The following is a 53,269-nucleotide window of genomic DNA, read 5'->3' on the forward strand; positions in this document are numbered from 1 at the left end:
ACCCGCGGAGATACCGGCCAGGCCATAGAGCGTCGCGTGCAGGTCGCGCCCGTCGGCATCGATCTGGAACAGCTTTCCCTCCGGCAGATAGTCGCGGCCGACTGCGTCCGGCGGCAGCACGGCGCCGAGTTCCGGTACGGTTCGCAGCACGTGGGCGACGAAGGTGTTGGAGTTCGGGCCGGGCCAGATCCGGTAGCCGCCAGGCGAAGCGTAAGGGTAGGCGGCGATCGCCGCCTCGATCTTCGGGATCAGCCGCGTGGCGTCAGCGCCGGTCACCGAGACGACCAGCCGCGGCTCGTTCGAGTACCAGCGTGCATCCGCCGGATAGCCGTTCTTGCGGATCGGTTTGCCCCAGCCGACCTTGTCGTAGCGATCGTAGGTGGCAGCGCCCTCATTCTTGGTCACGATCCAGGCGTGGCTCGCGACAGCACCCTTCATGCCGCCCGTGGTCGCCGAGAACACGTAGATCGCCGCGTCCGCGCTTTCCGTTGCCTTCGGCAGGATCCCGGCCGAGGACCAATCGGCGTCGCGCCAGCTTTGCGGCCGGTCCTGCATGTACCACCAGCCGGCCGAGGCCAACGCCGGTAGCAGGTAGATGACGAGAAAAGCAGCGGCCAGCCTGCGGGCGAATTTCATGAAAACTCCGTTCCTTGCCGGTAAAATCCTGCTAAATGCACGGAGCAATTTCGGATATTTGAGGGCAAGGCATGTCAAATCCCGTTCTCGTCGAAGTTACCCGCGGAAACCTCGTCGAAAGCCTCCACCGCGGCGTGGTCATTGCCGTCGACGGCGACGGCCGGACCGTCTTCTCGCTGGGCGAAACCGACAGCGCCGTCTTCCCGCGCTCGGCCTGCAAGGCGATGCAGGCGCTGCCGCTGATGGAAAGCGGCGCGGCCGACGCCTACGGCTTCGGCAACCGGGAACTGGCGCTTGCTTGTTCGTCCCATTCCGGTGAGCCGGAACATGTGGAACTGGCCGCCAAGATGCTGGCCGCCGCAGGCCGCGATGTCTCGGCGCTCGAATGCGGCGCCCATTGGTCGTCCGACCAGAAGACCCTGATCGGCCAGGCCCGCAGCCTGGAAGCGCCGACGGCGCTGCACAACAATTGCTCCGGCAAACATTCCGGCTTCATCTGTGCCTGCTGCCATTCGGGCACGGAGGTGAAGGGTTATGTCGGCTACGACCATCCGCTGCAGCGCGAAATCCGCGGCGCTATGGAAAGCCTGACGGGTGCGATCCTTGCCAAGGACAATTGCGGCGTCGACGGCTGCTCGATCCCGACCTATGCGGTGCCGCTGAAGGGGCTCGCACACGGTTTCGCGAAGATGGCGACCGGCGTCGGCCTTGAAGCCGAGCGCGCCCGCGTCTCGCGGCGGCTGATCGAGGCCTGCATGGCCGAGCCCTTTTTCGTTGCTGGCACCAAGCGCGCCTGCACGCGGCTGATGAAGACGGCGCCCGGCCGCATCTTTGCCAAGACCGGGGCGGAAGGTGTGTTCTGCGCCGCCATTCCGGAAAAAGGCATCGCGATCGCTTTGAAGTGCGAAGATGGTACGACCCGGGCTGCCGAAGCCATGGTCGCGGCAACGCTTGCCCGCTTCTTCAGGGACGAGCCCGAGCTGCACGCGGCGCTGATGGCGCAGGCCAACCATTCCATGCACAACTGGAACGGCATCCATGTCGGCGACGTCAGAGTGACCGACGCTTTCGCCGCCTGAACTGTGGCGGGCCGTCTCGGCCCGCTCACTTTCCCGACGTTCCGCTGTCGGCGCAGTGCGCCATCAAGCGCCGATGATCGCAATGTCCGTGCCGTCATAAGGGGCGAGCATGTCGTCGCTGATCTCGTTGGGAACGATGAAGCCCGAGAGCTCAGGGATCGCGGCCACGTGGTGCGGCGAGACCGCATCGAATTTTTCCACCGTTGCGAGCACATAGGTTTCCGCGGCCTGGCCGAGGATCGCCCGCTTGACGGCCGCCTCCTCGAAGTCGCCGGTTGAAACACCGTGGGCCGGGTGAATGGCGGTGACGCCGAGGAAGAACAGGTCGGCTCGGATGCCGGCAATCGCCGCAAGCGCTGCTGCTCCCGTCGCGACCATCGAATGCTTGTAGAGCCGCCCGCCGATCAGGATAACCTCCGCTTCGTGGCGCTCGAGTTCGGCGGCGATCGTCGGGCTGTGGGTGACGACGGTCAGCCGCATGTCGCGCGGCAGCGCCCGGGCAATCTCTGCATTGCTCGTGCCGCCATCGAGAAAGATTGTCTGACCGGCTTCGATCATCGCAGCCGCCTTTTGTCCGAGCCGGCGTTTGACGTCGCCGGCGATCTCCTGACGCGCCGCAAAGTTGGGCAGCGGCGGCACCAGAGGCAGCGCGCCGCCGTGCACGCGCTTCAGCAGTCCCTCCGCCGCCATTTCGCGCAGATCGCGCCGGATCGTGTCCTCGGACAGGTTCAACTCGTCAGCCATGCGCTTGGCGACGACCTCGCCATCTCGCGCCAGCCGCGCCGAAATCAAAGCCCGCCTCTGTATCGTCAGCATGAAATGTCTCCTTGACTCTTCACGATATTGCACGAAATATCACGATTATTCCAGAATAATCTGGATCGTTCATAGCATCTCGGGAGAGAAAAATGCTGATCTTGATCGCAGGCCCCTATCGTTCGGGAACCGGGGACGACCCGGCGAAAATGGCCGCCAACCTGAAGCGGCTGGAAGAGCCGTCCTATGCGCTGTTCAAGGCAGGCCACGTGCCGATGATCGGCGAGTGGGTGGCGCTGCCGGTGTGGCATGCGGCTGGCGGTGCGCGGATCGGTGACGATCTCTATGAGGAGATTTTTCATCCTGTGGCGGGCCGGTTGCTGGCGCTTTGCGAGGCGGTTCTGCGCCTGCCGGGCGACAGCAAGGGGGCCGATAACGACGTGCGCATTGCCCGCGAGCGTGGTATTCCCGTCTATTATCGCCTGGAGGACGTACCCGGCTGCAGCGAGCCGCTGGTCGCGTGAACGTGCAGGCCCGGCAGTTGTAGCCTGCCGGGCCCCCCCTAAACGAGGGCGGACGGCAGTGATCTGCGGCGCCTTGCCACTTCTGCTTGTCAATCGGGGTGACTTCCTTTCTTCTGCAGCCGGTCTTTGCTTTGGAGCGACACGGCAGGAAGCGTGCGGTTCTCCGCTCGCATGCCGCTTCTATCCATGGAATTGACAGAGCCGGTTCGGTCCATCGACATCACGTCAACCGGTCCGCATGATCGCAGAGGAGAGCTCAAAGTGTTGAAACTGTTCTACGCCCCCGCAACCTGTTCACTGGCTTCGCATATCGCGCTGGAAGAAGCGGGCGCCGAATACGAGGCGCGCCGTGTCGATTTTTCGACAGCCGAGCAGACCAAGCCCGACTATCTCGCGGTGAACCCGAAGGCGCGGGTCCCAGCGCTCGTGACCGACAGGGGCGTCATCACCGAAACGCCGGCGATCCTGACCTATATCGCGCAGGCCTTTCCAGCTGCGAAGCTCGCTCCGGCGAACGACGCCTTCGCCTTCGCGCAGTTGCAGTCGTTTCTGAATTACCTCTGCTCGACGGTGCATATTGCCCACGCCCATGGCCGCCGTGGCGCACGCTGGGCCGACGATCCGGCCGCGCATGAGGCGATGAAGGCCAAGGTCGCCTCCAACATGACCGCCTGCTACGAACTGATCGAAAGCAAGATGTTCGAAGGGCCGTTCGTTTTTGGCGACAGCTATTCGATCGCCGATCCCTATCTCTTCACCGTCGCCGGCTGGATCGAGCCGGACGGTGTGGATCCCGCGCGCTTCCCAAGAATCGTCGATCACCGCAACCGCATGACGGCACGTCCGGCCGTCGCCCGGGTGCTGGCGATGCTGAAGGTCTGACGCCTCGGCAGTTGCGGCTACATCAGGATGTAGTTCTTCGGCTGCGGTAGAGGCGGAAGGTTGGTCTCGCCCAGCGCCTCGCGCAGGTTGATTTCGATGGTCTCGGCAAGCGCAACGATCGGCAAGTCGTTCGGCAACACGCCGAACGGCTCCTCCAGTTCGTCGCCGAGCGCGTCGAGGCCGAAGAAGGTGTATGCGACAAGCGCGGTGACGAAGGGCGTCGCCCAGCCGAGCGCATCGGCAAAGCCGAAGGGCAGCAGAAAGCAGAAGAGATAGGCGGTGCGGTGCAGGAGCAGCGTATAGCCGAACGGCACGGGGGTGTTGCGGATCCGCTCGCAGGCCGCAAGCATGGCCGACATCTTGCCGAGCGTGCCATCCAGCTGCGCCCACTGAAAGTCGCTGATCGTGCCGGTTCCGTGCAGTCCGGCGAGAATGCCGCCCATTTCGCGCAGCAGAAAGTCCGGTCCGTTGCGGCTTGCCTTGTAGCCGGCAACGAGATCTGTCGGCAGCCGCGCTAGCGGTCTACCGACATCGCTTCCCGGCCGCAGATGGCAGACCAGCGCGTGGCCAAAGGCGATCGTGATGTCGAGCAGGCGCTGCCGCTCGGTTCCGGCAAGGATCAGCGTCTGGCGGGCGAGGTCGCGTGCGGTGAAGATCAACTGTCCCCAGTCCTTCCGCGCCTCCCACCAGCGGTCGTAGCAGGCATTGTTGCGGAAGCCGAGAAACACGGAGAGCGCGATGCCGAGCAACGCGAAGGGGCCGCTGCTGACGCTCGGCACCAGGCCGGGATCGACGCGGTGCGCCCAGACGACGAAAGCGGAGAGCGCAAAGACGAACAGCACTTGCGGAAAGATCCGCTGGATGACCGAACCCCGGAGGATGAAGAAGAGTTTCAAAAGGGTGGGGCGGTTGCGAACGATCATGGAAATACCTGTCCGGCTGTTCGCTTAACCGGTATAGGCGCCGGCTTGGAAATGGAAGAGCCGTCCGTTCGGCGACGTCCCTCGCGTAACCAGGATTATTTTGCCTGGGATGTCGGGCTTCCTGTCTGCCGCGCGTCCTTGGCGTGTAACGCCAACAGGGAGACAATGACGATGCGCAAGGTGGTTGCAGGCATGCAGATGTCCATCGACGGTCTGATCGACGGGCCGGATGGCTATACGGACTGGGTCGATTCCTGGTCGGATACGTTCGACCTCCTGCCCGAGATCGACGCCTGCGTCCTCGGGAACGGCATGTATTCGGGCTACGAGCAGTATTGGAGCGCGATCAAGCGCGACCCGCAAGCGCCGCTGGAGTTCACCGGCCAGTTGCCGACGCCCGAAGAAATCGAATATACGGACTTTGCGCTTGGCACGCCGCATTATGTCCTCTCGAAAACCCGTTCCGACGTCGAATGGGAAAACGCCAGGATCGTGCGCGACGTCTCCGAAATCGAGACGCTCAGGCAGGCGCCGGGCCGCACTATCTATGTCGTCGGCGGCGCGCGCACGGTGTCGAGCCTGATGGACCACGGCCTGATCGACGAACTGCGTCTCACCATCCACCCGCTCGTGGTCGGCAAGGGCAAGGCGCTGTTCGACACCGTGGCGGAGCGCCATCATGTGCAGCTCGATAACGTGAAGCGACTGGATGGTGGCAAGGTCTGCCTGGTCTACAAGGTCGGCGGCGGAGCCTGACCTGGCTCGAGGAAGCTCGCGGCGAGCCGCCTTGGCGCCTTCTCGCGCCAGGCGGCAACCAGCCGCCCGGTTAGGCTTTGGTCGTCGATTTCCGAAAGCCGCACCAGCATAGCGGGCCAGCCCTTGTAGTGATCCGTTTGAAAGTAGAGCCCCGGGTCGAGCTCCAGCAGCATTTCCTTTTCTTCGAGCGCGCACATGACGACCAGCGTCTCGCCATCCTTCATGCGCACAAAACTCTTGTCTTTCACCAGCAGCGCCGGCGTACCGTAGGACGTGCCGATCGTCACTTCGGGCAGGCCTGCGGCCTCCGCCAGCCTGACGACACGGATGAAGTTGCGCTCGAGATCGTCGCTCATCCGGCCAGCATATCATAGTGCAGCTTCAAAGCCGCAGGTCCTAGAGGCGGCTGCCGGTGCACTCCGCCGTGCGTGGCCACGGCCAGCCCGGGAAGGGCAGGTCACCGAGTTCGCGCCCATCCATCCGTTCGAGATCCGGATGCTGCAGCGGATCGCGCGCCCAGGCGAGCGGCGCATCGTCCTTTCGGTCGTCGGATGTTTTGAGCGGCGTCAGTTTCGAGAGAAGCCTAAACATGGCGGACCATCCTTTCGATGCTTGGATGATCCGCCTGTCCTGTCATCTTTTCAATTGAGAATGGCAGAGATCGTGTTTAGAAAAACTATATGAGAGATCTGAACACGGTACATTTGAACGGGCTGCGCGCCGTCGAGGCTGCCGGCAGGCTGGGATCGCTGGCCGCCGCGGCGGACGAATTGGGCGTGACCCCTGGCGCCGTCAGCCAGCAGATTGCCAAGGCGGAGGCCCAGCTCGGCCGCGTGTTGTTCGAGCGCACCCCGCGCGGCCTCCTGCCCACCGATTTCGGCGAGCGCTTCCTCGCGCGCATCAGCAACGCCTTTCACGAGCTGGCAGAGGCCGTGGCTTCAGCGCGCCGCCGCGACGAGTCGGTGCTGACCATCTCGGTCGCGCCGGTCTTTGCCGCCCGCTGGCTGGTCTATCGGCTCAACCGTTTTGCCGAACGCCATCCCGACATTCGCCTGCGCATCGACGCGACGACAAAGCTCGTCAATCTCGACACGTCGGATGTGGATGTCGGCATTCGCGTTGGTACGGGCGAGTGGCCGGGCGTGAAATCCGAGCCGCTGTTGCAGCAGGAGGTTTTTCCGGTCTGTTCGCCGGCCATGGCCGAAGGGCTTCGGAAGCCTGCAGATATTCTAAAACTGCCCGCTGTTATTGACGGCCATTCGATGTTCAGCTGGGAGGTGTGGCTCCGCGAAGTCGGGCTCTCGGGCGCGGAAGTGAACGTGCGCCACACCTTCAATGAGGCGTCGCTGGTGCTCGATGCCGCGATCTCCGGCCAGGGGGTGATGCTCGCCTGGCAGACACTCGCCGGCTTTGCGATCGCGCAGGGCAGCCTTGTGGTACCGTTCGGCATCCGGGTGCCGACGGGCTTCGGCCACTACTTCGTCAGCGCGCCGTCACGGCGCGAAAGCAAGGCCGCCAAGGCGTTCAAGCGCTGGGTTCGTGATGAGGTGGAGGAGGGCATGCGCCTGCTCGACATCAAGGCGCCGCGCGTTCGCTTCGACGCGGCGACCATGGGCTGATCGCAGGGAGGCCCCCCCTTATTGACCGCTCAGTCCGCCAGTTCTTTCAGGCGTTCTTCCATCATCGCCTTGAAGGCCGGGCGGGCATGGCAACGGGCAAGCCAGGCCGAAACCCGCGGATGCTTGTCGAACAGCTGCGTCTGGCTCATGGCGTAGCGGAAGACCTCCGCAAGATTGAGGTCGGCGACGGTGAAGCGATCGCCGACGAGATAGTCGCGTCCGTCGAGGTGGCTTTCCATGCGGGCAAAGACCTTGTCGAGCGACGTCACGCATCTGGCGATCATCGCCTTGCCTTCATCCGTGTTCTCGGCGCCGTAGTCGTAGGTCAGGATGATCTCGACGGTGTGCGGCTCGACCTCGGTCGCCGCCCACATCGTCCAGTTGCCGATCAAGCCTTCCTCGGCGATATCGGCAGGCGCCAGTGGGCCGCCATACTTGCGCGCGAGATAGAGATTGTTGGCAAGCGATTCCGTCAGCACCACGCCATCATCCTCGATCGCCGGGATCAGCCCCATCGGATTGACGGCGAGGAAGGCGAGCGACTTGGTGTTGATCGGCGCATCAGCAGCCAACGGATCGGCGACGCGGCGTGCCTGGATGACCGGTACCGATTGGAAAGGGATGCCGAGTTCCCGCGCCATCCAGTAATTGCGCGATGCGCGCGAGCGATAAACCCCATAGATCGTCAGCATGCCGTGTTCCTCCCGTCCTGTGTTGTCGCCTGTCTTAGGCAAGCACCGGGAGTGACGGAAGCGGGCGGCGCTGATAGCACACATGAAATCTTTTGATGGTCCGTGCGGCGCTTTGCCGACTTGCGTTTGCGGACGCAGATCTTTAGCTGTCGCACGTCGATTTGGGGATGCGTTTGGCAAGGCTTTTAGGGGATCGGTTGACGAACTTGGCGGCGCGCATGCTTTGCGCGCTGGTCCTCGTCGTTTCGGCCTTGATCCAGCAACCGGCCGCCGCCATGCCGCGGTCGCCGGATGCGATCGCCTACGTCCTCCCGGATGGCAGCCTTGCCGATCTTTGCCTCTCTGGCCACGACGATCCCGATGGAAAAGGTGGCACGAAGGGCCACGGCTGCCAGTCCTGCTGCCTGGTTGCGCCCGCCGACCTGCCGGCGCCTTACCCGATCGTCTTGCCGTCGCAAGCCCGCGCGCGCCCGCTTTCCGTTCCAGCCGGCGATTTCGGTTTCGTTCGCTCGGTGCTCTTAACCGGAGCGGGGCCAAGGGCGCCACCAACGGTTTTCTCCACCTGATACGCGCTTGAACGACAGCTGATTGGCCTTGCGGCGTCCATCTTCGACACGCATTGCCGTGATCGGCGGTCGTCCCGATCACCAGGAGGCGAAGCCGTGCAAACGGTCCTTCCCGGAGAAAACCATGACAACCGCATCCTTCACCAATGCCGTGGACAGCCCCGCGGCCACAGAGCGCGGCATCTCGCTCTACCGCGCCATCTGGCGCTGGCACTTCTTTGCCGGCCTGCTCGTCATCCCCTTCATGATCAGCCTGGCGCTGACCGGGGGGCTTTATCTGTTCAACGACGAGATCGACGATACCGTCTTTGCTTACCGCAACGTCGTGCCAGTGGGCGCCGAACGGATGTCGCCCTCGGCGATCGTCGCGACGGCGGTGGAGTCCGTGCCGGGCAGCGCGGCCGTCTCCTATCGCACGCCGGCCGGCGCGGATCGCTCCGCACGCGTCACCGTCGGCATCGGCAAGGCGCGCATGCTGGTCTTCGTCGATCCCTACACCGGCGCGATCCTCGACCGGGTCGCGCCATCGGAGGAGTTCAACCAAGTGGTCGAGGACCTGCACAGCCTCGACTATTTCGGCAAGTCGGTCGAAACAATCATCGAGATCGTTGCGGGCTTTGCCATCCTGTTGGTCTTCACCGGCATCTATCTCTGGTGGCCGCGCCAGCAGACCGGCGGTGTGTTGACCGTGCGCGGCACGCCGGCACGCCGGGTGTTCTGGCGCGATCTCCATGCGGTGACCGGTATCGGCGCCGGCCTGCTGATCGTCTTTCTCGCCTTCTCCGGGCTTCTGTGGTCCGGCTATTGGGGTGCAACGGTCAACGGCAAGCTGACGGCGATGGGGCTCGGCTATCCGGCAGCGCTTTGGGATGAGGTCCCGACCTCCAGCAAGGTGTCGACCGACGTGTTGCCCAGGGCCAATTGGCTGATGGAAAACGCGCCGGTTCCGGCGTCCAGCGGTGGCGCGGGCGAGCGGGTCGGGATCGATCGCGCCGTCGCGATCGCGGATGCTGAGGGCATGCTGCCCGGCTACGAGCTCGCGATCCCGCTCGACGAGACCGCCGTCTATACGGCCGCCATCTTTCCCGCCGACCTTGCGCGGGAGCGCACGATCCATATCGATCAATATTCCGGCAAGCCGCTCGTCGACATTTCCTTTGGCGATTACCCGGCGTTCGGCAAGGCCATCGAATGGAGCATCAACGTGCACAAGGGGCAGGAATGGGGGCGCGTCAACCAGCTCCTGATGCTGGCCGCCTGCATTTCTATCGTGCTCGTTTCCCTTTCCGCCGTCATCATGTGGTGGAAGCGGCGCCCGGCGGGACGCATCGGCGTGCCCCCGATGCCGCCGCGGCGCAGCGTCTATGTGGGCTTGTGGCTCATGGCCATTGTCTTCGGGCTGGCGTTTCCGTTGACGGGCATCGCGATCGTCGTCATGGTGATCGTCGATCAATTGCTGATGCGCGTTGCACCGGTGCGCCGGCGGTTGTCCTGAACGGGCATTAAGGGGTGGCGTCATCCACCCCTTCTATCGCCTCTTGCAACTTGACCGTTGCAACCTCTACACGATTTTTCTACAGTTATTTAGGAAGAGCTAACTCTTGCTCGTCTAACGTGAAGTGGGGAAAGATCGACCAGCGACGCGGCGAAGAGCGTCGGGAGGCCTTGCTTGGCGAAGAACACGTCCCGCAATCCGCGATATGCCGCTCTCAATGCCGGCGGCAACGCGGAAACGCGCCGCCTGATCGACGCCAGCAATCGGCTGGCCGAGGAGGTCGCGCGCATCTTTCCGAGCGAACCCGATATCGCCGATCGCCACTACTGGTTGGAGACCATCATCAACCACGTGCCGGACTACATCTACGCCAAGGATGTGGAGGGGCGGTTCCTGATCGCCAATCAGGTGACGGTTGCCGACAACGGGCTCGAAGCCATGAAGGATATCGTCGGCAAGACCGATTTCGATCTCCATCCGCCGCAGATGGCCAAGGCGATTGCCGACATTGAGCGTCGCGTCATCGAAACCGGCGAGCCGATCTTCGGCATCGAGGAACGGGCCATCGTTAGCAAGGGCCGCGATCGCTGGCTGATGACCTCCAAGGTGCCGCTGCGCAACAAGAGCGGCAAGATCGTCGGCATCGTCGGCGTTTCGCGTGACATCTCCGACCGCAAGGCGGCCGAGCGGCTGCTCGAAGGGCAGGCGCGCCTGCTTGAGATGATCGCCAACGGCCGGCCGCTCGACGCCTTCTTCCGCGACATGATCCTGTTGATCGAAGCCTTGATGCCGGGCATCAAGGGCTCGGTGCTGCTGCTGTCGCCCGATGGCCGCTATCTCTTCCACGGCGCAGCGCCAAGCCTCGACGAGGCCTATTGCGCGACCATCCACGGCGTCGAGATCGGCCCGCGCATGGGCTCCTGCGGCACGGCCGCCTGGCGCGGCGAGCAGGTGATCGTCTCGGATATTCAGGTCGATCCGCTCTGGGACGATTATCGCGAGCTGGTGCTTCCCTACGGCTTCCGCTCCTGTTGGTCGACCCCGATCCATTCGCGTGAGCGCAAGGTGCTCGGCACCTTCGCGCTCTATTCCGATGTCGTCGGCGTGCCCGACGACGGACAAAAGGAACTGATCGCCATGGCGGCGCATCTCGCCGGCATCGCGATCGAGCGCAAGCAGGCGGAAGATCGCATCAGCTTCATGGCGCACCACGACGCGCTGACCGGTCTGCCCAACCGCGCACAGTTCGAGGAACAGGTCGCCGAGGCGCTGGAAGCCCTGCGCGGCAGCGGCCAGTGGGCGGTGCTCGCCTTCCTCGATCTCGACAATTTCAAGCTGGTCAACGATACGCTCGGCCACGCCGCCGGCGACGAACTCTTGAAGGTCACGGCCTCGCGCATGCGCGCTTCGGTGCGTAAGTCCGACATGGTCGTGCGGGTCGGCGGCGATGAATTCATCCTGCTTTTGAACGGGCTTCCCTGCGAGCGCGATATCGTGCTGGCTCGGCTCGAGGATATCCGGCGAGCGATCGCCGCGCCGATGCAGATCGAGGGCCGCAGCCTGCAGGTCACCTGCAGCATGGGGGTCGCCTGTTTTCCCAATCAGGGCAAGACGGTCGGCGAACTGCTCGCCAATGCCGACATGGCGATGTACCGGGCCAAGGAGCTCGGCCGCAACAACCTGCAGGTCTTCACCGAAGAGATGGCCGCCAAGGCGCATGAGAAGCTCAAGCAGCAGGAGGAGCTGCGCCAGGCGCTCGCGCGGCAAGAGTTCTTCCTGCAGTTCCAGCCGCAGATGAATCTGGCGACTGGCCGCGTTTTCGCGGCCGAAGCCTTGCTGCGCTGGCGCCACCCCGAACGCGGCACGGTCTCGCCGGCGGCGTTCATTCCGCTCGCCGAGGAAACCGGGCTGATCGTGCCGATCGGCGACTGGGTGCTGCGCGCGGCCTGCCGCCAGGCCAGGGCCTGGCAGGATGCCGGCCTGCCGCCGCTGATCATCAGTGTCAACGTTTCGGCGCGCCAGTTCCGTGAGCGCAACTGGGCCGCCCATGTCGCGGCAATTCTCACAGAGACCGGGCTTGACCCGTTCTGCCTCGAACTGGAACTGACCGAGAGCCTGATCATGCAGGATGTCCCTGGCGCGATCGCCACCATGCACGAGCTGCAGGCGATCGGGGTGCACCTGGCGATCGATGATTTCGGCACCGGCTATTCGAGCTTGAGCGCGCTCAAACGCTTCCCGGTGCGCCGACTGAAGATCGACCGGTCCTTCGTCGCCGACATTCCGACGGATCTCGACGACAACGCGATCACCGCCGCGATCATTTCGCTTGCGCGGAACCTCGGCCTTCGTGTCATTGCCGAGGGTGTGGAAAACCAGGCCCAGGTGGAATTCCTGCGCCAGAGCGGTTGCGACGAAATTCAGGGCTACTTCTTCAGCCGGCCGCTCTCGGCTCCGGATTTCGAGGCGCTGATGCTGCAGCCGCGGTTCAGTATCCACAGCGTTTGAGCCCTGCCACCCTCGCGACGCAAGCTTCGTTCCAGCCGTAAATGCAAGCATCGCCCCAATCCGTGGGGGCTGTGCGTAGCATTTCGTTAAGCAAATTCATGCAGCACTCCTCATGCCGCACTCAAGCCTCCAGAGTTCGATGTCCTCTTCAGTCCTTTTCTCCCGTCGCCAGTTTCTTCGCTCGTCCGGCGTGGCGCTCGCCTCCGCCGGTCTTGCGAGCTGCACTTCGTCGATGAACACGGATGTCTTTCGCTATGAGACGGCGCCGGTGTTCCGCAATCCAGCGGTCGAGGGACGGTTTACCGATCCGCGCGCCGAAGGCATCTATGAAAGGCAGGATGGCCCAGGGCCAGTTCCAACCGGTCTTCCACCGCAGGGCCTCTATGTCTCGGAAATCTATGCCTCTGTAAGCGACAGTGGCTATCAGGTGCCGGAAATTCCCTATCGCCAGATCGACGCGCGCTTCTACCGCCAGGAGGTCAGCGATCCCTTCGGCGAGCAGCCGGGCACGATCGTCGTCGATACCGGCGACCGCTACCTCTATCTGATCCAGCCGGGTGGCCGGGCGCTGCGTTACGGCGTCGGCCTCGGTCGCGAGGGTTTTGCCTGGTCGGGTCGCGGCGTCATCCAGTGGAAGCAGAAGTGGCCGCGCTGGACCCCGCCGGACAGCATGGTCGCCCGCCAGCCACAGCTAAAGCCCTATTCGGCCCAGAACGGCGGCATGGCCCCAGGCCTCAACAATCCGCTTGGTTCGCGCGCGCTCTACATCTTCCAGAACGGCCAGGACACGCTTTACCGTGTTCACGGCACGCCGGAATGGAAGTCGATCGGCAAGGCGGTCTCGTCGGGCTGCGTGCGCATGCTCAACCAGGATGTCATGGATCTCTACGATCGCGTCCGCGGCAAGGCGCCGATCCTCGTTATCTGATGACGGGCAGGGACGGATATCCGCCCCTCACGTTTCCGCACAGCACCCACCGCGTCGAGCGGAAGGCAGGTCGGTCAATCCTCGCCGGGGCCGGCATTGAGCTGCCGCGTCAGCTGATGCAGCGTCTCGCGAATGTCTTCTGCTTGCTTCAGGCTGCATCCCGAGGCCCTGCTGATGCCGATCAGGATGCCGAAGGCCTCGTTTTTCAGGTCCTGGCCCTTGTCCGTCAGCCGCACGATCACCTGACGTTCGTCGCTCGGGTCGCGCTGGCGACCGACATAACCGGCTGCCTCCAGGCGCTTGAGAAGCGGCGACAACGTGCCTGAATCCAGACCGATCTCCTCGCCGATCCGCTTGACCGTCATCTCGTCCTGTTGCCAGAGCGCCAGGAGCACGAGATATTGGGGATAGGTGAGGCCGAAACGATCGAGCAGCGGCTTGTAGGCGCGGTTGAATGCATGCGCCGCAGAATAGACCGCAAAACACAGCTGCTTGCCGAGCGCGAGTGCTTCCTCGGGAATGGTGTCGCTATGTGCCGCCTTGTTCGCCATGCGTCATTGTCGCAAAAAGACGCTCGAAATGCAATTTGCAAAATTAATTTGCGTACAATTGAATTTTGCGCTATCTAAATCGCATTCACTCAGGAAACGCAAAGGAGACCCCGCCAATGCCCATTCTTTACCGCACCACTGCATCCGCAACCGGTGGCCGCGCCGGCCAGGCCAAAAGCGCCGACGGCGCGCTCGACGTCACGCTCACCGTTCCGAAGGAACTTGGCGGCGACGGCGCCCGCGGCACCAATCCCGAGCAGCTCTTTGCAGCCGGCTACTCGGCCTGCTTCCTCGGCGCACTGAAATTCGTGGCCGGCAAGGAGAAGGTAAAACTTCCGGAAGACACTACGGTGACGGGAACCGTCGGCATCGGTCCGCGCGAGGATGGCACCGGCTTCGGCATCGACGCTGCGCTCGAAATCTCTTCGCCGGGCGTCGACAAGGCCGTGCTCGAAGATCTCGTCCAGAAGGCGCATATCGTTTGCCCCTACAGCCATGCAACCAAGGGCAACATCGACGTCAAGCTGACCGTCGCCTGAGTTTCTCAGATTGAGCTCTTTCAGATCCCCTGTTGAAAGAAGCCCGGCGGTCTCCGTCGGGCTTCTTTTTCAGGCATGCTGTGCCGGTCTACTGCAGAACCTCGATGACCCGCCTGCTCTGCGGATCGACCAGCACCCTTTGCTGGTTGACGACGACATAGCCGTAGGTCGGTTGCTGCGGGATCGGGTAGACCTCGACCGTGTCGGGCAGGGGTTCGCCCACGACGACAGTGCCGTCATAGGTCACGGATGGGCTGGTTTGCTGAAGGACGTAGGTTTTGACCTCGCCGGGAACGATGACCGTCGTGGTCTGAGCCAGGGCGACGCCGGAAAAGGCAAGGCTTGCCACAAAACCGGCTAGGATGATTTTCTTCATGACAGTACCTCCTGTCCCTAGCCAACGGTCCGGCGACAGATTGGTTCCCCTGCCGCGGCGCGGGAACCTATGCCTCGACTGGGAGCTGCTGGAACCTATGCTCGGGCTGAGGAGTTGATGAGCAGGAGGTAAAATAGGATGATCGCCAGGCCGAAAACCAGAACCTGCGCGCTTGCGCAGCGAGAGCTCGAATGCGCGACCGCATTGCGCGAGGAGTTCCAACTGCTGACGGATCTCGCCGAGCGGGTAGGGTGGCATTGGGACGAGATCGCCTTGGCTCTGCTGGAGTTGACGGACGAATACGCCGCCACCCAGCGGGCCGCCGTTGCGGTGAGCGGGCGCCGCTTGAGCGCTTCACCCTCCCCAACACACGGCATTGACAAGACACGGCATTGATCGGCACGGCTGGCCGTCGGGTCATTTCGCCGTGCCGTTCCGGCATCCCGCGCGGGCCTTAAGCCTTCTTCAGAAATTCGGTGCGCATCACCCGACCCTTGGTCTTTTCGACGCGGCACTCGACTTCATCGGGGGAGGATGCGCTTGATCGGGGGAGGATGCGCTTGACCATCGTCCCGCGCTTCAGCGTCGTCGAGGTTCCCTTGCCTTTCAGGTCTTTGATCAGGGTGACGTTGTCGCCGTCCTTGAGGATGGCGCCGATTGAATCCTTCACATCCATGCGGATGTTCCAGAAATGACGACGCGCCCTGATTTGGTCAGGGCGCGTGGGAATGGATGGGCCGCGTCGGCCGGTCTTGGTTAGCGTCGGCTAAGGCTGCCGAGGATGCCGCGCACCAGGGCGCGGCCGACCTGGGTCGCGACTGTGCGGGCGACCGATTTCATCGCCGCTTCGACGACCGTCTCGCGCTGGTAGCCGGAGCTGCGAGGGCGCGCCTGCTTGCCGGCCGGTGCCGCCTGATCGTCGTCGCCAAAGCCCGGCAGCGTCCAGCGGCTGCCGCCGGTGCTCGCCTCGCTCGTCTGCTGCTCGGCCTGAGACTGTGCCTCGGCCTGTGCGTCGGCTGCCTTTTTGGCGCGCGCCGCTAGGATTTCGTAGGCCGATTCACGGTCGAAATCCTCATCGTAAAGCTCACGGACCGGGCTGACGTCCATGACCTTCTTCCGTTCGGCCTCCGTCAGGGGACCGACGCGGGACTGCGGCGGTCGCACCAGCGTACGCTCGACCATCGAGGGCGCGCCCTTGCCTTCGAGCGTGGAGACCAGAGCCTCGCCGGTGCCGAGATTGGTGATCACCGTGGCGCAGTCGAAATCCGGGTTCGGGCGGAAGGTGTCGGCGGCGGTCTTCACCGCCTTCTGGTCGCGTGGCGTATAGGCGCGCAGCGCGTGCTGAACGCGGTTTCCGAGCTGACCGAGAACCGTGTCCGGCACGTCGAGCGGGTTCTGGGTGACGAAATAGACGCCAACGCCCTTGGAGCGGATCAGGCGCACGACCTGTTCAACGCGCTCGATCAACGCCTTCGGCGCGTCGTTGAAGAGCAGATGCGCCTCGTCGAAGAAGAAGACCAGCTTCGGCTTGTCCGGGTCGCCCACTTCCGGCAGCTCCTCGAACAATTCCGACAGCAGCCAGAGCAGGAAGGTGGCGTAGAGCCGCGGGTTCATCATCAGCTTGTCGGCCGCCAGCACCGAGATCGCGCCGCGGCCGTCATTGGTGGTGCGCATGATGTCGGAAATCTTCAGCGCCGGCTCGCCGAAGAAATGTTCGGCGCCCTGCTGTTCGAGGATCAGCAGCTCGCGCTGAAGCGAGCCGACCGAGGACTTGGAAATGAAACCGAACTGATTGGAAAGCGTGCTGGCATTGTCGCCCATGTAGTTGAGCAGCGCCTGCAGATCCTTGAGGTCGAGCAGCGGCAGTCCGCCCTCATCGGCGATCTTGAAGGCGATGTTGAGCACGCCTTCCTGCGCGTCGGTCGCGTTCATAAGCCGCGACAGGAGCAGCGGGCCCATCTCCGACATGGTGGTGCGAACGCGATGGCCCTTCTCGCCGTAGATATCCCAGAAGATGACCGGGAATTCCTGAAACTCATAAGGATTGGTCGGCAGGCCGATCTGTTCGGCACGCTTCAGGATGAAATCCTTGGCCTCGCCGATCGCGCCGATGCCGGAGAGGTCGCCCTTGACGTCGGCGCAGAAGACCGGGACGCCAGCGTTGGAAAAGCCTTCGGCAAGCACCTGCAGGGTGATCGTCTTGCCGGTGCCGGTGGCGCCGGTGACCAGGCCGTGTCGATTGCCGAACTTGAGCTCCAGATACTCGCCCTTGTTGATCGAATCATCAGGCTTGCGGCTGGTGCCGATAAAGAGCTTGCCTTCTTCCAACATGTGGGCTTCATCTCCGTTTCATCAATGAAAGCGGGCGGTTCGCAGTGTCGCAGGGGCGCGCCGTCATCGAAATGTGCCTGGATTTCTGTTATAGGTGGTGCGGTTGCGCCCGGCAACAAGGCTGTGCCCATCCGCGACCGGAATGCGGCGATATCGACGGATCGATAGTCACGGCTCACGGCTTGTTATTTGGTGGGCGATCATTTACCTTGACGTCAACGTCAAAAATCCAAAATGAGGGAGTTTCTCCATGAATGAACTGGTCACGCGCGTTGCTGAAAATGTCGGCATCGAGCCGGCAACCGCCGAAAAGGCTGTCGGCATGATCCTCGGCTTCCTGCAGCGCGAAGCCGCCGACGGTCCGGTTGCCCAGATGATTGAAGCGATCCCGGGCGCGTCCGAACTGATCGCTCAGTACAACGGCGAAGGCACGGGCGGCGGCGGCCTGCTCGGCGGTCTGATGTCGGCAATCGGTGGTGGCGGCGTCATGGCGCTCGGCCAGCAGCTGATGAGCCAGGGCCTCGGCATGGGTGAAATCACCGGACTTGCAAAGGAAACCATCGCGTTCGCCAAGGAGAAGGCCGGCGCAGACGTGGTCGACGAAGTCGTCGCTTCGGTTCCGGGTCTCAGCCAGTTCGTCTGATACCGGCGACCCGAACGTAAAAAAGCGAAGCCCACCGGCGTCTGCCGGTGGGTTTTTTGTTGCCTGCGGCCCCTGTCAGCGTTCCGGCCTGCTTTCCCGTAGCGTCCGTTCGAGTGTGGGCGTCAGCCCGATGCAAAGAACGGCACTGGCGCCGATAAAAGCCGCACCCGATGTCCATCCGTAGAACTCGATCGCGGTTCCGACCGCGACGGGGCCGACGAGTTGCCCGAGATTGCTGCCCTGCATCAGCAGGCCCATCGCCATCGGCGCAAGCGCCGGACGTGGCGACAGGAGCGGCACCGATGAGATCAGCGTCGCCGGAATGAGCCCGCCGATCGCGGAAAACAGGATGCAGAGCGCCAGGATCAGATGTCCGCCTGATGGGCTCAGGAAGATCCAAAGGCCGGACACGCCGGTCAGCAACGCGGCGCTTGCGACCAGCCTGCCGCGGGCGAAGCCGCGGGACAGAAGATGGCCGGCGGCCAGATTGCCGAAGACGTTCACCAGCGTGATGACGGCGCTCAACAGGCCAACGGTTCCAAGCGAGACCTGCAGGCGCTCGATCAGCAGGATCGGCAGAAAGCTGGAAAGCGTGAAGCTCATCAGGCTGTAGAGCGAAAACAGCGCGAAGAGCAGCACGGGCCCGCGGCTCGTCAGCGTTTCCGCGGCATCATCCCGGAAGCGGGTGGCGACACGGGGCGTTTGCCGGGATGGCGACACTGCCAGAAAGATGGAGGCGAGGCTCGCAAGCGTGAGCAGCCCGTTGCTCCACCAGATCGCCTGCCAACCGGCAAAGGCGGGCCCGGTCAGCATGGCGATCGCCATGCCCGCGGGCATGAAACAGCTCCAGAGCGCAAAGACGAGGTCGCTGCGCTCCTGCGTCACCAGGCGCATGAGGATGGCGGGGCCGGCGACGACGACAAGCAGAAAGCCGAAGCCCTCGATGATGCGCGACAGCAGAAGCAGCGTGAATGCTGGGCTCGCCGCGCCGGCAAAGGAACCGAACGCCAGCAGCGCCATGCCGATGCCAAGCAGGCGCCGGTCGCCGACAGCTGTGACGAACGCGCCGGCTGCCATGCCCCCGACGACGCCAACGACTGCGAAGACGGAGGTGATCCAGCCGAGGGCAGAAAGGTTGAGCCCAAGATCGGATTGAAGCAGCGGGCCTGCAATCAGCCCCTTGCCCACCTGCATCGCCGCGACCACGCCGGCCGCAACAACGGTCATCACGCCCGACCAATCGGTTCTTTCGCGAACAAAGGCTGCGGCCGTGGCCATCAGGCGATCTCCCCAACGCGGGTGCGTCCGGCAACCAGCGCTGCCGCCAGTTCCGCCACGTGGCGCCCCTGGAAGCGTGCGCCTTCCAGTTCGTTGGCGCTCGGCTGCCGGTCGCCGCCGTTGCCGTCATCGGCCAGCGTCGAGGCGCCATAGGGTGATCCGCCGGTGATTTCGTCCATGCGCATCTGGCCTTTGAAGCTGTAGGGAAGGCCGGTGATCACCATTCCGAGATGCAGCAGTACGGTATGCGTGGCGAGTATCGTCGATTCCTGGCCGCCATGCTGGCTTCCGGTCGAGGTAAAAACGCTGCCGATACGCCCGACCAGGGCATCGCGCGCCCAGATCCCACCCGCCTGGTCGAGAAAGTTCTTCATCTGGGCAGCCATGTTGCCGAACCGTGTCGGCGTGCCGATGATGATCGCGTCATAGTCGGGCAGTTCGGCGACTGTTGCCACCGGCGCATCGTGGTTGCGCTTGTAGCCGGCCTTGACGGCCACGGCTTCCGGGACGATTTCCGGCACGCGCTTGAGCGCGACGGTGGCGCCGGCGGTGCGCGCACCCTCGGCGACGGCCTTCGCCATGGTCTCGATGTGGCCGTAGGAGGAATAGTAGAGCACGAGCACCTTGGTCATTTCGGTTTCCTTTTTGTGGGCGGCATTGCCGTTCACAGAAAAGATGGGTGCTTTTCTCGATCTCTTGGAGTGATATAATTTTCATCAAGATGATCTATGGAATCGATCATGCTCGATGCCCTTACTCTCGATCAGATGCGGACCTTCGTGACCGTCGCCGAAAGCGGAAGCTTCCGCGCCGGCGCCGCCAGGCTCTCACGGGTGCAATCGGCCGTCAGCCACGCCATCGCCAACATGGAGGCCGAACTGGGGGTCGCCCTTTTCGACCGTTCCGGCCACCGGCCGGTCCTGACGGCGGAAGGGCATGCGCTGCTCGCCAATGCGCGCGACATCCTGTTGCGGGTGGACGCGATGCGCGCCCGGGCACGCGGGCTCGGCGAAGGCATCGAGCTTGAGCTTTCTCTGGTCGTCGATACGCTGTTTCCGATCGAGACCGTCGGCCTGGCGCTGAAGGAGATGCGCGGCGCCTATCCGGATGTGTCGATCCGGCTTGCGGTCCTGCCGCTCGGTGGGCCGCTCGACGGCCTGGTCGATCGCCGCTTCACGCTCGGCATCACTGTCGGCGAAGATTTCCGCGACCCGTCGATCGCCCGTCGGGCGCTTGCGACGGTCGAACTCGTCGCGGTCGTTGCCGCAAATCATCCCTTGGGGCTGCGCGCAGGGGGAGACGTGCTCGACAATGCCGAGCTTGCGGACCATCTGCAGATCGTCCTGTCGGATCAGTCGCAGCGCACGGTCGGGCGCGACTACGGCGTGCTCTCGCCGCAAACCTGCCGTGTCAGCAGCCAGGACACAAAACATGCGATGATCCGCTCGGGCCTCGGCTGGGGTCGATTGCCGTTCTGGCAGGTGGAGCGCGACCTTGCGGAAGGCCGGCTCGTGCGCATGCCGACGGCCGCCCTTGGCCGCAACAGCCAGGTGGGGGCCGAAGCCTATCTCGTTCACCGGATCGACGAGCCGCTCGGGCCGGCCGCCCGCGTCTTCAACGAGGCTCTCGCCCGGATCTGCGCGGAGGGCTAGCGTCGGCCGTTGAGCGCGAAGGCAAGCGTGAAGACCACCAGCACGACGCCCACGCCGATCGGGCCAGCGATCGGGTTGATAAAGTTCATCAGCGCGCCGGTCGCGCCGGATCCAGCCGCGCTGCCGGCGGCATAGGCGAGCGAAAAGGCGGCACTGCCGGCAACCAGCATGCTGCCGCGATACTCTTCCCCGAGCATGGTGAGCGCCGCCGTATAGAGCGCGAAGCTCGCCGCGCCGATGAAGGCGAAGGTCAGAAGCAGAGCGATATCGGACGACAGCAACGGCACGAGCAGATAGCCGCTGGCAGCGATCGCGGCCGCCGAGATCGCCACCCAGCGGCGCGGCAGGCGGTCGAGAAGCACGCCGATGAAAGGCTGTGCCACAGCTGTCGGTATCGCCAGCGCCGTTACGCTCAGCGCGGCAAAGGCCTGGCTGTGGCCGGTCTTGACGAAATAGACCGGCATCGCCGAGATCGCGGCGATATCGGCAAATCCGAACATCAGCACCATGAGGATCAGCATCGGCGCCTTCCCGAAAAAGGCGAAGAGGTCCCGCGTCGAGGACGGCTCGGGCCGGGTGCGGGCGCCCATGGTCAGCAGCCCAGTGAGGAAGGCGACGAGTGCGATATAGATCGCCAAGAGGGCAAAGCCGAGACCGCCGCTGGTGCCGAGCAGCGGGATCGCCAGCGGACCGGCCGCAAAGCCGCCGCACATGCCGGCCCCATAGAGGCCGGAGACGCGGCCGCGCAGTCGGTCCGGGCAGGCGGTGTTCAGCCACGCTTCACCAAGCATGAAGACCATGCTGACGAAGAAACCGAGGGCAAAGCGGGCGATAAACCAGATGACGAGTTCCGACGTCGAGGCAAGTGTCGCGAGACAGATGGAACAGCCGATGAGGCTGGCGATGATCAGCTTGTCGGCCGAGGCGAGCCGCGTCAGCCGGCCGAGAATAAGTGTCGCAACACCGAGACCGGCGGCAAAGCCCATGGCATTGAGGCCGATCATGCCGGCCGAAACGCCGCGGCTCTCAAGCGAAAGCGAGATCAGCGGATAGGTGAGCCCCTGCGCCACCGAGAAAGCGGTGACACCGAGAACGACGGCGATAATCGCCGGCCAGTCGGGAGCAAAATCGCTCGCCTGTGCCTCGTGCAACGACATCGCCCCCTCCCTACGATCCGTGTCCTTGAGGCGATGTCCATATCGTATCCACCGCCGGCAGGGAATTGGCCGGCGGCGAAATGATTGCGTTCGTTAAGCAGCCTTGTCCCAGACGGGGGCAAGGCCTTCCGGGTTGACGATGCGGCCGTCGGCACGCGCAAGGGCGTGGATTTCGGCCATTTCGCCGTCGCCGAGCGCAAAGTCGAAGATCGCGAAATTTTCCTTCAGGCGATCGATCGTCGCGGTCTTTGAAAGGGTGATCACGTCCTTCTGCTGCACGAGCCAGCGCAGCGCTACTTGCGCGGCCGTCTTGCTGTGGCGGGCACCGATCTCCTTCAAGAGTGGATCGCTCGGCACCTTGCCGTTCGCCATCGCATAGTAGGCGGTGATCGACATGCCGTGCTTGCGGGCGGTCTGAAGCACCTTGGTCTGATCAAGATACGGGTGGTACTCGACCTGGTTGGTGGCGATCGGCGCGTCGCTCAGCTTCACGGCCTCTTCCATCTGCGCCGTGTTGAAGTTGCTGACCCCGATGTGGCGAACCTTGCCGGCCTTGTGCACTTCGTTGAGAGCGCCGATGCGCTCGGCCATCGGCACGTCGCTGCCGCCCGGCCAGTGCAGGAGAAGCAGGTCGACATGGTCGGTCCGCAGCTTCTTCAGGCTTTCGTCGACCGAGGCGAGGAAGTCGCGATGGGCATATTTGTCGACCCAGACCTTGGTGGTGAGGAAGATATCGGCGCGTGACACGCCGGAATTATGGATGGCCTCGCCGACTTCGGCCTCGTTGCCGTAGATCTGCGCCGTATCGACGTGATGGAATCCGAGCTTCAGGGCTTCCGGCAGAACGCGCAGCACATCGGCACCGGGCATGCGGAAAGTGCCGAAGCCGAGCGCCGGAATGTTGGCGCCGTTGGAATTGACGGAATGCATCGTGGGTAACTCCTTGTACTGGGCATGTTATGCTTGATAAGCGCCCGGCCACCTGGCCGGGCGAAAAAGGAATGAGGCTATAGGTGGTCCTCGCAGACGGCGGTTCAAGCCGTTTGGTAGGCCGCCCCGGTGCGACGATCAAGGGCGCCGCTCAGGAGCGTGAGCAGCAGGGCTGCGGCGACGAGCAGGGCACCGATCACGGGCGTCATGCCAAGGCCGAGCGGCGAGGCGACGATGACGCCACCGAGCCAGGCGCCGACGGCGATGCCGAGGTTGAAGGCCGCGATGTTGAGCGCCGAGGCGACATCAACGGCGCCCGGACGATGTTGCTTGGCAAGCTGCACGACATAGAGCTGCAAGCCCGGCACATTGGCGAAGGACAGGAAGCCGAGGGCCGCAAGCGTGACCAGCGTCAGCACCGGCGAGGGGGCCGTGAAGGTGAAGAGCACGAGCACCGCCGCCTGCGCCAGGAACAGGCCGATCAGCGCCTTGACCGGGTCGCGGTTGGCGATCTTGCCGCCGGCAATGTTGCCGATGGCAATCGCGATGCCGTAGAGCACCAGGATCAGGCTGACGGCGCTTTCCGAAAAGCCGGTGATGTCCTGCAGGATCGGCGCCAGGAAGGTGAAGGCGACGAAGGTGCCGCCGTAGCCGAGCGCGGTCATGGCAAAGACGATCAGCAGGCGGCCGGAGCCGAGCACGCGCACCTGGTCGATGAGCTTTGCCGGCGGCGCCTTGGACAGCGTGTTCGGCAACAGGGCTGCGATCGCGACAAGAGCGACGACGCCGAGACCGGTGACGGCCCAGAAGGTGGCGCGCCAGCCGAAGGTCTGGCCGATCCAGGTGCCGAGCGGTACACCGGTGACGATCGCGACGGTCAGGCCCATGAACATCATGGCAATGGCCGAGGCGCGGCGGTCTTCCGGTACGAGGTCGGCGGCAATGGTCGAGCCGACCGAGAAGAACACGCCATGGGCAAAGGCAGAAATGACGCGGGCGAAGAGCAGCGGTTCATAGCTCGGCGACAATGCTGCGGCGGCATTGCCGACGATGAACAGCGCCATCAGGCCGATCAGCAGCGGTTTGCGCTCGATCCGGCCGGTGAGCGCGGTGAGAACTGGCGCGCCGAAGGTGACGCCGAGCGCGTAGACGCTGACGATCAGGCCGGCGAGCGGCAGGGTGACATTGAGGTCGGTGGCTACCGTCGGCAGGAGGCCGACGATCACGAATTCCGTTGTTCCGATCGCATAGGCCGCGATCGTCAGCGCAAGTATGGCAATAGGCACGACGAGACCTTTCCCACCCGGCTGGGAGCACCGGGCGTATGGTTGTTGTTGAAGTCGGGTGGAATATGAGCCTTTGCACTCATCACGATAATACGCATAATCAGACAAACGTTTGTGAATTGAGTTCAAAGGGAAGCGCATGGACAACCGAGCCGGTGAGATGGAGGTTTTTGTCGCCGTGTCGGAGACCCGCAGCTTCTCCGCTGCGGCGCGGCGCCTGAAACTGTCGCCGTCGGCCGTCAGCAAGCTGGTGACCCGCATCGAGGACCGGCTTGGCACGCGCCTGCTCGTGCGCTCGACCCGGACCTTGCAGCTGACCCCGGAAGGCGAAGTCTATTTCCAGCGGGCGCAACGGATCCTCGGAGATATCGCCGAGACCGAGCATGTCGTTGCCGCCGGCGGACGCATGGCGCCGCGTGGGCTCTTGCGGGTGAACGCCGCCGTCGGCTTCGGCGAGCGCTACATCATGCCACTCGCGCCGGAGTTCCTGGCGCGATACCCGGAGGTCCAGCTCGACCTGACGCTGACCGACAGCATGATCGATGTCGTCGGCGAACGCACGGACGTGGCGATCCGCACCGGACCGCTGCGTGATTCATCCCTGAAGGCGCGCAAGCTGATGGAAACCCGGCCGGTGGTGATCGCCTCGCCCGCCTATCTTGAAAAGTATGGGATCCCGCAAACCCCTGACGATCTCGACGGCCACAACTGCGTTCGCTTCAACTTCCGCCGCAGCGTCGACGAGTGGGCGTTTCGCGGGCCGGGCCAGTCTCAGATCGCGCACCGAACCGTCTCCGGCAATATGCAGGTATCGAGCGGTTCGATCGTCCGCCAGCTTTGCCTTGCCAGCGTCGGCATCGGGCGCATCGGTCGTTTCCATGTCGAGCCGGATTTCGAGGCTGGAACGCTGGTGCCGCTGCTCGAGGACTATCAGTCGGGCGAGATCGAGACGGTCTACGCCGTCTATGCCGGCCACGAGCATCTCGCTGCCCGTATCCGCGCCTTTATCGATTTTCTGGCAGAGCGCATGTAAGCGCCCGGCGGGCAGACGAACTCAGCCCGCCTTGACCGCCACGATGAAGAACCTCGGAAAACGCAAGAGTACCTTGCCGTCGCTCGTTGCCGGATAGGCCGTGCGTATCCTGTCCGTGTAATCGGCGAGAAAGGCGCTCCGCCGGTACTCGGTCAAGGCATCGAGATAAGGTCTGAGGCCGGTCCCCTTCACCCACTCGACGATCGCTTCGGCATTGGCGAGGCGATGATAGTAGATCGTATGCCAGACCTCGATGCGCGCTGCCCACGGAACCAGGCATTCGACATAGGTTGCCGGCGGCGGCATCGGGTTGCGGCGGATGGTCTTGCCGGCAAAGGCTTCAGCGAAAGCCGGGCTGCGCGCGGTCTCTTCCATCAGGAGGTGGCTCGGCTCTCCGAGGTTGTCCGGCATCTGCACCGCGAGCGTACCGCCGGAGGCAAGCGCCTTCATCAGCCTTTCGAAGATAGTGAGATGGTTCGGAAGCCACTGGAAGACGGCGTTGCCGTAAAACAGCGAGGCGCCGGCGGGAGGAACCCAGGCCGCAAGATCCGCCTTTTCGAAGGATACCCCGGGCAGCCGTTTGGCGGCGGCAAGGAGCATGTTCTCGTCGCTGTCGAGGCCGGAAAGCGTGGTCCAGGGAAACCGGTCGCGGATGAGCTCGGTCGAGTTCCCCGGGCCGCAGCCGAGGTCGAAGGCGAGGCCTTCTGGCAGGTCAGGCACTTGGGCGAGAAGGTCTCTGGCTGGTCGGGTGCGTTCGTCTTCGAACTTGAGATACTGCGCGGGCGACCAGACCATCAAAGAACTCCTTCAGATACCGAATTGCAGGCTTTCGAGAGAGGGCAGGATCAAGGCAGGCCCATGATCGCGGTATTCGTCCGGCATGTCTGCCCGATTGATCCACACGGTGCGGAAGCCGAATTTCGTCGCCCCGGCAATGTCCCAGCGGTTCGACGACTGGAACGAGACTGCGTGCGGGTAGAGCCGGTAGCTGGTGGTAACGAGATCGTAGACGGCGGGCGCCGTCTTGAACGCCTTCACCGCGTCGACCGAAAAGACGTCGTCGATGACGATATCGAGTGCGGCGTTGCGCACGGCCGACGCGAGCATGGCCGGCGAACCGTTGGAGAGGATGGCGATCCGCGCCCCGCGCTCCTTGAGACCTTTCAGAACGGCCGGCACTTCCGGATAGCAGTCGAGCGTCCAGTAGGCGTCCAGCAACCGCTTGCGCAGCTTCGGGTCGGCGGAGGGAAAGCGCGCGAAGGCAAAGTCGAGCGCCTGTTCGGTCAGCTTCCAGAAATCCTGGTAGCTGCCCATCAGCGAGCGCACCCAGGAATATTCGAGCTGCTTGGCGCGCCAGAGTTCGGAAAAAGCCTGTCCGTCCGGACCGATCTCCTCAGCGTGGCGCCTGACCGCCGCATGCACGTCGAAGAGCGTGCCGTAGGCGTCAAACACATAGGCCGCGTGGGACATCGTTTCCTCCCGTCAGTTGTCTTCGGTGCTGGCTGACATGGCGAACATGCCACGTCAAAGCCTATCCGAAAACAAAGGCTTACAGCATCACGCCCGATCGGACAGCCCGCTGTCACCGTACTTTACGCGGATCATGTCAAATATTTGTGCGTCGCACAACGGCTGGCCGCTCAAAGGCAGGTATCCTGCCTTAGCCCTTGGCCGGTTTCCAGACTTTTGCCGGGAAGCGTAGCGCCTGCTTGGCGAGCTTGCCCTTGAACCCGAGCGCCGTGTCGCACAGGTTGACCACATGCCGGTTCGGCTTGGCTTCCGGGCGAAGCGCATGCAGGGCCGCGGCTGCCTCTTCCGGCGGCATGTAGCGTGCCAGAATGCCCAGCGTCAGCGCCGTCGCGCGGCCAATGCCCCGCAGGCAATGGACGAGCAGATGCGCGTCCTCGGGCAAGCGGTCGATGAAAGCGAAGGCGGCGTCGATCGCCTGCGGACGCGCCGCATCCGGTTCGTCCGGATCGGTGGTGTCGCCGAAAAAGAGTTCCAGGTGATTTTCCGGCGGCAGCTCGATCATCGACAAAAGCCGGCTGCCGGGTGCGCGCACGGAGATGAGATGCGTCGGCGCCCAAAGCGCACGATTGTGCCGCGCCTCGGTCTGCGAGCTGACGATGACACGGATCGGCCAGCCGGCCGGATGCGCCGGATTGGCGTTGAGGATGGGATGGTAAAGTTCATCCGCAGTAACGGCTGCCGCAAGCGCCATGGCAGGACCTCGCTCGTGATTCTTCAGCGCGGATTTTGCCCTGAAACCCGTCCGGGCTTAAGGGCAAAATCTTGGGGGGAGGCGAAAAGCTGTGGCCGGAGCGGGATCAGCCCGGATGGATGTAGCGCTTCGACCAGCGCGACGGCACCAGAATGGTGGCCAGCGTGAGCCCGGCGCTAAGCGCGAAGGAAGCCCAAAGAGACGCCGGGCCGAAATGGCGCTGCAGGACGGCGCCGGCGACAGCGCCAGAGAACATGCCAAGCCAGGGCACGATCTGCATGAGCCATTGGCGGTTGGTGTTGCCGAGCAGCCAGCGGCCGAGGCCGCGCCCGAAACGGGAAAGGGCACCCGTCACGTAGGTGAGCCCGATCGGCAGGCCCTCGATGTGCTCGACGGCGGCATTGACCAGGCCCATGGCAAGCACGATGCCGTAGAAATAGAAGGGCTTTGGCATCGAGGTTCCGAAGCCGGCGCAGAGCATTAGCACCAAACTGACCATCGAGAGGACGCCGACGACGCCGAGGCGTGCGGCCGCAATCACGCCGAGCGCGTTGCCGATGATGAACGCTCCAAGCGCGCCGACGAGCAGCAGGGCGCCGGTGAAGTCGCCGTCGCCGAGCGCGATCGCCGCCCGCGTCGTGTTGCCGCTCATGAAGGAGACGAAGTCACCGATGCTCAAGAGCCCGATCGCGTCGGTCATCCCGGCGAGAAACGAGATCGTCGCGGCGACGGCCAGCGCCGTGCCGGTGCGCTGCCGCTTGATCAGTCTTCGTCGTCTCGCAATGGTCATCTGCCTTGCCCCCGATTGGGGACAAGGCTAGCGCATGCGGATGGTGAGTCGGAATGGGCGGTCATCATATTGCCTGCCGGCTGCGGCGTTCACGGCTTGCCGTAGCCGTCAGAAGCGGGTGATGACGCTGATACCGAGATCGGTGGCGCGGTCCATGGCGACGAGGGCAGGGATCGCCTCTTCAAGAGAAATTTCCCGGCCGATCAGTTGCTGCGGCTTCAGCTTGCCGTCGGCGATCATCGCCAGCATGGCGTCGTAGCGCCAGGCCTGCATGCCGTGGCTGCCATAAATTTCGAGTTCGTGGCCGATCACCTGCGCCATCGGGATCTGTGGCGTCGCCTGGTCGCCGAGCATCAGGCCAACCTGGACGTGGCGGCCGCGCCGGCGCAAGTTCTTGATCGAGTTGAAGCAGGTCACGGGATTGCCGAGCGCGTCGATCGAGACATGGGCGCCACCGCCGGTGATATCCTTCACCGCCGCTGCCACGTCCTGCACGTCACGGCCATTGATGACAGCGACCGCGCCGAGTTTTTTGGCGAAGGCGAGCTTGTCTTCGGCGATGTCGATCGCAATCGGCTGGGCGCCGAGGGCCGCCGCGATCATGATTGCCGAGAGGCCGACGCCGCCGCAGCCATGCACCGCCACCCACTCGCCGCCCTTGACCTTGGCCTGGTCGGCGATGGCGCGGAACGACGTTGCGAAGCGGCAGCCGAGGCTCGCAGCCGTGGTGAAGTCCATGCTTTCAGGCAGATGCACGAGGTTCTGGTCGGCAAAGTCGAGCGCGACATATTCGGCAAACGAGCCCCAATGGGTAAAGCCCGGCTGGAACTGCGCCTCGCAGACCTGCTGGTTTCCCGAGCGGCACTCGCCGCAACGGCCGCATCCGGAAACGAAGGGCACGGTCACCCGATCGCCGACCTTGTAGCGCATGACGCCGCGGCCGGTGGCGGTCACCACGCCCGCCAGCTCGTGGCCGGGCACATGCGGCAGGCGGATATCGGCGTCATGGCCCATCCAGCCGTGCCAGTCGGACCGGCAAAGCCCTGTCGCCTCGACCTTGATGACCACGCCGTTCTCCGTCGGTGTCGGATCGGGAAGGGTACGGATTTCCGGCATCTTCTCGAAGGCGTCGTAATACATGGCTTTCATCGGGTCGCTCCTTGCAATGTCTCAATGGGTGGGGCGCGGCCGTCGATGTGGCGCGCCATCAGAAATTCGTCGACCTCCCGGTCGCCGTCGAGCATGCCGCCGGGAACGTGCCCGATCTTGTAGAAACCCGCACGTTCATAAAAGCGGATCGCCGTCGGATTGTCGGCACGCACCACGAGTTCGAGCAGTCGGATGCCGGCCGAGCGCGCATGATCGGTCAGTTGCGCAAGCAGCTGTCGCGCCACGCCGGACCCGCGGGCCTCGTCGCACACATAGACCATGATGATCGTGCCCCGATGCGCCAGCCGGCTCGCACGCTCGCGCATCAGGCCCATGATGCCGACCGGCTCATCGCTGTCGAAGGCCACGAATACGGCGTTGGCGGTCAGCCGCGCGCGCCATTCCTCAGCCGAAAGGCGCTCCCAGTCGGCCGCTGTCGAGGCGAAGGCCTGCGGCTCGCGGTTGAGCGCTTCCAGCCTGATGCGGCGGAAGATGTCCACGTCGTCAGCGTCGAGATGCTTGATGCGCACGGCTTTCCCTTTTCTTTGGCGAAGAGACTAAGCGAGAGGCCTTCGCGGTACCAGAACGGCCGACATGACATTTTTTGATAGACCCATTCACCCCGATGCTGTTTTTTCGGGGTATGCGGAAAGACTAGAATAAAAACCTCAAGGAGACGCAGATGGCCGTCGATACATCCCCCCGCTCAGTGACCTGGACCTATGTCGATGGTGAATGGCTCTCGGGCAATCCGCCGCTGATCGGCCCGACCTCGCATGCGATGTGGCTGGGCTCGACGGTGTTCGACGGCGCCCGCGTTTTCGACGGCGTCGCTCCCGACCTCGACCTGCATTGCCAGCGCGTCAACCGCTCGGCCGCCGCGCTTGGCCTGAAGCCGACGATGGCGGCGGAAGAGATCGAGGCGCTGACCTGGGAAGGCGCCAAGAAGTTCGACGGCAAGACGGCGCTTTATGTGAAGCCGATGTACTGGGCCGAGCACGGCGCGGCCGGTGTCGTCGCCATCGACCCGGAATCGACCCGTTTTGCGCTCTGCCTGTTCGAGGCGCCGATGGGCAACGGCCACGGCGGCTCGTCGCTGACGCTGTCGCCCTTCCGCCGTCCGACACTGGAATCGATGCCGACCGACGCCAAGGCCGGCTGCCTCTATCCCAACAACGCGCGCATCCTGACCGAGGCCCGTTCGCGCGGCTTCGACAATGCGCTGGTGCGCGACATGCTCGGCAACATCGCCGAGACCGGTTCTTCCAACGTCTTCCTGGTCAAGGACGGTGTCGTCTTTACGCCGGCCGCCAACCGCACCTTCCTTGCCGGCATCACCCGCTTCCGCGTCATGACGCTGCTGCGCGAAGCCGGTTTCGAAGTGGTCGAGGCGACGCTGACGATGGCGGACTTCGAAGCGGCCGACGAGATCTTCACGTCCGGCAACTACTCCAAGGTGCTGCCTGTGACGCGTCTCGAAAGCCGCGACCTGCAGGCCGGCCCGGTCGCCGCCAAGGCGCGCGATCTTTATATGGACTGGGCGCACGCGGCCCGCGACGTCTGAACCGCGCGCAAAACCCCGGCGCACGGTCGTACCCGCTGCGCCGGGGCAAGATGGCCCTCGGTTCAGGCACTCAGCGCGAGCGGCGCGCGCGCGCACCGACCACGGCGCGCCTGTGGATCAGGTAGGCCTGGACGGAGAGGCCTGCGAGGAAGATCACCAGCCAGGCAAGCAGCGTCGTCTGCACGATCGGCGATTCCGGGCCGCTGGCAAGTGGCTGCGAGGCGGGCAGGCGCTTCAACGTCTCGGCGATCGCCGGCACGATCAGCAGGAAATAGCTGAACGAAAGGCCAAGCGTTGCCAGGTAGGGGCGCAGGCGGCCGAAAAATTCGAGCCTTTGTGCTGCAAGGCTCCCACCGATGACGAGCAGCGTGACGATCCCGAGCGCATGGCCCGCGTTGAAGCCGCCGGTGCTCGAAAGCCCCGCGGACGTCAGCACCGCCAGGATGATCGCGGCGAGGTAAAGCTTGCCGGAGCGCGTGCCGGGAACAATCGCACCATACCGGGCAAAGCCATAGAGGCCCGCCACGACGGGGGCGAGGCTGATGACGGTATGGATGATGCCGAGTGTGGAAAGCGGATTTGCCATGATTTTCCTCCAATGAAAGAACGCAAGGGGCAGAACGCCTTGAGTTGGCGGCTTTCCTTGGGTTCGGTTTTGTTCTGACCGGCCTTTTTTGCCGATCGGCTCAATGGTCTTCGTTCCGCTGGACAGGGCCGTCCTTCGGTTCTGAACCATTCTCCAATGCGTGACCTGATGGCTTGGCTTCGGTCACAGAGTGGCGTTCGGCTCCCGGCTTCCCATTCTCCTTGAGGAGCGCAGCCCGGCACTGCTAGGCTCGCTAGAAAGTCATCAGGACAGTCGGGATTTCATTGACGCGCCTTCCGTGATGATGCTTTCGCCGCGCGGCTCGTAAGCGCGCTGGTCGCGCAGGATCTGGAAGGCGATCGTCAAAAGCTTGCGCGCCATCGCCACACGCGCCTTGTTGGTTCCTCTGATCTTCAGGTGCTCATATTGGGCGCGAAGCTGTGGATCGCTGGCGATCGCCGGGGTGACCGCTTCGACAAAAGCCCAGCGCAGCCACTTGTTGCCCTGCTTGATGATCTTGCCGTGATAGGTCTTGCCGCCGCTCGAATAGGTCGAGGGCACCAGCCCGGCATAGGCGGCCAGCTTCTTCGGGTTGCGGAACCGCGCTATGTCATCGATCTCCGCGTCGATCAGACGGGCGAAGAACTCGCCGATGCCGGGGATCGTCTTCAACAGCCTCACGTTGGGATTGGCCTTGGTCATCGCCCGGATCGTCGCTTCCGACTGCTTGATCCGCTCATCGATGTCGCCAATGAAAGCGAGGCCACGGTCGATCTGGATGCGGTCGATCTCAGAGACGTTGACCTGCGAAAGCTGAATGCGGCCGGCCTTACCAAACAGATCGCCGAGCGTCTTCAATTGCGCCGTCTGCTCCGGATAGCGATCAAACACCGTGACGATGCGGTTCTTCGTCATCGTGCGCAGCCGCACGTAGAACATCCGCTCCCGCAGGGCGACACGCAGGTCCCGCGACCGCTCGCTTGGCGCCCAGGCTTCCGGCACCAGGTCGGCGCGCAGCAAATGCGCCAGCACGGTCGCATCGATCTTGTCGGTCTTGATCTTGGCGTCGGCGATCGCCTTGACCTTCAACGGGTGGGCGAGAACGACATCATCACAAATGTCGTCGAGCCAGTCGTAGATAACCATCCAGTTGCGCGTCGCCTCGACAACCGCATGGCTGTTTTCGCGGTACCGCTCGAGAAACCCGCCGAGCGACTGGCGATCGTTCTTCACCCGGCCGGAGCGCAGCGTCTTGCCGCTGCTGTCCTGCACCACCAGATGGCTATAGGATTTGTGGTAATCAACGCCGATATGGTAATCATAGGACGCAGTCATGCTTCCAACTCCCGTGTTGAGATCTCCAAAACCCCAACAGGATAAGCCGAAAGGCCGGAAGCGTGGCTGTCCCTCAATCATCACCTGCATCTCAGTGATCCGTTCTCTCAGCGGACGCGGTCTCTTTCATGCCACCTCCTTCATTCAACCGACTAGTTGGTCGGGATGTGTTCGAAAAAGAAACGCGATGATTTCACCTGCCATCGCGTCCGTTCGGTTTGATTTCTAGTGCTCGCAAATGTGGCCCGCCGTTCCCACGGGAACAACTGTCTTTTTCGACCGGTGTCGCTTCGAAGGGTCGGAGCTTCGGGGTCAGGCATCGCTTGGCGCCTGAAGTTGTGCCAAGGCGGGCCGTGCGATCGCCGAAAACGTGGCTTGATCCGAGCCGGCGACGCGGGCCGCGAGCATTGCGCCGTGGACCGTCGCCATGAGCGCCTCGGCGGCCGCCTTGGGGCCGTGAGCGGTCCTCAGGGATCCCTTCGCTACGCCATCCTCGATCACGGCTCCGAGCCAGCCGGAAAGGTCGGCAAAATGACCGCGCACTTGCGCGACGACAATATCGGGAAGCGAAGGTATTTCCGAGGCCAGAAGGGCGCCGATACAGAAGGGCATGTCCCGTTTGGCGATACATTCTTCCCAGAAGCCGACATAGGCCTCGAGCCGGGCCGCCGGATCGCCGACAGCTGCTAGCAGTCCTTCAACGCTGCGGCGATTGTTCTTGCGGTAGCGGGCAAGCACGGCTGCGGCCAGGTCCGCCTTGGTCGGGAAGTGATGGTGGATCGTCGCCTTGCCGATGCCGACCACGGCCGAGATGTCCGCGTAGCTGAACGCGCTGTAGCCCCGCGACACCATCAGGCGTTCGGTTGCGTCCAGGATTCGTTCGGAAGTATCGCTCACCATGAGCAAGATCTATCAACCGGTCGGTCGAAGCTCAAGTGAGGAGCAGTCCACATATGCAGTGACCGGGGCCGACGTGGACGGCAACTGGACGGCTTGCGCCGGGTCGCGCGCGCTATTTCTTCTTTGCCGGCACGCCCACCTTGACCGCGTCGGGTGCAAGCTCACCACCGAGCTCGACCGTCTTCTTCTGCTTGTCGAAGACGCAGATCTGCGTGACGGCGACCTTGGAGCCCTTGGGCGTGCCGATCACCAGCGCCAGCCCGAAGCTCTGCGAGCCGAAGGGGTCGACGACGACGCTGGGTTTTTGCAGCGAGGTGGCGGCGGCGAGGCACTTCTTCGAAACCTCTGCCCGGAATGTCTCCCACGCGTCGCCGGAAGAGGCTGCTGCACTGGACGCAGCAAAAGCGGCGATGGCGGAAAGGGCGAGGGCAGGGATGAGACGCTGCGGCATGGACTGTCCTTTATGCATGGTTGCAACGGTCGCGAAGCTGCAGCCAAACCGTGGCATGAATGTGCTTGAAAGTGTCATGCTTTCAAAATGATGTTGAAAGTATATTCCGTGGGTTGAGGAAAAATTGGCATTGCATCGGTTGCCTCCATGAGGGTCGGTGCCTATGTTCCCGTTCACGGATTTCCCGACGAAATTCCATGCCAAGAGGAGATGCCCACATGGCTTTCGAATTGCCGAACCTTCCCTATGACTACGATGCGCTGGCGCCCTACATGTCGCGCGAGACGCTCGAGTACCACCACGACAAGCACCACCTGGCTTACGTGACCAACGGCAACAAGCTTGCTGAAGAGGCCGGCCTCTCCGACCTGTCGCTGGAGGAAGTCGTCAAGAAGTCCTACGGCACCAACCAGCCGCTGTTCAACAATGCCGGCCAGCACTACAACCACATCCATTTCTGGAAGTGGATGAAGAAGGGCGGCGGCGGCACCAGCCTGCCGGCCAAGCTCGACGCGGCCATCAAGTCCGACCTCGGCGGCTACGACAAGTTCCGCGCCGATTTCATCGCCGCCGGCACCGGCCAGTTCGGCTCGGGCTGGGCCTGGCTCTCGGTCAAGAACGGCAAGCTCGAAATCTCCAAGACCCCGAACGGCGAAAATCCGCTCGTTCACGGCGCCTCGCCGATCCTCGGTGTCGATGTCTGGGAACACTCCTACTATATCGACTACCGCAACGCCCGTCCGAAGTACCTCGAAGCCTTCGTCGACAGCCTGATCAACTGGGATTACGTGCTCGAAATGTACGAAGCGGCTTCCAAGTAAGCTGCCCGTCTTCGATGCATGACGTTTGGACCCGGCGCTTGCGCCGGGTCTTTTCGTTTGTGCTGGGTACCGATGAGGCCAGGCTCAGGTGGTCTTCCAGCCGCTGATCCAGAGTTCCCTGAGGCGGTTTCCCTCGCCTGGAAAATAGGCGCCGACCGCCTCGCAGTGCTCGACACGGTCGGCGCGAAAATTGCGGATCGCCTGGCGCAACTCGCACCAGCCGACGATGTTGGCAGTTTCCGAATAGTAGATCAGCGCCACCGGCCGGATCGTGCGTTCTGTGGCGCGGCCGAGTTCGTCGCGATAGTCGAGTTCGAGCTTCTGCTCGTCGCGGATCGCCCGGCGTACCAGAGCGAGATCGATGCCGGCGGGCGAGGGGGCGATCGTTCCCCAGGCGTGCAGCGCCCGCGAACGAAAGGCCAGTCTCAGCGGCTCGGGCACGGCTGCAGTGATTTTCTGGTTGACGCGGCCGGCGGCTGCCTTCAGTTCCTCGTCGCCGGTTCGTGCCAGCAGCGCCAGAGCCAAGGCGATCGCTTCCGTTTCCTCGATCGAAAACATCAGCGGCGGCAGGTCGAAGCCGGGCCTAAGAATATAGCCGATGCCGCGGCCGCCTTCGATCGGCACGCGCATCGCCTGGAGTGCCGCGATATCGCGGTAGATCGAGCGCACCGTCACCTCCAGCGTCTCGGCCATTTGCGCGCCGGTCACGGGCTTTCTCGCAAGCCGGAGGATCTGGATGATCTCGAAAAGCCGTGCCGCCTTGCGCATCGAAAACCTCCCCCGTCGTCAACGCTCCTGACACTACCTTGTCAGTTGACCGGATTTATACCATCAGCCAACGGATTGAAAAAACAGCAATTCGTTTGAGAAGTGAAAACCCGGACGACGGACAACTGACATGACCTACACGGAAAACCTCTGGCTCTTCTTCACCCTTCTGTTCGGCATCATCATCGTGCCGGGTATGGACATGGTCTTCGTCCTGGCGAACTCGCTGACGGGAGGGCGGGCCTCCGGTCTGTCGGCGACGGCCGGCATCATGGCGGGCGGCGTGCTGCACACGCTCTATGCGGCACTCGGCGTCAGCGTCATCCTGCATCTGGTGCCCGGCCTCTTCAACGTGCTGCTCGTCGCGGGTGCTGCCTATATCGCCTGGATCGGCTTTTCCCTGGTCAAAAGCTCGATCACCATCGGCGGCATCGACGGCGCGGACCGGCTGTCGCGCTGGGCGAGTTTTCGCCAGGGCGCGCTGACGAGCCTGATGAACCCGAAGGCCTATCTCTTCATGCTGGCGGTCTATCCCCAGTTCCTCAAGCCGCAGTTCGGGCCGATCTGGTCGCAGGCCCTGGTCATGGCCGCGATGATTGCGGCGACGCAGCTCGCTGTCTATGGCGGCCTTGCCCTTGCCGCCGGCCGCGGCCGGGATTTTCTGGTCGGCAGCCCCGAGACGACCGTGTGGATCGGCCGGGCCGCCGGGGCGGTGCTCGTTCTGGTCGCGGCTTTCACGGTGTGGCAGGGCTGGTCGGCACAGTGAAGCTGTCCCGGTTTCTCTAAAGTATAAACATGAATTTTAAAGTCATGTTATTGGCGGGCCTGTTGAAATCCCGGAATTACGCCGGCCGACGGAAATTCCCTTGTCCTAACAAGCACATCAAAAAAATGTTACTTCCGTCGAATACTCAAGATGACATCATGCGGCCGCATTGGGCATGAAGGCCAGGCAGGCAGATTCGCCGAATAGATTTCATTGACCGGGAGATCCTGATGAAAATACGCGCACTCATGTTGGCTGCCGCTCTTGCGGGCCTGGGTGTTACTGCCGTGACTGCAGCCGACGAGCCGCAGGTGGTTCGCCAGCAGGCGATGAAGAAGGTGGGCGCTGCGACTGGCGCGCTTGCCGGCATCGCCAAGGGCGAGAAGCCCTATGACGCGGAGGTCGTGAAGGCATCGCTGACGACGATCAGCGAGACGATGAAGACCTTCCCGGACCATTTCCCGGCCGGCTCGGAAGCGGGCCACGAGACCGAGGCGAGCCCGAAGATCTGGGAAAACCTGGATGACTTCAAGGCCAAGGCCGCCAAGCTCGGCACCGATGCCGAGGCGGTTCTGGCGCAGCTGCCGGCTGACCAGGCGGCCGTTGGCGCGGCCCTCGGGGGCATCGGCAAGGACTGCGGCAGCTGTCATGAGAGCTACCGCCTGAAGAAGAATTGACCGGCGGCAACGTCCTATCCGGCTGAAAGAGGAGGCACGCGACGTCCCGCCGCGTGCCTTCACTCGTATTGAGCACACTGTTTGCGGCAGGGCATGAGGGGAGACTATGGGTCGTCGGGCGAGAAAGCTGATATCGGGTCTTGTGGTGCTGGGCGTCGTCGGCGGTGCCGCCTTCTGGTGGCTGACGAAGCCGGCACCCTGGAGCGCCTCCCATTGGGAGGGCCTCGGAGAACCGGATCTTGCCAAGGGCGAACAGGTCTTCTGGGCCGGCGGCTGCGTCAGCTGTCATGCCAACAAGGGCGCCGAAGGTGACGCGCGTCTGGTGCTTTCGGGTGGCGCGCCGCTGAAGAGCCCCTTCGGCACCTTCCACGCGCCGAACATCTCTCCGGACGAAACGGCCGGAATCGGCGCCTGGACGCTCGCCGAGTTCGGCAACGCCATGACCCGCGGCGTCGGGCGCAACGGCGAGCATCTCTATCCGTCGTTCCCCTACGGCTCCTATGCGCGCATGGCGGCCAAGGACGTCAACGACCTCTGGGGCTTCATGAAGACGCTGCCGAAGAGCACCGAGGTAGCGCCGCCGCACGAATTGCCATTCCCTTACAACATGCGGATAGCCTTGGGTGGCTGGAAGCTGCTGTTCCTGACCGACAAGCCACGCACCGCGGTGGACGCCAACGACCCGAAGCTCGCCCGCGGGCAATATCTCGTCGAGGGGCTTGGCCACTGCGGCGAATGCCACACGCCGAGAAACGCGCTCGGAGGCTTCGAGCCGGATCAGTGGCTCGCAGGCGCGCCGAACCCGGAAGGCGAGGGCCGTATTCCCGATATCACGCCCGGCTCCAAGAGCATCGGCAGCTGGAGCGCCTCTGATATCGCCTCCTATCTGGAAACCGGCTTCACGCCGGAGTTCGATTCCGTCGGCGGTTCCATGGTGGAAGTGCAGAAGAACATGGCAAAACTGACGCCGGCCGACCGTGAGGCGATCGCCGCCTACCTGAAGGCGGTACCGGCGCTCTAACGCTTGATCTTCGTAGCAAGGCGCGCTCAACTCGGCTTCATAACGAGGAGGAGACTGGATGCGCCCACACGAAACCGCGCCCTACGACCAGTGGATCGAACGCAGCCCCGAGGAGATGGTAGCCCGCGCTGCGGACTTCTATGAAGAGGTCAACCGCCGCCGCACCACGCGTTACTTCAGCGATCGTCCGGTGCCGCGTGAGGTCATCGAAACCTGTCTGAAGGCGGCGGGCACGGCGCCGAGCGGCGCCAACCATCAGCCCTGGCATTTCACCGTGATCGAGAGCCCCCGGATCAAGGCCGAGGTGCGCCACGCGGCGGAAGAGGAGGAGCGTATCTTCTATCGGGACAAGGCGCCGCAGGAGTGGCTCGACGCGCTGGCGCCGCTCGGCACCGACGAAGACAAGCCCTTCCTTGAGACTGCTCCCTACCTGATCGTCGTCTTCTCGCAGAAGCGCGGTGGTCCCAATCCGGGCGATCTGAAAAAGAACTACTACATCAACGAAAGCGTCGGCATTGCTACCGGCATCCTGATCACGGCGCTGCATCATGCGGGCGTTGCGACACTGACCCATACGCCGGCGCCGATGAACTTCCTCAACGAGATTTGTGGTCGGCCGGACAGTGAAAAGCCGTTCCTGATTCTGGTGGCCGGCTATCCAGCCCCGGATGCGACCGTGCCGGTGGCCGGCAAGGTGAAGAAGCCGCTCGATCAGATCTCGAACTGGCTCTAGGCCTGTTGCCAAAAGTGGAGAGGCCGCTTTCTGCACCGAAATGGAAGGCGCTTACCCGATGCTGCCGCTGTCGTCGGGCCGATGCTCCCGCCCGTAGAGTGCAAGAAATCCGTCGAGCTCCGGTGAGCCGAGACCGAGGCCATGCAGGATCTCGCCGGAAAAGCTGATCGGCGCGGTGCCGGCGGCGGTGACCACGTGGCCGCTGCGCATCGCCTGCGGCTGATCGCGATAGTGCGAAGCACCATGATAGCCGGTCAGCGCCGCAAGGCTTTCGGCGCTGTTGCCGGTGTGGTCGACGCGGTCGAGAAGGCCGCATGTCGCAAGGGCATGGACGCCGCCGCAAATGGCTGCGACCACCCGCTTGTTGCGATCGAAGGCACGGATCGTCGAGGAGAGATCGGGCGCCTCGTTCGTGTCCCAGATTGCGCCGCCGCAGATCACCAGCCCGTCGAAGCCGGCCGGGTCGAGGGCATCGACGGAGAGATGCGCCGAGACGTCGAGGCCGCCCATCGAGGTGACACGCGCGCCGTCGACGGTGGCAACCTCGATATCGACGCCGAGATGGGTGCGCGCCGCCGCCATCAACAGCGCACATTCCCAATCGGCGAAGCCTTCGCACAGGACGATTGCAAGACGCATCGGCAGCTCCTTAGCCCAGCTTCTGCATATAGCGCATGCCGGTCACCGGGCGAGGGACGAAGCGTTCGGATTCGTAGAAATGGTGTGCCTGGAAGTTGCCCGTGGCGGCGCTGACCGAAAGGAAGTCGCAGCCGGCCATCTTCGCCTGCTCACGCGCCTTGGCGACCAGGTGGCGGCCAATGCCGGTGCCGCGGCTTTCCGGGCGAACGAAGAGGTGATGCAGCTCCATGCCGCGTGCGCCTTCGGCGGCCCGGTAGATCGGCACGAGGATCGCGTAGCCGATCAGCCGGTTGCCGGCCTCGGCGACGAGCGCCGTAATCCACGGCGTACGGCCGAAAAGGTCACGCTCCAGCTGTTCGGGCGTGATCGGGGCGGCGTCGCCGTGATGGGCCGAAAGTTCGGTGATCATGTCGCGCAGTTCCGGCAGGTCGCGCTGCTTGGCGCAACGGATCGTCACCATCGGCGGGCGCGTCGCCGGTGTCGCATGAAGGGTGGGGATGGCGGTCTGTAGCATGTCTGGGCTCCTCGGGTTTTCTCGCCATCAGGAGCCGGAAAAACAAAAGCCGCCTGATGGCGGCCTTGTTGAATATGATCAGCAGGCCGCTCCTATCGGAACAGCCAAAAATACACGCGGCAAATGGGTGCGTTCTTGATCATGGGCGCTAGATTGTTTGTTTTCGTGATTTTGTCAACGGGGATTTTTCAAGGCGACTAATTAAGCTGCCGCCTCAGTGCTCGCTCTCGCACATGGAATGGTCGGCGAGCGCCCGGATCACATAGCAGTCGCCGACGGTGTGATTGCCGTCGCAGGCGACGATGCGTTCCAGTTCCTGCTCCAGCTTCCTCAATCGCGCGATCTTCTCGCGCACCGTTGCCAGGTGCTCGCTGGCGATGCGGTCGGCTTCGCCGCAAGGTCGCTCCGGATGCTGGCTGAGGGCGAGCAGGTCCTTGATCGAATCGATCGACAAGCCGAGGTCGCGTGCATGGCGGATAAAGGCCAGTCGCTCAAGTTCGCCTTTCTCGTACCGCCGCTGATTGCCTTCGGAGCGCTCGGGCGCTGCGATCAGTCCCATCTGCTCGTAGTAGCGGATCGTCGGGATTTTGACGCCGGTGCGCCGGGAGAGATCGCCGATGGAATACATGCTCGCCTCAAACCTATAGCTTCTGGAGCAATAGATAGTTGGGCGCGACCAAGTGTCAATGGTTGGGAAGGGGAGGGGCCGGTCTCGGCCCCTCTGAATGCTGGACGCTGCGAGGGCGGCTTGTCCTAGCCGCGGTCGTTTTCGAGGAACGAGAGCAGGGCTTCGTCGAAGAGATCGCTTTCTTCCAGCTGCGGCGTATGCCCGCTCTGTTCGAAGAGCCGCACCGTCAGGTCCGTGAAGTCCGCCCGGTACTCGTCCCAGCTGAAGGCCGGGGCGACGAGATAGTCCGAGCGGCCGAGCGCAAGCAGGACCGGCGCTGCCAGCCTGTTCAAACCCTTGCGGATATCGATATCGCGAAAGACCTCGCCCCAGAGATGGTCGAATACCGCGTTGTTGACAGTGACATCTCGCCAAAGAGGCGTTGCGTCGAAGTCCGGCTGATGCCAGCTCTTCGCGCCGAGCCGGATCAGCAGGGCTTTGAAACGTTCCTCAGGCCGCGCCGTGATGTCGTCGCCAAGCTTGGCCATCTCCCGTGCGAAGATCGCTTTTCGGGCCGGCGACACTGTTTCTTCCCAGATCCGGTCGGCGAGCGCCATATGACGAGCCGAATGGCTCGGACCGGTGCCGACCATGATCGCGTGGCTGACGCGCTCCGGGTGCCGCTTGGCATATTCGAGGGCCATATAGCCATGGCCGGAGTGTCCGAGAATGGCGAAGCGTTCGAGCCCCAGATGCGCCCGCATTCGCTCGATATCATCGAGCACCGTCTCGAAGCCGATGTCGCCAACGGCATAGTTGGTCCGCGCCGGTGCGAAGCCGCGGTGGTCGATGAAGATCAGCCGCAACTTCTCGCGAAGCGCTTGGGAGAAGGTGCGGGGGTAGTAGGCGGCGCTGCCGATGACGAGCAGCGGCGTGCCACTGCCTTCGATCCTATAGCCGAGGTCGAAGGGGCCGGCGCCAAGGCTGCCGGCTTCGGAAACAAATCCGTCTTTGGTGGTCATGAGGATGATCCTAGCGATGGCCGGTGAACGGTCATGTCCGTGTCAGGACGTTCAGGCGGCCGAAAAAAAGCCATGCCAAAAACCGCCGAAGGGCGGCTGTGGCGTCGGTCGTTTTCTGCCGGCGAACGTCGCTAACGGATCAGGCGCATGGATCTTGGTCCTCTTTGGAGGATCGCTGGATATCATCGATTGTCCGACCGAGACAAGCCGATCGGCGCAAACCGCCCTCTCAGGGGATGTCGTCGCCGCCGTTGGCGAGATCGGCGGTCGCCACGTCGCGCTGCTGCTCGACACCCATCGCGCGCTCGACAGCCTTGCGGATCTCTTCCTCGGCGGCCTGCCGCTGCTCGGGGGGCATCTCCTTGAGATCCGCTTCGGTCAGGCCCATCGCCTTGAGGACCTGTTCGCGGATTTTCTCAACCAGGCTCTTCTTCGCTTCCTTCAGCAACTCGTCGCTGACCGAACCGTCCGAGGCCGCAGGGCCTTCTTTGGCGGAAATCGAAGCCGTGCTCTCGCCGTCGCGCGCCGCCGTCATCCACAGCGCGTTGGAAAGGGCGTTCGAGGTCGAAGGCGGCGCGATCGTCGGGGCCTGGCGCGGGCGCGCATCACCGCCGCTCTCCTCGATCGGCGCGATAGTGCCCGCCTGCTGGCGGCGCTGGGAGAAGTAGTAGTTCGAAATGCTGTTGTCGATCTTCATGGGAATCCCCCGGAATCTGTCGTCCGGGGGAAGCTGCTGTCGCGGGCTTGCGCGGAGCTTACTTTTGCAACCTTCTGGCGAGAATTAGGGATGCTTCGCGCGCGTCAAGGCAGAGTGTAGGCGATGATGTAGTCACCGGGCCTGGTGCCGACCGAGCCGTGGCCGCCGGCAACGATCAGCACGTATTGCTTGTCGCCGACCGCATAGCTCATCGGCGTCGACTGGCCGCCGGCGGGAAGGCGCGCCTCCCAGAGCTGGCGTCCGGTCGTGAGGTCATAGGCGCGCAGATAATCGTCGACAGCGGCACCCAGGAAGGCGACGCCCCCCTTGGTGATCATCGGCCCGCCGATGCCCGGTACGCCGACCTTGAACGGCAGCGGCAACGGCGTCATGTCCTCGACTGTGCCGTTCTTGTGCTTGTAGGCGATCTTGCCGGTCCTGAGATCGGCTCCAGCGACGTAACCCCACGGCGGCGCCTGGCAGGGAATGCCGAGCGGTCCAAGGAAGGGGCCCATGAAGACGCCATAGGGCGCTCCATCGTTGCGATTGAGCCCTTGCTCCGACCCCTTCTCGTCCTGGCCCTTCGGCGGCACCTGGTCGCGGGGCACGAGACGCGAGGTGAAGGCGAGATAGGTCGGCATGCCGAACATCACCTGCCGCTCCGGATCGATCGCGACGGAACCCCAGTTGAAGGTGCCGAAGTTGCCGGGATAGACGAGCGTGCCCTCGATCGACGGCGGCGTGTAGCGTCCCTCATATTTCAGCGAGCGGAACGCGATGCGGCAGGCAAGCTGGTCGAACAGCGTGACGCCCCACATGTCTTTTTCCTGCAGCGGTGCAGGCATGAAGGTGAGGCCGGAGACCGGCTGGGTCGGGGCGGTGAAGTCCTCGGGGATCGCGCCACCCGGCGCCTGCACCTCCTCGACCGGGATGATCGGTTCGCCGCTCCTGCGGTCGAGCACGTAGATGTCGCCCTGTTTCGTCGGTCCGACCAAAGCTGGCACGACGGTGCCGTCCTCCTTGGTGATGTCAAGCAGCGCCGGCTGCGCCGGCACGTCCATGTCCCAGAGGTCGTGATGTACGCTCTGGCGAACCCAGCGCACCGCGCCTGAATTGATGTCGAGCGCGACGATCGAGGAGGAATATTTCTCGACGTGTTCGCTGCGGCCCATGCCGAGCTGGTCGGGCACCTGGTTGCCCATGGGGATGTAGACGAGGCCGAGACCCTCGTCATAGCTGAAGACCGACCAGCTGTTCGGCGAGTTGGTGGTGTAGGTCTGGCCTTCGGGGAGCGGTGCCGTCACATCAGGGTTGCCGCTGTCCCAGTTCCAGATCAGAGCACCGGTGTTGATGTCGAACGCGCGGATGACGCCGGACTGTTCCTGGGTGGAATAGTTGTCGTTGACCGCACCGCCGATGATCAGCTTGCCGGCGACGGCAACCGGCGGCGACGTCGAATAATAGTAACCGGCCGGGTTGTATTTCATGCCCGTTTCGAGATGCAGGACGCCATTGTCGGCAAAGCTGGTGCAGACGGACCCCGTCGCCGCATCGAGCGCGATCAACCGCGCGTCGGAGGTCGGAAGGTACACCCGTTCGGTGCAGGGGCTGCCCGGGGCTGCAGCCGGGTCGGCCCAATAGGTAACGCCGCGGCAGGTCTGGTGCTGGCGGTCCGGGTTCATGCCCGAGTTGCTGTCATATTTCCATTTCTCTTCGCCGGTTGCCGCATCGAGCGCGATCGCCCAGTTGTGCGGTGTGCAGGCATAGAGCGTGTCTTTGATCTTGAGCGGCGTCACCTGATAGGTCGTCTCGCCCACGTCGTCGGGTCTCTTGATGTCGCCGGTCTGATATTGCCAGGCAACCCTCAGCCCCCCGACATTCTCAGGCGTGATCTGATCGAGCGGCGAATAGCGCTGGCCGAAGGCGGTGCGCCCGTACTGGTGCCATTCGCCCGGCGGTACCGAGCCGCCGAGCGGTGGATTTTCAGCGACGACATCGCTCGGCAGATCGCCGCGTATGTCGTGCGGGTCCTGCATGATCGCGTAGCCCGCGACACCGACCGATACCAGCACCGCAAATGCCAGCGGCCAGCCACTCACGGCATAACGCTCGCCCGTCGGGCTTTCGAAGCCGAGCGGTCGGCGCACGGCCGGCAACAGCAGCCAGAGCCCCAGAAGGACGATGACGCCGCCACGCGGGCCAAGCTGCCACCACTCGAACCCGACCTCAGACACCGCCCAGCCGAGCGAGCCCAGGATCATGAACGCATAGAGCCAGATCGCCGCCGATTTCCGCATGAACAGCAGCACCGCCGTCAGCAGGAAGCCGATGCCGATTGCGAGGTAATAGGGGCTGCCGCCAAGCATCAGCAGCTTGGCGCCGCCGCCGCCAAGCGCGAGGCCGATGATTGCAAAGACGATGGCCGTCAGAACGAGCATGATGGGAACTCCCGCATCGAAGAACGGTGCAGTGGCACGGTTCTTTCCATTGCGGCGGTCCGTCGCCGGGACCGCGTGAGACAGGTGGCTTCGAAGCGGCGGTCGCAAGCCTGTCGCGGCCGCCCGGTCAGGGAAGGCGCAGAGCGCCTGTCCTGTTAGCACCTAACGCGCCGTCTCTGCCTTTCAATAGCCACATTCCGCAACGCGGAAATATTCGCAGGCCCGCAATAAAGTTGCGGTCAAGGCGACCGAACGTGGACGACCGGTGCGTTTAAGCGCCGCTGGCGGCGCGTTGGCTGAGGGCAGCCAGGTGCCCGTCCCCGCGTAAAAACAGCGGCATAGAACGATTTGATGAATCGGCCTGGCAGCAGAAGCGCAAGGCCGCGGAAATACGGCTCACCGGAATGCCGCATTCCCGAGACGGCTATGTGCCGCAGAAGGTGCGCTGGACTTCCTCTCCCGGGCTCGGCGGAGCCTGGTAGCGGGCAAACTGCGGCTGGTCGGTATAGGGGTTGGCGGTAACTTCGACCAGGGCCTCAAAGAGCGAGAAGTCCGCATCCTCGGTCGCGGCCGCGATCGCCTCTTCGATCCGGTGGTTACGCGGAATAAAGGCCGGGTTGACCGCCATCATGGCGGTCGCGCGTTCATCCGCCGTCGCCTTCTCGCGGCTGAGACGCTGACGCCACTCTTGCAGCCACGGCCCGATTGCCCCGGTAGAGGCAAAGGTCGAGGCGAGTGCGGCATCGGCGGCCGGGTCGCGGGCGCTGTCGCACAGCCGCCGGAAGGTGAGGGTGAAATCCGCTTCCCCCTGATGCATGGCCGTCAGCAGCGCCTGCAACAGGTCGAGATCTCCCTTTTCGCTCATGGCCAATCCGATCTTGCGCCGCATGCCATCCAGCCAGTGGCGCTGGAAGATCGCGCCGTACTCGCCGAGCGCATCATTGGCCAGTTCCACCGCAGTATCCTGGTTGTCGTCGAAGAGCGGCACCAGGGTTTCTGCCAGGCGCGCCAGGTTCCATTGCCCGATCGCCGGCTGGCTCGCATAGGCATAACGACCGATCTGATCGATCGAGGAAAACACCTTCTTGGGATCATAGGCATCGAGGAAGGCGCAAGGGCCGAAGTCGATCGTCTCGCCCGAGATCGTCATGTTGTCGGTGTTCATCACACCATGGATGAAGCCGACATGCAGCCAGCGCGCAATCAGCTCCGCCTGGCGCGCGGTCACCGCCTTGTAGAAGGCAAGATAGGGCCGTTCGGCGTCCCTGACCTCAGGGTAGTGGCGATCGATCGCGTAGTCGGCAAGCACCTTCACCGACTCCATATCGCCGCGCGCCGCGAAAAATTGGAACGTGCCGACGCGCATATGGCTTGCCGCGACCCGCGTGACGATGGCACCCGGCAGGATCTGTTCGCGATAGACCGGTTGCCCGGTGACGACGGCGGCAAGCGCCCGTGTCGTCGGAATGCCGAGCGCGTACATCGCCTCGCTGACGATGTACTCGCGCAAGACTGGACCGAGTGCCGCGCGCCCGTCGCCGCGCCGTGAGAAGGGGGTCTGGCCCGGTCCTTTGAGCTGGATGTCGCGCCGCTTCCCGTTGCGGTCGATCACCTCGCCAAGGAGGATCGCCCGGCCATCGCCGAGTTGCGGCACGAAGGTGCCGAACTGGTGGCCGGCATAAGCCATGGCAAGCGGATCGGCACCGGCGGGAAGGCGGTTGCCCGAAAAGATCTCGGCGCCCTCGCGTTCGAGCGTCGCCACGTCGAGACCGAGCTCCTCGGCCAATGGCTTGTTGAGCTTGATCAGCCAGGGCTCCGCCACCGGAGTGGGCGCGACGCGCGCGAAGAACTGCTGCGGCAGGCGCGCGTAGCTGTTGTCGAAGGCAAAGGCTTCGGCATTTCCGGTCGGCGAGGGGGGAACGTAATTCATGACAGGGCGGTCAACGGCCTTTGCCGGGATGTCCGGCTGCCGTCCTTTCCGTTCAAGTCTACACAAACACTGTGGCTTTCGCGAGGGTGTCGACGAGAAGGCGCCCTCCCGCAATTGCTTGCGAGAGGGCCGGGAGGGCGAGGCCCCGCGCCTCAGGCGCTAAGCGCCGTCGGTGGAAGGCAGGCCTCGCAGATTGCCGCGATGTGGCGATGGTCGGTGCCGCAGCAACCGCCAAGAATGCGCAATCGTGGCAAATGCGTCGTCAGTGTTCGATAACGCTGGCCGAGGTCGAGGGGATCCCCGGCATCCAGGATTTCGCTGTTGTCGAGCTCGGCATGGCTCATCCTGGAAGCGTTGGCTCGGATACCGGCAATGCGCTGCGCCCAGGCGCTCCCTGTATCGAGGCTGGTCTCGAAATGATCGGGGTGGGCACAGTTGATCATGTAGTAGTGCGGATAGCCGCCGGTCGCCGCATCAACGGTCTCGATCGCGGCCTGAAGGGTTCGGCCGTCTGGGAGCCGGCCGTCGGTTTCCACCGTGAAGGCAATCGAGCAGGGCATGCCATGGCTCTGGGCGGCCCGGGCAATGCCGGTCGCCTCGTCGATGCTGGTCAGCGTATAGGCGCCGACGATATCGGCGTCACTGGCGGCAAAGGCGGAGATCTGTGGTCCGTGATAATCCTCGGCCTCATCCGCGCTCATGCGGCCCAGGCGATAGCCGTCGCCGCGCGGCCCGATGGCGCCGCTAAGCACGATCGGCGCTTGCGGACGTTCGTACTCGGCGCGCAGTTCCGCCAGCATGTAGATGGCGTTCTGGTTGACCTCGGCCAGGGCCGCGGCGTCATAGCCGAGCTTCACGCCCCAATCGGCGCTGGCGCGCCAGGTGGGTGTGTCGAGCACGAAGCCGGTGCCGTGCTGCTGTGCAATTGCGAGATATCGCTTGTAGTAGTCGAGCAAGCGCCGGCGCCCGTCCGCCGTCGAAATGAGCACGAAGGCGGCAAAATGCGGGAGGGAGATGCCCTCATGAAAGATCAGCGTCGTTTCGATGCCACCGTCACTCAGGAACAGTCCACCCTTCAAGAGCGGCAGGCTGCGTCTGTATTTGGCCATATCGGTCTCCACCGGTTCAGTCTTGGCTGAAGGGCCCGCGGATGCCTCCAACACCGCAGAACCAAGTAAATTTCTGCCTTATGATCATCTTCTAAACTAGACGACTTGCGGTATACTATTGCTAATATACTAAATTAGTGTCGAAAAATCAGTGACTTACTGGCTTGCAGCCGCCGCTGCGCTAGGAGCTGGCCGCCGAGTAATTGCTGGAAACCGTACCAATGGTAGGGAGCAGCTAATGCGAAAGGGTGAGGAAACGCGCGCCAGAATCCTCGACGTCGCCGAGGCGGCGGTGCTTGCCAAGGGTTTCGGCGCGACTTCGATCGACGAGCTGATCGCCGAGACCGGCATCACCAAGAGCGGATTCTTCTACCATTTCCGCGACAAGAACGAACTCGCGCGGGCTCTGCTCGAGCGCTACATCGAGAACGACGAGCGCATCTACGACGAGATCTTCGGCCGCGCCCATCAATTGTCAGACGACCCGCTGCAGGCTTTTCTTCTGGGACTGAAGATGCTGTCGGAAATTCTCGCTGACCTGCCGAACGGCCATCCCGGCTGCCTGGTCGCGGTCATGTGCACGCAGGAGCGTGCTTTCGATCGCGAGATCCAGGAGATCAACAGGCAGGCGGCGCTGATGTGGCGTCGGCGTTTCGGCACGATGTTCGAGGCGATCATGCAAGTCTACCGGCCACGCGAGCCGCTCGACGTCGACCAGCTGGCCGATATGGTTTCGACCGTGCTTGAAGGCGGCATCATCCTGTCGAAGGCGCTGAAGCAGCCTGAAAGCCTGCCGCAGCAGCTGCTCGTGCTCCGATCCTTCGTCCGGCTGCTGTTCCAGCCGGCAGCCTGAGCAATTCCAGGAAAAGTGTGGCGCGGTTTTCCGTCCGGAATGGCGCCTTGCGGTGCGTCAACCTTCCATCTCAAGCGCCAAGGCAGCAAGCTTGCGCACCGTGTTGAGGTTGCGCGCGGTGCCTGGCTTGGCGGCCGGCAGCTTGAACTTCGAACGGCCGGAGCCGTTCGGGAAGTGGATATAGATCTCAGCTCCGGCAACCTGGGCTTCTTCGCCATCGGGTGCCACGAGTTTGTCGAGCGCGTCTGATGGTGCCGGCTCGCGCAGGAAAACGACAAGCAGCAGATTGGGCTTGGCGTCCGGGAAGGGGGCCTGATCGGCGATCGCCTGCAATTGCGCGCCGGTCCTGATCATCACGCCTGGCGCCTTACCGAGCTTTTCCTGAAGTGCGCTGTCCAGCATTGCCGCCGCGTCTGCCGCCGGCAGATCGGAGCGGAACAGCACGTTGCCGCTCTGGATGTAGGTCTTGACGTCGGCAAAGCCGAGCCCCTCGCAGATCGCCTTGAGGTCGGCCATTGGAAGCGATCCCGTACCACCGACATTGACGGCTCGCAGCAGGGCGACGTGGACGGGCATGGCGGGACCTTTCACATCAGGTGGCAATGGGATGAGAAAAACGCAAACAGGTTTCCTCATCCCGATCCGTTTACATCTTGCCGGCGACCTTGATGGCAAAGGCGTATTCGAAGGCGATCTCCTCGAGCCGCTGGAAGCGACCCGAAGCGCCGCCATGGCCGGCGTCCATGTTCGTCTTCAACAGGATCGGCGCGCTGCCCGTCGTCTTCTCGCGCAGCCGCGCGACCCACTTCGCCGGCTCCCAATAGGTGACGCGCGGATCGGTGAGACCGCCGAGTGCCAGGATCGCGGGATAGGACTTCGCCTCGACATTGTCGTAGGGCGAGTAGCCGGCGATGATGTCGTAGAACTCGCGGCTCTCGATCGGGTTGCCCCATTCCGGCCATTCCGGCGGGGTCAGGGGCAGGGTGTCGTCGAGCATGGTGTTGAGCACGTCGACGAAGGGTACGGCCGCGATAACGCCGGTGAACTTCTCCGGCGCCATATTGGCGATCGCGCCCATGAGCATGCCGCCGGCGGAGCCGCCTTCTGCGACGATCTTCGCGTAGGACGTGAACTTCTGTTGATTCAGATAGTCAGCGGCCGCTATGAAATCCTTGAAGGTATTGGTCTTCTTGGCCATCTTGCCGTCTTCGTACCAGGCAAAGCCGCGATCCTTGCCGCCGCGGATATGGGCGATGGCATAGACGAAGCCGCGATCGGCCAGCGACAGGCAATTGGTGTTGAAGCCGGCCGGAATGGTGATGCCATAGGCGCCATAGCCATAGAGCAGGCAGGGCGCCGAACCGTCGAGCGGCGTGTCCTTGCGGTAAAGCAGCGTCACCGGCACTTCGGTGCCATCCCAGGACGGCGCGAAGACGCGGCGGGTGACATAGTCGTCCGGGTTGTGGCCCGAAGGCACTTCCTGGGTTTTCAAGAGCGTGCGCGCGCGCGTCGCCATGTCGTAGTCGAAGAGCTGCGACGGCGTGGTCATCGACGAGTAGGAGAAGCGGATGACGTCGGTGTCGTATTCGGCAGCACCGGAAAGGCCGAGCGAATAGGCCTCTTCGGCAAAGGCGATCGCGTGCTCTTCGCCGGTCTTGCGGTCGCGGATGACGATCTCCGGCAGGCCTTCGCGGCGCTGCAGCCAGACGAGGTGGCGGGCATAGGCCATGTGGCTGAGGATCAGTGTGCCGGGCTTATGCGGCACCACCTCGCGCCAATTCTCCTTGCCCGGTGCCGTGACCGGCGCTTCGACGATCTTGAAGTCCTTGGCGCCGTCGGCATTGGTGAGGATGTAGAAGACGTCGCCGCCTTCGGTCATCGCGTATTCGAGCCCGGTGACGCGCTCGGCGACGAGCTTCGGCTCAGCCGTCAGATCCTTTGTCGAGAGCAGTCGGTATTCGCTCGTCTCGTGATCGTGGATGTCGATGTAGATGAAATCGTCGAGCAGCGAGCCGCCGACCGACATGAAGAAGCCGGGATCCGTCTCCTCGAAGACCAGCCGGTCGTCGGTCTGGGCGGTGCCGAGGATATGGTGGAAGATCTTCGACGGGCGGTGGTTGTCGTCGAGCACTGTGTAGAAGAAGCTCTTGCCATCGGGCGCCCAGGCGCCGCCGCCGCCGGTGTTCTCGATCACGTCTGCCAGGTCTTCGCCCGTTGCGAGGTCGCGCACCCGAAGCGTGAAATACTCCGAACCCTTGTCGTCATAGCCCCAGATGCCGAGGCTATGGTCGGTCGAATGGTCGAGCCCGCCAAGGCGGAAATAGGCCTTGCCTTCGGCTTCCTTGTCGCCGTCGAGCAGCAATTGCCGGATCGCCTCGTCCTTGTGGTCGCCGTCACGGGGAATGCGGAAGTAACGCGGCTGCTCGCCGCCGGTGACATAGGCATGGCCGTAGGCGAAGGGACCGTCCTTGACCGGGATCGAGCTGTCGTCCTCCTTGATCCGGCCGCGCATCTCGGCAAACAGCGTCTTCTGAAGAGCCTTGGTGTCATCCATCGCCGCGTTCATGTAGGCGTTTTCGGCCTCCAGATGCTTGCGGATATCAGGATCGAGGATCGAGGGATCCTTGAACATCGCCTGCCAATTGTCCGCGCGCAGCCAGGCATAGTCGTCGGTGCGGGTAATGCCGTGGCGCGTGTCGCTGACCGGCTTCTTTGCGGCGACGGGAGCTTTGGGGAGGTTGCTGAATACGGACAAGATACGTCTCCGGGATCAATGCGGCGGGAGACAATGAGATAGAGACCCTGTCGAAAGCGATCAAGCGCAATCGAGCTACGCGCGGATCACCGCGGCATCGGGTGGGCTGCTGCCCCTTCCATCGTGGTGGGTAGGGGCAGCGTGTTGCTACGATTTTTCGCCGACCTTTCGCCGGTACGCATCAACCGGCAATCCACCGACGCCCCAGTCTTCGAGCGCCACTTCGTCGATGACAACGAAGGTGGTGGCCGGATCCTTGTTGAGCACGGTGTGAAGCAGATCGGTGACGCCCTTGATCAGGGTTGCTTTCTGCTCGGGGGTTGCACCCTCGCGGGTTATCTTGATGTTTACGTAGGGCACAAGCTTCTCCTATTGCGCGGATGCGATGTCGTAATGGAAGACCTTGGCGATGATCTGCCAGCGGCCGTCAAGAAAGACCAGGGACAAAAAGTCGGTGAAGGCCTTCTCGCCGATGGCGCATTGCACCTTGGCAAATGCGGTTACGGGGCCTGCGAACTCAATGGAAAGAATACGGTCGATGCGCGCTTCGTCTCGGCTTTCGGGCGAGGGACGTTTTTCGACGATCGGAAAGTACCTGTTCATGTCGAGTTCGAGCAGGGTTCCGTCCGTTGCGGTGGCATAGAGCGCCTTCGGGTGGAAGACTTGCCTGAGAATGTCGGTGTCGCTGCGATAGAGCCCGTCGAAGTAGCGTTGCAGGACGTGGACGATGGCTGCGAACTGCGGATCCTTCGGTGACGCGCTCATGCCGCGACCAGGCCTTCCGCCTGCATTGCGCTGCGCACGGCAGGACGTGTGCCGATCCGTTGCATGTAGGCTGCGAGATGCGGCCATTGCGTGAGCGCGATCCCGGTGCCGCTGCTCCAGTTGACGACCGTGAAGAGATAGGCGTCGGCGACGGAGAAGACCTCCCCGAGCAGGTAAGGGCGCCCGTCCGCGAGCAGGCTTTCGACATGGGTCAAGCGTTTCGCCACCTGCAGCGTGGCTGCCTCCTTTGCATCGGGGGATGCGGTCGGGTCGAACAGCGGCGAGAAGGCCTTGTGCAGTTCCGATGAGATGAAGTTCAACTGTTCCTGAAGGCGGGTGCGCGCCAGCGTGCCGTTTTCAGGCGCAAGTTTCGCCGCCGGAAAGCGATCGGCGATGTACTGCACCACAGCAGCACCTTCGGTAACGACCTCGCCGCTTTCCAGCACCAGCGCCGGTACGTAGCCCTTGGGGTTGACCGCCTTGTAATCCGCACCGGTCTCGGTGCGATGAGTCTTGGTATCGACCCGGACGATCTCGAAATCGGCACCGGCCTCGTGCAGGCTGATATGGGGGGAAAGCGAACAGGCGCCGGGGGCGTAATAGAGCTTCATCATCTGGTTCCTTCTGAAATGATTGTCCGTTTGTCGAGGACGGCGGAACCTAAGCGGAAGCGGTAACCTTTGTATATCAGATAACCTTATGTTACCTCCCTTTCCGGTTTCCCCGCGGTAACTGGAAAGTTTTGCCCATGAGCTTGAAAATTCGGAAAAATCGGGCCGCGGCCTTGCCGCCGAACTGCCCGGTCGGCGAGTGCATGGTGCTACTCGGCGGCGCATGGACGCCGAACATCCTCTGGTCCTTGAGCGCCGGGCCGCGCCGCTTCAGCGAACTGAGGATCGACGTGCCCGGTATTTCGGCAAAGGTGCTGAGCACTCGGTTGAAGGAACTTGAGGAGAAGGGTGCTGTCGAGCGGCGGATCATGCCGACGTCGCCGCCTTCCGTGGAATACAGCCTCAGT

General features: G+C 63.4%; 61 protein-coding genes (2 of these 61 only partly in view). 22 read left to right on the forward strand and 39 right to left on the reverse strand.

All coding sequences use genetic code 11. The annotated features are described in order from the left end of the window. On the reverse strand, positions 1-636 hold the 5' portion of the coding sequence (locus AC3WVQ_RS03180; protein ID WP_090294724.1) for a DUF3750 domain-containing protein. 102 nt of this gene lie to the left of the window's left edge; 636 of the gene's 738 nt are visible here — the first part of the coding sequence; it begins with the start codon at positions 634-636; its stop codon lies beyond the left edge, outside the window. A gap of 71 nt (positions 637-707) precedes the next feature. Between AC3WVQ_RS03180 and AC3WVQ_RS03185 the strand changes: the two genes are divergently transcribed. Further along, entirely contained in the window at positions 708-1,715 is a 1,008-nt protein-coding gene (locus AC3WVQ_RS03185) for an asparaginase (RefSeq protein WP_090294723.1), read from the forward strand. 63 nt (positions 1,716-1,778) lie between these two features. Here the strand turns inward: AC3WVQ_RS03185 and AC3WVQ_RS03190 are convergent, their stop codons facing one another. After that, positions 1,779-2,531: a DeoR/GlpR family DNA-binding transcription regulator gene (locus tag AC3WVQ_RS03190; protein ID WP_090294720.1), complete on the reverse strand. Its 753-nt coding sequence runs from the start codon at positions 2,529-2,531 to the stop codon at positions 1,779-1,781. Between the two features lie 92 nt (positions 2,532-2,623). On the opposite strand from AC3WVQ_RS03190, the gene AC3WVQ_RS03195 reads away from it, so the two are divergent. Together AC3WVQ_RS03195 and AC3WVQ_RS03200 are read left to right on the forward strand one after the other, a co-directional pair. After that, positions 2,624-2,995 carry a hypothetical protein gene (locus AC3WVQ_RS03195; RefSeq protein ID WP_060516262.1) on the forward strand — a complete coding sequence of 124 codons (372 nt, stop codon included), beginning with the start codon at positions 2,624-2,626 and terminating at the stop codon, positions 2,993-2,995. A 261-nt stretch (positions 2,996-3,256) separates the two neighbouring features. Further along, the gene (locus AC3WVQ_RS03200; protein WP_090294820.1) at positions 3,257-3,877 is read left to right on the forward strand and encodes a glutathione S-transferase family protein; all 621 of its coding nucleotides are present in this window, start codon (positions 3,257-3,259) and stop codon (positions 3,875-3,877) included. Between the two features lie 17 nt (positions 3,878-3,894). On the opposite strand, the gene AC3WVQ_RS03205 is transcribed toward AC3WVQ_RS03200, so the two are convergent. Further along, positions 3,895-4,800: a bestrophin family protein gene (locus AC3WVQ_RS03205; protein WP_060516261.1), complete on the reverse strand. Its 906-nt coding sequence runs from the start codon at positions 4,798-4,800 to the stop codon at positions 3,895-3,897. 171 nt (positions 4,801-4,971) lie between these two features. Here AC3WVQ_RS03205 and AC3WVQ_RS03210 point away from each other — a divergent pair, with 171 nt between their 5' ends. Continuing rightward, entirely contained in the window at positions 4,972-5,556 is a 585-nt protein-coding gene (locus AC3WVQ_RS03210) for a dihydrofolate reductase family protein (protein WP_090294818.1), read from the forward strand. Here AC3WVQ_RS03210 and AC3WVQ_RS03215 read toward each other — a convergent pair. Together AC3WVQ_RS03215 and AC3WVQ_RS03220 are read right to left on the reverse strand one after the other, a co-directional pair. Then, positions 5,532-5,912, reverse strand: a complete 381-nt coding sequence (locus AC3WVQ_RS03215; RefSeq protein ID WP_034789228.1) for an MmcQ/YjbR family DNA-binding protein — start codon at positions 5,910-5,912, stop codon at positions 5,532-5,534. The two genes, AC3WVQ_RS03210 and AC3WVQ_RS03215, sit on opposite strands and share 25 nt — an antisense overlap. 40 nt (positions 5,913-5,952) lie before the next feature. Continuing rightward, positions 5,953-6,147: a hypothetical protein gene (locus AC3WVQ_RS03220; RefSeq protein ID WP_034789229.1), complete on the reverse strand. Its 195-nt coding sequence runs from the start codon at positions 6,145-6,147 to the stop codon at positions 5,953-5,955. Between the two features lie 89 nt (positions 6,148-6,236). On the opposite strand from AC3WVQ_RS03220, the gene AC3WVQ_RS03225 reads away from it, so the two are divergent. Then, positions 6,237-7,175, forward strand: a complete 939-nt coding sequence (locus AC3WVQ_RS03225) for a LysR substrate-binding domain-containing protein (protein WP_034789230.1) — start codon at positions 6,237-6,239, stop codon at positions 7,173-7,175. A gap of 29 nt (positions 7,176-7,204) precedes the next feature. Here the strand turns inward: AC3WVQ_RS03225 and AC3WVQ_RS03230 are convergent, their stop codons facing one another. Beyond that, a complete protein-coding gene (locus AC3WVQ_RS03230) occupies positions 7,205-7,867 on the reverse strand; it encodes a glutathione S-transferase family protein (protein ID WP_090294718.1) in 663 nt (220 codons plus the stop codon). Between the two features lie 197 nt (positions 7,868-8,064). Here AC3WVQ_RS03230 and AC3WVQ_RS03235 point away from each other — a divergent pair, with 197 nt between their 5' ends. From AC3WVQ_RS03235 to AC3WVQ_RS03250, 4 genes are all read left to right on the forward strand, one after another. Beyond that, positions 8,065-8,433 carry a hypothetical protein gene (locus AC3WVQ_RS03235; RefSeq protein WP_060644840.1) on the forward strand — a complete coding sequence of 123 codons (369 nt, stop codon included), beginning with the start codon at positions 8,065-8,067 and terminating at the stop codon, positions 8,431-8,433. Positions 8,434-8,557: 124 nt separating this feature from the next. Continuing rightward, a complete protein-coding gene (locus tag AC3WVQ_RS03240) occupies positions 8,558-9,928 on the forward strand; it encodes a PepSY-associated TM helix domain-containing protein (protein WP_090294717.1) in 1,371 nt (456 codons plus the stop codon). A gap of 174 nt (positions 9,929-10,102) precedes the next feature. Beyond that, positions 10,103-12,436: a putative bifunctional diguanylate cyclase/phosphodiesterase gene (locus AC3WVQ_RS03245; protein ID WP_060584241.1), complete on the forward strand. Its 2,334-nt coding sequence runs from the start codon at positions 10,103-10,105 to the stop codon at positions 12,434-12,436. A gap of 139 nt (positions 12,437-12,575) precedes the next feature. Further along, complete coding sequence (locus AC3WVQ_RS03250) at positions 12,576-13,364, forward strand: L,D-transpeptidase family protein (protein ID WP_492382594.1); 789 nt, start codon at positions 12,576-12,578, stop codon at positions 13,362-13,364. A 74-nt stretch (positions 13,365-13,438) separates the two neighbouring features. On the opposite strand, the gene AC3WVQ_RS03255 is transcribed toward AC3WVQ_RS03250, so the two are convergent. After that, a complete protein-coding gene (locus AC3WVQ_RS03255; RefSeq protein ID WP_090294715.1) occupies positions 13,439-13,915 on the reverse strand; it encodes a MarR family winged helix-turn-helix transcriptional regulator in 477 nt (158 codons plus the stop codon). 116 nt (positions 13,916-14,031) lie between these two features. Here AC3WVQ_RS03255 and AC3WVQ_RS03260 point away from each other — a divergent pair, with 116 nt between their 5' ends. Next, on the forward strand, positions 14,032-14,454 hold the full coding sequence (locus AC3WVQ_RS03260; RefSeq protein ID WP_090294713.1) for an organic hydroperoxide resistance protein: 423 nt from the start codon (positions 14,032-14,034) through the stop codon (positions 14,452-14,454). A gap of 88 nt (positions 14,455-14,542) precedes the next feature. Here the strand turns inward: AC3WVQ_RS03260 and AC3WVQ_RS03265 are convergent, their stop codons facing one another. Further along, positions 14,543-14,830, reverse strand: a complete 288-nt coding sequence (locus tag AC3WVQ_RS03265) for a DUF1236 domain-containing protein (RefSeq protein WP_060584245.1) — start codon at positions 14,828-14,830, stop codon at positions 14,543-14,545. Positions 14,831-14,968: 138 nt separating this feature from the next. Between AC3WVQ_RS03265 and AC3WVQ_RS03270 the strand changes: the two genes are divergently transcribed. Further along, positions 14,969-15,226 (forward strand): hypothetical protein, encoded by a 258-nt coding sequence (locus AC3WVQ_RS03270; protein ID WP_060516252.1) that lies wholly within the window; start codon positions 14,969-14,971, stop codon positions 15,224-15,226. 58 nt (positions 15,227-15,284) lie between these two features. On the opposite strand, the gene AC3WVQ_RS03275 is transcribed toward AC3WVQ_RS03270, so the two are convergent. Further along, entirely contained in the window at positions 15,285-15,506 is a 222-nt protein-coding gene (locus AC3WVQ_RS03275) for an alkylphosphonate utilization protein (protein ID WP_110818476.1), read from the reverse strand. A gap of 80 nt (positions 15,507-15,586) precedes the next feature. After that, positions 15,587-17,161 carry a helicase HerA-like C-terminal domain-containing protein gene (locus tag AC3WVQ_RS03280; protein WP_060516251.1) on the reverse strand — a complete coding sequence of 525 codons (1,575 nt, stop codon included), beginning with the start codon at positions 17,159-17,161 and terminating at the stop codon, positions 15,587-15,589. Positions 17,162-17,411: 250 nt separating this feature from the next. Between AC3WVQ_RS03280 and AC3WVQ_RS03285 the strand changes: the two genes are divergently transcribed. Beyond that, a complete protein-coding gene (locus tag AC3WVQ_RS03285) occupies positions 17,412-17,804 on the forward strand; it encodes a hypothetical protein (protein WP_034789243.1) in 393 nt (130 codons plus the stop codon). Between the two features lie 75 nt (positions 17,805-17,879). Here AC3WVQ_RS03285 and AC3WVQ_RS03290 read toward each other — a convergent pair whose 3' ends face one another. Both AC3WVQ_RS03290 and wrbA read right to left on the reverse strand, forming a co-directional pair. Continuing rightward, complete coding sequence (locus AC3WVQ_RS03290; RefSeq protein ID WP_090294711.1) at positions 17,880-19,082, reverse strand: MFS transporter; 1,203 nt, start codon at positions 19,080-19,082, stop codon at positions 17,880-17,882. Then, on the reverse strand, positions 19,082-19,714 hold the full coding sequence (wrbA, locus tag AC3WVQ_RS03295) for an NAD(P)H:quinone oxidoreductase (RefSeq protein WP_090294816.1): 633 nt from the start codon (positions 19,712-19,714) through the stop codon (positions 19,082-19,084). Before wrbA ends, AC3WVQ_RS03290 begins: the two co-directional genes overlap by 1 nt. Before the next feature lie 108 nt (positions 19,715-19,822). Here wrbA and AC3WVQ_RS03300 point away from each other — a divergent pair, with 108 nt between their 5' ends. After that, entirely contained in the window at positions 19,823-20,734 is a 912-nt protein-coding gene (locus tag AC3WVQ_RS03300; RefSeq protein WP_090294814.1) for a LysR family transcriptional regulator, read from the forward strand. On the opposite strand, the gene AC3WVQ_RS03305 is transcribed toward AC3WVQ_RS03300, so the two are convergent. The 3 genes from AC3WVQ_RS03305 to AC3WVQ_RS03315 form a co-directional block, all read right to left on the reverse strand. Then, positions 20,731-21,891 (reverse strand): MFS transporter, encoded by a 1,161-nt coding sequence (locus AC3WVQ_RS03305; RefSeq protein ID WP_090294710.1) that lies wholly within the window; start codon positions 21,889-21,891, stop codon positions 20,731-20,733. The genes AC3WVQ_RS03300 and AC3WVQ_RS03305 overlap by 4 nt on opposite strands. A gap of 93 nt (positions 21,892-21,984) precedes the next feature. Further along, entirely contained in the window at positions 21,985-22,821 is an 837-nt protein-coding gene (locus tag AC3WVQ_RS03310) for an aldo/keto reductase (protein ID WP_492382595.1), read from the reverse strand. Between the two features lie 104 nt (positions 22,822-22,925). Beyond that, positions 22,926-24,107 carry an MFS transporter gene (locus tag AC3WVQ_RS03315; protein ID WP_090294706.1) on the reverse strand — a complete coding sequence of 394 codons (1,182 nt, stop codon included), beginning with the start codon at positions 24,105-24,107 and terminating at the stop codon, positions 22,926-22,928. Between the two features lie 139 nt (positions 24,108-24,246). Between AC3WVQ_RS03315 and AC3WVQ_RS03320 the strand changes: the two genes are divergently transcribed. Further along, entirely contained in the window at positions 24,247-25,140 is an 894-nt protein-coding gene (locus tag AC3WVQ_RS03320) for a LysR family transcriptional regulator (RefSeq protein ID WP_090294705.1), read from the forward strand. 21 nt (positions 25,141-25,161) lie between these two features. Here the strand turns inward: AC3WVQ_RS03320 and tam are convergent, their stop codons facing one another. The 6 genes from tam to AC3WVQ_RS03350 all read right to left on the reverse strand — a co-directional run bounded on the left by tam (position 25,162) and on the right by AC3WVQ_RS03350 (position 29,830). Then, on the reverse strand, positions 25,162-25,935 hold the full coding sequence (tam, locus tag AC3WVQ_RS03325; protein WP_090294703.1) for a trans-aconitate 2-methyltransferase: 774 nt from the start codon (positions 25,933-25,935) through the stop codon (positions 25,162-25,164). Between the two features lie 12 nt (positions 25,936-25,947). Next, positions 25,948-26,610, reverse strand: a complete 663-nt coding sequence (locus AC3WVQ_RS03330; RefSeq protein ID WP_034789254.1) for a haloacid dehalogenase type II — start codon at positions 26,608-26,610, stop codon at positions 25,948-25,950. Between the two features lie 190 nt (positions 26,611-26,800). Next, positions 26,801-27,361 (reverse strand): phosphatase, encoded by a 561-nt coding sequence (locus tag AC3WVQ_RS03335; protein ID WP_034789256.1) that lies wholly within the window; start codon positions 27,359-27,361, stop codon positions 26,801-26,803. 106 nt (positions 27,362-27,467) lie between these two features. Next, complete coding sequence (locus tag AC3WVQ_RS03340; protein WP_034789257.1) at positions 27,468-28,151, reverse strand: YoaK family protein; 684 nt, start codon at positions 28,149-28,151, stop codon at positions 27,468-27,470. Between the two features lie 108 nt (positions 28,152-28,259). Beyond that, entirely contained in the window at positions 28,260-29,300 is a 1,041-nt protein-coding gene (locus AC3WVQ_RS03345; RefSeq protein WP_034789258.1) for a zinc-dependent alcohol dehydrogenase family protein, read from the reverse strand. Beyond that, complete coding sequence (locus tag AC3WVQ_RS03350; protein ID WP_060584261.1) at positions 29,297-29,830, reverse strand: GNAT family N-acetyltransferase; 534 nt, start codon at positions 29,828-29,830, stop codon at positions 29,297-29,299. The genes AC3WVQ_RS03345 and AC3WVQ_RS03350 overlap by 4 nt, the downstream gene beginning before the upstream one ends. Positions 29,831-29,982: 152 nt before the next feature. Between AC3WVQ_RS03350 and AC3WVQ_RS03355 the strand changes: the two genes are divergently transcribed. Continuing rightward, entirely contained in the window at positions 29,983-30,864 is an 882-nt protein-coding gene (locus tag AC3WVQ_RS03355; protein WP_034789259.1) for a branched-chain amino acid aminotransferase, read from the forward strand. Positions 30,865-30,934: 70 nt separating this feature from the next. Here AC3WVQ_RS03355 and AC3WVQ_RS03360 read toward each other — a convergent pair whose 3' ends face one another. From AC3WVQ_RS03360 to AC3WVQ_RS03375, 4 genes are all read right to left on the reverse strand, one after another. Beyond that, a complete protein-coding gene (locus AC3WVQ_RS03360) occupies positions 30,935-31,450 on the reverse strand; it encodes a hypothetical protein (RefSeq protein ID WP_090294702.1) in 516 nt (171 codons plus the stop codon). A 264-nt stretch (positions 31,451-31,714) separates the two neighbouring features. Continuing rightward, positions 31,715-32,785 carry an IS110 family RNA-guided transposase gene (locus AC3WVQ_RS03365; RefSeq protein WP_192373398.1) on the reverse strand — a complete coding sequence of 357 codons (1,071 nt, stop codon included), beginning with the start codon at positions 32,783-32,785 and terminating at the stop codon, positions 31,715-31,717. A gap of 312 nt (positions 32,786-33,097) precedes the next feature. Next, on the reverse strand, positions 33,098-33,685 hold the full coding sequence (locus AC3WVQ_RS03370) for a TetR/AcrR family transcriptional regulator (protein WP_060516242.1): 588 nt from the start codon (positions 33,683-33,685) through the stop codon (positions 33,098-33,100). Positions 33,686-33,797: 112 nt separating this feature from the next. Then, positions 33,798-34,136 carry a hypothetical protein gene (locus AC3WVQ_RS03375; protein WP_090294812.1) on the reverse strand — a complete coding sequence of 113 codons (339 nt, stop codon included), beginning with the start codon at positions 34,134-34,136 and terminating at the stop codon, positions 33,798-33,800. 218 nt (positions 34,137-34,354) lie between these two features. On the opposite strand from AC3WVQ_RS03375, the gene AC3WVQ_RS03380 reads away from it, so the two are divergent. Continuing rightward, the gene (locus AC3WVQ_RS03380; protein WP_060516240.1) at positions 34,355-34,957 is read left to right on the forward strand and encodes a superoxide dismutase; all 603 of its coding nucleotides are present in this window, start codon (positions 34,355-34,357) and stop codon (positions 34,955-34,957) included. Positions 34,958-35,041: 84 nt separating this feature from the next. Here AC3WVQ_RS03380 and AC3WVQ_RS03385 read toward each other — a convergent pair whose 3' ends face one another. Then, complete coding sequence (locus tag AC3WVQ_RS03385; protein WP_060516239.1) at positions 35,042-35,725, reverse strand: helix-turn-helix transcriptional regulator; 684 nt, start codon at positions 35,723-35,725, stop codon at positions 35,042-35,044. Between the two features lie 130 nt (positions 35,726-35,855). Here AC3WVQ_RS03385 and AC3WVQ_RS03390 point away from each other — a divergent pair, with 130 nt between their 5' ends. From AC3WVQ_RS03390 to AC3WVQ_RS03405, 4 genes are all read left to right on the forward strand, one after another. Then, a complete protein-coding gene (locus AC3WVQ_RS03390) occupies positions 35,856-36,491 on the forward strand; it encodes a LysE family translocator (protein WP_060604012.1) in 636 nt (211 codons plus the stop codon). Positions 36,492-36,721: 230 nt separating this feature from the next. Further along, the gene (locus tag AC3WVQ_RS03395) at positions 36,722-37,168 is read left to right on the forward strand and encodes a c-type cytochrome (RefSeq protein ID WP_034789273.1); all 447 of its coding nucleotides are present in this window, start codon (positions 36,722-36,724) and stop codon (positions 37,166-37,168) included. 106 nt (positions 37,169-37,274) lie between these two features. Continuing rightward, positions 37,275-38,189, forward strand: a complete 915-nt coding sequence (locus AC3WVQ_RS03400) for a c-type cytochrome (protein WP_060584274.1) — start codon at positions 37,275-37,277, stop codon at positions 38,187-38,189. Positions 38,190-38,247: 58 nt separating this feature from the next. Further along, entirely contained in the window at positions 38,248-38,922 is a 675-nt protein-coding gene (locus AC3WVQ_RS03405; RefSeq protein ID WP_034789276.1) for a nitroreductase family protein, read from the forward strand. 51 nt (positions 38,923-38,973) lie between these two features. On the opposite strand, the gene AC3WVQ_RS03410 is transcribed toward AC3WVQ_RS03405, so the two are convergent. The 8 genes from AC3WVQ_RS03410 to AC3WVQ_RS03445 all read right to left on the reverse strand — a co-directional run bounded on the left by AC3WVQ_RS03410 (position 38,974) and on the right by AC3WVQ_RS03445 (position 47,878). Then, positions 38,974-39,561 carry a DJ-1/PfpI family protein gene (locus AC3WVQ_RS03410; RefSeq protein ID WP_034789277.1) on the reverse strand — a complete coding sequence of 196 codons (588 nt, stop codon included), beginning with the start codon at positions 39,559-39,561 and terminating at the stop codon, positions 38,974-38,976. Between the two features lie 10 nt (positions 39,562-39,571). Continuing rightward, positions 39,572-40,075, reverse strand: coding sequence for a GNAT family N-acetyltransferase (locus AC3WVQ_RS03415; RefSeq protein WP_060584276.1), 504 nt, complete (start codon positions 40,073-40,075; stop codon positions 39,572-39,574). A 214-nt stretch (positions 40,076-40,289) separates the two neighbouring features. Next, complete coding sequence (locus AC3WVQ_RS03420; protein ID WP_034789279.1) at positions 40,290-40,703, reverse strand: MerR family transcriptional regulator; 414 nt, start codon at positions 40,701-40,703, stop codon at positions 40,290-40,292. A 125-nt stretch (positions 40,704-40,828) separates the two neighbouring features. Then, on the reverse strand, positions 40,829-41,704 hold the full coding sequence (locus AC3WVQ_RS03425) for an alpha/beta fold hydrolase (protein WP_090294700.1): 876 nt from the start codon (positions 41,702-41,704) through the stop codon (positions 40,829-40,831). A 229-nt stretch (positions 41,705-41,933) separates the two neighbouring features. Further along, positions 41,934-42,401, reverse strand: a complete 468-nt coding sequence (locus AC3WVQ_RS03430; RefSeq protein ID WP_110818474.1) for a hypothetical protein — start codon at positions 42,399-42,401, stop codon at positions 41,934-41,936. Between the two features lie 104 nt (positions 42,402-42,505). After that, entirely contained in the window at positions 42,506-44,839 is a 2,334-nt protein-coding gene (locus AC3WVQ_RS03435; RefSeq protein ID WP_210336561.1) for a glucose/quinate/shikimate family membrane-bound PQQ-dependent dehydrogenase, read from the reverse strand. A gap of 424 nt (positions 44,840-45,263) precedes the next feature. Then, positions 45,264-46,769 carry a protein adenylyltransferase SelO gene (locus tag AC3WVQ_RS03440; protein ID WP_110818473.1) on the reverse strand — a complete coding sequence of 502 codons (1,506 nt, stop codon included), beginning with the start codon at positions 46,767-46,769 and terminating at the stop codon, positions 45,264-45,266. A gap of 152 nt (positions 46,770-46,921) precedes the next feature. After that, positions 46,922-47,878, reverse strand: coding sequence for a homocysteine S-methyltransferase family protein (locus tag AC3WVQ_RS03445; protein WP_060584283.1), 957 nt, complete (start codon positions 47,876-47,878; stop codon positions 46,922-46,924). A 238-nt stretch (positions 47,879-48,116) separates the two neighbouring features. Between AC3WVQ_RS03445 and AC3WVQ_RS03450 the strand changes: the two genes are divergently transcribed. Beyond that, entirely contained in the window at positions 48,117-48,731 is a 615-nt protein-coding gene (locus tag AC3WVQ_RS03450; RefSeq protein WP_034789290.1) for a TetR/AcrR family transcriptional regulator, read from the forward strand. A 57-nt stretch (positions 48,732-48,788) separates the two neighbouring features. Here the strand turns inward: AC3WVQ_RS03450 and AC3WVQ_RS03455 are convergent, their stop codons facing one another. From AC3WVQ_RS03455 to gstA, 5 genes are all read right to left on the reverse strand, one after another. Further along, positions 48,789-49,307, reverse strand: coding sequence for a DUF1697 domain-containing protein (locus tag AC3WVQ_RS03455; protein WP_060516230.1), 519 nt, complete (start codon positions 49,305-49,307; stop codon positions 48,789-48,791). Between the two features lie 70 nt (positions 49,308-49,377). Beyond that, the gene (locus AC3WVQ_RS03460) at positions 49,378-51,486 is read right to left on the reverse strand and encodes a S9 family peptidase (RefSeq protein WP_034789294.1); all 2,109 of its coding nucleotides are present in this window, start codon (positions 51,484-51,486) and stop codon (positions 49,378-49,380) included. A gap of 147 nt (positions 51,487-51,633) precedes the next feature. Then, entirely contained in the window at positions 51,634-51,846 is a 213-nt protein-coding gene (locus AC3WVQ_RS03465; protein WP_060516229.1) for a tautomerase family protein, read from the reverse strand. Positions 51,847-51,855: 9 nt separating this feature from the next. Continuing rightward, entirely contained in the window at positions 51,856-52,251 is a 396-nt protein-coding gene (locus tag AC3WVQ_RS03470; protein WP_034789298.1) for a nuclear transport factor 2 family protein, read from the reverse strand. Continuing rightward, positions 52,248-52,865, reverse strand: a complete 618-nt coding sequence (gstA, locus tag AC3WVQ_RS03475; RefSeq protein ID WP_309139229.1) for a glutathione transferase GstA — start codon at positions 52,863-52,865, stop codon at positions 52,248-52,250. The genes AC3WVQ_RS03470 and gstA overlap by 4 nt, the downstream gene beginning before the upstream one ends. A gap of 134 nt (positions 52,866-52,999) precedes the next feature. Between gstA and AC3WVQ_RS03480 the strand changes: the two genes are divergently transcribed. After that, positions 53,000-53,269, forward strand: partial view of a winged helix-turn-helix transcriptional regulator gene (locus tag AC3WVQ_RS03480; RefSeq protein WP_051659156.1) — the 5' portion only. The gene runs 162 nt beyond the window's last position; 270 of the gene's 432 nt are visible here — the first part of the coding sequence; the start codon lies at positions 53,000-53,002; its stop codon lies off the right edge, out of view.

Source organism: Ensifer sp. EB106-05-01-XG146, assembly GCF_058791875.1.

Coding starts and splice junctions, on each gene's coding strand:
- AC3WVQ_RS03185 (WP_090294723.1), top strand. CDS start 708: ATGTCAAATCCCGTTCTCGTCGAAGTTACCCGCGGAAACCTCGTCGAA.
- AC3WVQ_RS03190 (WP_090294720.1), bottom strand. CDS start 2,531: ATGCTGACGATACAGAGGCGGGCTTTGATTTCGGCGCGGCTGGCGCGA.
- AC3WVQ_RS03195 (WP_060516262.1), top strand. CDS start 2,624: ATGCTGATCTTGATCGCAGGCCCCTATCGTTCGGGAACCGGGGACGAC.
- AC3WVQ_RS03205 (WP_060516261.1), bottom strand. CDS start 4,800: ATGATCGTTCGCAACCGCCCCACCCTTTTGAAACTCTTCTTCATCCTC.
- AC3WVQ_RS03210 (WP_090294818.1), top strand. CDS start 4,972: ATGCGCAAGGTGGTTGCAGGCATGCAGATGTCCATCGACGGTCTGATC.
- AC3WVQ_RS03215 (WP_034789228.1), bottom strand. CDS start 5,912: ATGAGCGACGATCTCGAGCGCAACTTCATCCGTGTCGTCAGGCTGGCG.
- AC3WVQ_RS03220 (WP_034789229.1), bottom strand. CDS start 6,147: ATGTTTAGGCTTCTCTCGAAACTGACGCCGCTCAAAACATCCGACGAC.
- AC3WVQ_RS03225 (WP_034789230.1), top strand. CDS start 6,237: ATGAGAGATCTGAACACGGTACATTTGAACGGGCTGCGCGCCGTCGAG.
- AC3WVQ_RS03230 (WP_090294718.1), bottom strand. CDS start 7,867: ATGCTGACGATCTATGGGGTTTATCGCTCGCGCGCATCGCGCAATTAC.
- AC3WVQ_RS03240 (WP_090294717.1), top strand. CDS start 8,558: ATGACAACCGCATCCTTCACCAATGCCGTGGACAGCCCCGCGGCCACA.
- AC3WVQ_RS03250 (WP_492382594.1), top strand. CDS start 12,576: ATGTCCTCTTCAGTCCTTTTCTCCCGTCGCCAGTTTCTTCGCTCGTCC.
- AC3WVQ_RS03255 (WP_090294715.1), bottom strand. CDS start 13,915: ATGGCGAACAAGGCGGCACATAGCGACACCATTCCCGAGGAAGCACTC.
- AC3WVQ_RS03260 (WP_090294713.1), top strand. CDS start 14,032: ATGCCCATTCTTTACCGCACCACTGCATCCGCAACCGGTGGCCGCGCC.
- AC3WVQ_RS03265 (WP_060584245.1), bottom strand. CDS start 14,830: ATGAAGAAAATCATCCTAGCCGGTTTTGTGGCAAGCCTTGCCTTTTCC.
- AC3WVQ_RS03270 (WP_060516252.1), top strand. CDS start 14,969: ATGATCGCCAGGCCGAAAACCAGAACCTGCGCGCTTGCGCAGCGAGAG.
- AC3WVQ_RS03275 (WP_110818476.1), bottom strand. CDS start 15,506: ATGGATGTGAAGGATTCAATCGGCGCCATCCTCAAGGACGGCGACAAC.
- AC3WVQ_RS03280 (WP_060516251.1), bottom strand. CDS start 17,161: ATGTTGGAAGAAGGCAAGCTCTTTATCGGCACCAGCCGCAAGCCTGAT.
- AC3WVQ_RS03285 (WP_034789243.1), top strand. CDS start 17,412: ATGAATGAACTGGTCACGCGCGTTGCTGAAAATGTCGGCATCGAGCCG.
- AC3WVQ_RS03290 (WP_090294711.1), bottom strand. CDS start 19,082: ATGGCCACGGCCGCAGCCTTTGTTCGCGAAAGAACCGATTGGTCGGGC.
- wrbA (WP_090294816.1), bottom strand. CDS start 19,714: ATGACCAAGGTGCTCGTGCTCTACTATTCCTCCTACGGCCACATCGAG.
- AC3WVQ_RS03300 (WP_090294814.1), top strand. CDS start 19,823: ATGCTCGATGCCCTTACTCTCGATCAGATGCGGACCTTCGTGACCGTC.
- AC3WVQ_RS03305 (WP_090294710.1), bottom strand. CDS start 21,891: ATGTCGTTGCACGAGGCACAGGCGAGCGATTTTGCTCCCGACTGGCCG.
- AC3WVQ_RS03310 (WP_492382595.1), bottom strand. CDS start 22,821: ATGCATTCCGTCAATTCCAACGGCGCCAACATTCCGGCGCTCGGCTTC.
- AC3WVQ_RS03320 (WP_090294705.1), top strand. CDS start 24,247: ATGGACAACCGAGCCGGTGAGATGGAGGTTTTTGTCGCCGTGTCGGAG.
- tam (WP_090294703.1), bottom strand. CDS start 25,935: ATGGTCTGGTCGCCCGCGCAGTATCTCAAGTTCGAAGACGAACGCACC.
- AC3WVQ_RS03330 (WP_034789254.1), bottom strand. CDS start 26,610: ATGTCCCACGCGGCCTATGTGTTTGACGCCTACGGCACGCTCTTCGAC.
- AC3WVQ_RS03335 (WP_034789256.1), bottom strand. CDS start 27,361: ATGGCGCTTGCGGCAGCCGTTACTGCGGATGAACTTTACCATCCCATC.
- AC3WVQ_RS03340 (WP_034789257.1), bottom strand. CDS start 28,151: ATGACCATTGCGAGACGACGAAGACTGATCAAGCGGCAGCGCACCGGC.
- AC3WVQ_RS03345 (WP_034789258.1), bottom strand. CDS start 29,300: ATGAAAGCCATGTATTACGACGCCTTCGAGAAGATGCCGGAAATCCGT.
- AC3WVQ_RS03355 (WP_034789259.1), top strand. CDS start 29,983: ATGGCCGTCGATACATCCCCCCGCTCAGTGACCTGGACCTATGTCGAT.
- AC3WVQ_RS03360 (WP_090294702.1), bottom strand. CDS start 31,450: ATGGCAAATCCGCTTTCCACACTCGGCATCATCCATACCGTCATCAGC.
- AC3WVQ_RS03365 (WP_192373398.1), bottom strand. CDS start 32,785: ATGACTGCGTCCTATGATTACCATATCGGCGTTGATTACCACAAATCC.
- AC3WVQ_RS03370 (WP_060516242.1), bottom strand. CDS start 33,685: ATGGTGAGCGATACTTCCGAACGAATCCTGGACGCAACCGAACGCCTG.
- AC3WVQ_RS03375 (WP_090294812.1), bottom strand. CDS start 34,136: ATGCCGCAGCGTCTCATCCCTGCCCTCGCCCTTTCCGCCATCGCCGCT.
- AC3WVQ_RS03380 (WP_060516240.1), top strand. CDS start 34,355: ATGGCTTTCGAATTGCCGAACCTTCCCTATGACTACGATGCGCTGGCG.
- AC3WVQ_RS03385 (WP_060516239.1), bottom strand. CDS start 35,725: ATGCGCAAGGCGGCACGGCTTTTCGAGATCATCCAGATCCTCCGGCTT.
- AC3WVQ_RS03390 (WP_060604012.1), top strand. CDS start 35,856: ATGACCTACACGGAAAACCTCTGGCTCTTCTTCACCCTTCTGTTCGGC.
- AC3WVQ_RS03395 (WP_034789273.1), top strand. CDS start 36,722: ATGAAAATACGCGCACTCATGTTGGCTGCCGCTCTTGCGGGCCTGGGT.
- AC3WVQ_RS03400 (WP_060584274.1), top strand. CDS start 37,275: ATGGGTCGTCGGGCGAGAAAGCTGATATCGGGTCTTGTGGTGCTGGGC.
- AC3WVQ_RS03405 (WP_034789276.1), top strand. CDS start 38,248: ATGCGCCCACACGAAACCGCGCCCTACGACCAGTGGATCGAACGCAGC.
- AC3WVQ_RS03410 (WP_034789277.1), bottom strand. CDS start 39,561: ATGCGTCTTGCAATCGTCCTGTGCGAAGGCTTCGCCGATTGGGAATGT.
- AC3WVQ_RS03415 (WP_060584276.1), bottom strand. CDS start 40,075: ATGCTACAGACCGCCATCCCCACCCTTCATGCGACACCGGCGACGCGC.
- AC3WVQ_RS03420 (WP_034789279.1), bottom strand. CDS start 40,703: ATGTATTCCATCGGCGATCTCTCCCGGCGCACCGGCGTCAAAATCCCG.
- AC3WVQ_RS03425 (WP_090294700.1), bottom strand. CDS start 41,704: ATGACCACCAAAGACGGATTTGTTTCCGAAGCCGGCAGCCTTGGCGCC.
- AC3WVQ_RS03430 (WP_110818474.1), bottom strand. CDS start 42,401: ATGAAGATCGACAACAGCATTTCGAACTACTACTTCTCCCAGCGCCGC.
- AC3WVQ_RS03435 (WP_210336561.1), bottom strand. CDS start 44,839: ATGCTCGTTCTGACGGCCATCGTCTTTGCAATCATCGGCCTCGCGCTT.
- AC3WVQ_RS03440 (WP_110818473.1), bottom strand. CDS start 46,769: ATGAATTACGTTCCCCCCTCGCCGACCGGAAATGCCGAAGCCTTTGCC.
- AC3WVQ_RS03445 (WP_060584283.1), bottom strand. CDS start 47,878: ATGGCCAAATACAGACGCAGCCTGCCGCTCTTGAAGGGTGGACTGTTC.
- AC3WVQ_RS03450 (WP_034789290.1), top strand. CDS start 48,117: ATGCGAAAGGGTGAGGAAACGCGCGCCAGAATCCTCGACGTCGCCGAG.
- AC3WVQ_RS03455 (WP_060516230.1), bottom strand. CDS start 49,307: ATGCCCGTCCACGTCGCCCTGCTGCGAGCCGTCAATGTCGGTGGTACG.
- AC3WVQ_RS03470 (WP_034789298.1), bottom strand. CDS start 52,251: ATGAGCGCGTCACCGAAGGATCCGCAGTTCGCAGCCATCGTCCACGTC.
- gstA (WP_309139229.1), bottom strand. CDS start 52,865: ATGATGAAGCTCTATTACGCCCCCGGCGCCTGTTCGCTTTCCCCCCAT.